Here is a 50,814-nt window from a genome sequence, read left to right on the forward strand (position 1 = left end):
CACCATTAATGTAACGCTGAAAGAAAGTACCAACCAGTTGGAAGAAACGGTGATTGTTGCTTATGGCAGTCAAAAGAAAGCACAGGTAACAGGTTCATTGGTAGCCGTTTCTGGCGAATCTATTAAAGATCTTCCATCTACCATAAACCTGGAGCAAGCCTTACAGGGCAGGGCTGCCGGTGTAATGGTGATGCAGGAAAGCGGACAGCCGGGCGGGGCCACGAGGGTAAGAATCAGGGGCACCTCTTCTTTGCTGGGATCTAACCAGCCCTTATATATTGTAGATGGTATTCCGGTTGTGGCAGAAGGCAACATTCCGGTAAATGGTAATGTGATCAACAATGACCTGATCAAACAGGGTTTAAGCAGTCCGCTCAACAACATCAACCCCTCCGATATAGAAAGCATGACTGTTCTTAAAGATGCTTCTGCTACAGCTATTTATGGTTCAAGGGCGGCCAATGGCGTTGTTATCATTACCACCAAAAAAGGCAGCATTAAAAAAGGGCCTACATATAGCTTTAACTCTAACGTAAGCCTACAACAGGCACAAACGCAAAATATATTGAATGCAGCGCAGTTCAGGGAACTTTGGACGGAAGCAGCCAATAATTCTACCTCAACTGCAGTACAGGTGCAGCAAATTAAAAATGGCACCTATTTCAGGGATGCAGATACAGATTGGGAGAAAGAAGTGAGCCCCAACAATCCGCTTTCAAGAAGCGTAAATGTTTCGGCCAGCGGTGCAACCGAGAAAGCCAATTACTACGCCAGTATAGGTACAACAAATCAGGATGGTACTTTTAATAATTCAGGTTTTAAACGCTATAACCTGATGACAAATCTTGATTTTGTGGCATCTCGTACAATTACGCTCGGTACTTCAATCAATTTATCATCATCAAGACAGGTATCACCAGATCCTTCGTTGCTATCAAGAATTTATACATTCAGGCCAGACATCCCTGTTTATAATGCAGACGGGACTTTCACTTTTTCTGACGCTTATGCCCAGGAAAACCCTGTAGCCTTATCAAAGGTCAGTAATATAAATACCACCAATCAACTTCTCGCGTCGGCTTATGGAGAGGCCACCATTGCCAGGGATTTTAAATTGCGTTCTGTACTTTCAATTAATTACAACAACGGGAATTTAAAAACATTTTATCCAAGCCAGACTGTAAAAGGCGGATGGGGCAGGGCCACCGGCGATGGGTCGGGCTTTGCTCAGCATGGAACCAACCAGTTGGTATCTCATCTATGGGAAAATACCCTTTCTTATAGCCATCTGTTTGGCAATGTGCATACGCTTGATGGGGTTCTGGGTGCTTCATGGCAGGGCGACGATACAGAATTTCTAACCGCCTCTGGAATGGGCTTTCCACAGGACGATATCCTGAACAATCTTTCCAGTGCCAGCAGCAATTTTATCATCCAGAGTAGTAAAACGCAAAGCGGTCTGGTTTCCTTTTTTGGCCGTTTAAACTACAGCTATAAAAGCAAATATATTTTAGGACTTTCTGCCCGTACAGATGGGTCTTCAAAATTTGCTGTCGAGAACAAATGGGCATTTTTCCCTACCGCTTCTGCTGCATGGAGGCTTTCTGAAGAAACCTTTTTAAAAGATGTTAAATTTATCGATGAATTAAAAATACGTGCCAGTACTGGATTAACCGGTCAGCAAAACTTTGGCCCATACCAGTGGAGAACGCTTTTCGAAGCCGATCAGTATGGTGGAAATCCTGCCGTTATACAAAGTCAATTGGGTAACAACAGGCTTAAGTGGGAGTTAACAACGCAAACCGATATTGGTGTTGATTTCAGCTTATTTAAAGGCCGCCTAAATGGTACAGTAGATTATTATGTGAAGAACACCAAAGACCTGTTGTACCAAATGGCCCTGCCCGGAAATGCAGGATTCCCTGTGGCCATCAGCAATTTGGGGCGAACACAGAACAAAGGGCTTGAACTGAGCCTGGATGGCGATATTTTGAAATCAACAGACTTCCGTTGGAACCTTGCTATAAATGTTGCGCGCAACCAGAACAAGCTGGTTTCCTTAAACAGTGATTTTCTGAACCCGACCACTGGTAACATTTCTCCACCTGGCTCTGGATATGAGCTGCGTATTGGTGAACCTCTTGGATTAATTTATGGAAGAATTTCTGAAGGGATCATTCAAAACCAGGCAGAGCTGGATGCCTTAAATGCTGGCGCTGCAGATGGGATCTATCAGTTTGCAGGTACAAGACCAGGCGATATTAAATTTAAAGACCTCAATGGCGATGGAAAGGTAACTTCCCTGGATCAAACGGTAATAGGTAATGCAATGCCCAAATTTTATGGTGGTTTTACCAATACCTTCCAGTATAAAGGCTTAAGTTTAACGGCCTTGTTTACCTATTCTGCAGGGAATGATTTGAGGTGGAGTACGCTGGCTACCAATGTCAATTACGGCAGCATAGTTGCCGGAGAAAATAAAATGGATATTGCGTTAAACCGCTGGACACCAGAAAAGCCATCCAACATACCGCGTGCGGTATACGGTGATCCCAATTCCAATAATTTTATCTCCAGTTTTTATGTATACGATGGCTCCTACCTCCGGTTAAAGAACATTAGTCTGAACTATATCATCCCTGAAAAAGTATTACAGCAAACAGGATTTTTAAAACAAGTAGAATTAAACTTTTCGGCTACCAATCTGCTCACTTTTACCAAATATCCAGGTGCTGATCCTGAAACAACAAACCTCTTTAACAATGATTTGAGTGCAGGCCTGGACAGCAGCCGTTTTCCTATAGCAAAGGTTTATACACTGGGATTGAGGGTAGGTTTTTAACATATAAAAGAGATTAAAATGAAAAAAATATTTACCATAGCTTTGCTCGCCATACTCTTTAGCAGCTGTAGCAAATTAACAGACGTACTGGACGTAACTCCTCCAAATAACCTGACACCAGATAATGTTGCCAATAACAAAGAAGGTGCGCGCAATCTTTTAAACGGGGCCTACGCCTTGTTGCACAACCAATATTATTACCTGCATACAGAAATTGTACCTGCTGCACTTGGTGGTACCATGACCAGGGTTACAGCGCCCGATATTCAATATCAGAACAATGCTTTGACCCCCGCAGTACCCAATTTGAATAACCTGTGGGTGGCGTTTTACAAGGTAATTAATCAAACCAATTGGGTTATTCAGCTTATTAACGGTTTGCCAGCAGGCGAACTCACTGAAACCGAAAAGGAGCAAATGATTGCCCAGGCCAGGGGCCTGAGGGCAACGGCTATGTTCGATGCATTACGGTATTTTGGTCAGTATTACAATGTGAACAGTCCGTATGGTATCATTGTAAGAAACGAAACAGTAGATTTTACTACAAGGCATATTAAAAGGAGTACAGTTGCGGAAAGCTATAGCCAAATTTTAAGTGATCTGGATTATGCGATCGATAAAGCGCCTGACTTTACCAAAGCCATTTATATTTCTAAAACTTCAGCAAAGGCCCTTAAAGCAAGAGTAAAGCTTTATAAAGGAGAATATGCCGATGCAGCTAAGTTGGCAGATGAGGTGATTGCCGATGGAAAGCGTAGCTTAAGCCCAACTTTTGCCGCGGTTTTCTCTACCGGTTTTAGTTCTACAGAAATGATCTTTATGAGGGCTACCGATGCCAATACATTTGTAGCTGATCGTAAAAAGTTTACTTATCCGAATGGCGCAATAAGCGTAAGTGCATGGCTTAAAACCTTTATGACCGGCGATCCGAGAGCAGCATTGTCTTTCAATGCCAGCACCAACAGGGTGTTAAAAGTGAACAATGAAACATTCTTTTCGCCGACGTATTTTATCAGGATGGCCGAAATGTACCTGATCAAGGCTGAAGGTTTGGCAAGAACTGATGCAACCTTAGCTGATGCCAAGCTCCCTTTACAAGCCGTACGTTCAAGGGCCTTTGGTACCCCGCAGCTTTCTTTGGCCACTACCAAAGCTGCATTGCTCGATGAGATCCATGCCGAGATCATCAAAGAGCTTTGCTTTGAAAATGGAAGCGACTGGTTCGCCCACGTCCGTTTTGACAAGATCAAAACCATCAAGCCCTCGGTAACCAATGTAAACCAGTACATTCTACCTATTCCTGAAACAGAGACCCTATCCAATAACTTATTCGGCCCTCAAAACCCAGGCTACGAATAATAAACATCAATTATAGGGAGTGCTGGACAGTGTAAACCGTACCTGTTCCAGACTCCCTTTTTACCAACCTAACACACAAAGATGAACAGAACCTTTTTACTGCTTTCCGCGCTGCTATGTTTTGCCCTTCAGGAAACAAAGGCCCAATCCCGCAAGAAGAAAACTGATACTGCAACAATAATCAAAGCCCCGGCAGATGCCATTAAATCTTTCCAGGCCTTTTTTAAGGATGGTGTAACCTCCGATACCGGGCTCTTTGTAAGCCATCGCGCACAAAACACTTATTTTTTTGAAATCCCCGACAGCCTGTTAAAAAGAGACATGTTGATGGTGGCCACCCGGATCTCTATGAGCAGCAGCGATTTCGAAAATATGGTCGCGGGCGAAAGGGCCCAGCCCGGAATGATGCTGCAATGGGACAAATCGCCCGATGGGCGGTTCATCTTTCTGCGCAAAGTAACCTCGCGCCTGGCCATCCGCTTTTCCGGTGCCGACAGCGCCTTCCGCAATGCAGTAAACCTGCAAACGCTCGATCCCATAATTATGTCCTTTCCGGTAAAGGCCAGGGGTAAGCAGGGCAAAAATGCCATTATCGATGTGCAGCAGTTGTTCCTGGCCGATGTAAAAGAGATTAGCCCCTTTGCACAAAACCCGATTCAAAAGTTAATGGGTGTGCCCGATAAAAAATATAAGGTAGAAACAGACCGCTCTTATATTGCTTCCGTACAAAGTTTTGAGAAAAATATTGAAGTGCGCAGCATGATCACCTTTACCAATGCCGAGGATGTATATACCATGCTCCTTAACCGTTCTATGGTATTGCTGCCCGAAAAACCCATGATGGGCAGGTATGCCGACGACAGGGTCGGCTATTTCATTAAATCTTTCAGCGATTTTAACGAAAGTGAGCCGGTTAAGGATAATGCTTTCATCAGCCGCTGGCGATTGGAACCTAAAGAAGAGGATAAAGCTAAAATGGCACAGGGCCAATTGGCAGAACCCAAAAACCCGATTGTATTTTACCTCGATTCATCTACTCCGGCAAAATGGAAGGAGTACATCCGCAAAGGCGTAGAAGACTGGAAACCGGCTTTTGAAGCTGCAGGTTTTAAAAATGCCATCATCGCCAAAGATGTACCGCTAAATGATCCCTTATTTAACGCCGAAGATATCCGTTATTCGGTGATCCGTTATACTGCTTCGGCCATACCGAATGCCAAAGGCCCTTCCGTGATCGATCCCCGTTCTGGAGAGATCCTGGAATCTGATGTGATCATTTACCACAACATCCTGCAATTGCTTACCCAATGGCGCTTTGCACAAACTGCCGCCAACGACCCTTTAGTACGCTCAGGTAAATTATCCGACGAAGCCATGGGCGAGGCCATCCGCTATGTGGCTGCGCATGAAGTGGGGCATGCACTTGGACTGAGACACAACATGGGCGCATCCTATGCCTTTCCGGTCGATTCTTTGCGCTCTGCCAGTTTTACCCAAAAATACGGCACCACACCTTCCATTATGGATTATGCCCGCAATAACTATGTGGCGCAGCCCGAAGATAAAGGTGTAAAACTAACCCCTCCCTTATTGGGCGTATACGACCAATACGCCATTAACTGGGGCTATAGGCCAATTGCCGAAGCACAAACTTCAAATGCAGAACTGAAAACACTGAACGGCTGGATCGCTAAACACCAGGATGACCCGCGCTATCGTTTTGCCGAAGGAGACCTGAATAGTGCTGATCCTTCTTCCCAAAGGGAAAGCCTTGGCGATGATGTGGTAAAAGCAAGCAGATACGGCGTAAAAAATATCCGTTACATCCTACAGCATATGAAGCAATGGATGACAACACCGGGTGCAAAATACGACGCGCTGGAAGACGCCTATCTGGCTGTGCTTAGGCAGTACGAAAGATACCTGGGGCATGTAGGAACTGCTGTCGGAGGCGTTTATCAAAATTATACCGTGCAGGGGCAAAAACAATTGCCTTACCAGTATACTTCAAAAAAAGAAAGCCAGGCCGCCGTGGCCTTTATGCTCGAACAATATCACAACTTGCCACTGCTGCTGGAAAGCCTGCCCAAAGACATGGTCATCTACGATAAAGCAGGCGGCGCCAAGCGGGAGGTGCCTGTAAGCAGTTATATCGAACGGTTGTTTAAAAAGAGTTTCCAGGTAGAGCTGCTGAACAATGGTAAGCTGGCTTTCTTGGCGGATAACGGGCTGCAACAAGGTGCTAAGGCTTACAATGCAACAGATCTGCTCAACAATATCCGCAACGATTTGTTCAGTGCAGAGCGGGCGGCACCAAATTATTACGACCAGCTGCTGCAGGCTACCTATCTGGACAGGCTGATGGGCATTTCCAGTTTGAACAAAACTGCTGCGGCCACAAAAGCCCTGGCCGAAAATGCATCGACCGTTACTGATACTGATGGTGCCAATTGTTTTGACCTGGATGATCTGATCCTGCCCTCTGCTAAGGATCTTTATTTCCAGTTCATGAGTATGGCGGTCAATGACAAGCAATTCAAAATTGAAAGCCTGGCGCTTGCTGAAATCAAAAACGTTAAGGCTATTGTAGAAAAAAGAATTCCTGCTGCAAAGGGAGAAGTTTCAGCTCATTATCAGTACCTCCTCAAAAGGATCCAGTTGTTTTTAAAATAAGCAAAAAAAGAAGCGGGAATGTCCAAATCAACCCATCATAATGTCCATTTTGCCCTATACGATGGTACTTCATTTGACTTTAAATTTGTAATAACTTAAAACAGTTAATTATGGAAAACCAAAGTTACACGGCTACCATCGTGGTGGACCAAAGCCCGGAGATCGCTTATGATGCCATTAAAAATTTCAGAAGCTGGTGGTCAGAAGAAATCGAAGGACCAACAGATCAGCTTAATGGCGTATTTGTTTACCATTACAAAGACGTTCATATCTGTAAAATGAAGCTCATTGAATCCCTTGCGGATAAAAAACTCGTTTACCAGGTATTGGATAACCAGTTCAGTTTTACCACGGACAAAAGCGAATGGATAGGAACAAAACTCATTTTTGAAATAGTTGCTGAAGGTGGAAAAACTAAAGTGAAATTTACTCATGAAGGCCTGGTACCGGAATATGAATGCTACAAAGTATGCAATGACGCCTGGGGAAATTACATCAAAAATAGTCTCTACAGTCTTATTACCACTGGTAAAGGTATGCCCAATCCCAAAGACAAGGATGGCTTTAATGCTGAACTTGCTGATAAATGGAAAATCAAGCATTAAAAATTAAAATAGATAAATTATGGCAACTACAAATTTTACAACTACCATTCTGGTAGATCAAACGCCAGAACAGGTTTTTGAAGCTGTAAATAAACCCCGTGACTGGTGGTCAGGAGAATTCGAAGGTAATACCACAGAACTTGGCGATGAATTCACATATCGTTACAAGGAGTTCCATTATTCAAAGCAAAAGGTTGTCGAACTCGTTCCTAATCAGCGAGTGGTTTGGCTGGTTACCGAAAGCCAGCTGAACTTCATTGAGGATAAGCAGGAGTGGACTGGCACAAAAATGATTTTTGAGATCAGTGAACAAGGGGATAAAACAAAGTTACAGTTTAGCCACATCGGCCTGCATCCTGAAGTAGAATGTTACAACGACTGTTCCAATGTTTGGGGAAAGCTTATCCAGAAAAGCCTTTACGAATTGATTACCACTGGGAAAGCGGAAAAACCAGTATTAGCATAATATATAAAATGCTTTGTCATCCGGAATTACAAGCAGCGATAAAAAAGAAGCGGGAATGATCATACCGATACATTCCCGCTCATCTAAATTAACGCTCTCAAATATATAGACGCCGTATTGGGTATAATATTGTGTAAGGTTGAAAATTTATTTCAAGTGTTTAATCAACTGTTCCCACCCTGCCCGAAAAGGTACCTAATATTCCGTTCTTGTATCTGGCCATATGTCCTGTTTTTTAAATGAATGATTGTTCAGCAAATTTACCGGGAAGTGCATATTTAAAAAAGGACATAGTAGGGCATAATAGGTAATAATTGGTAAGTGCACACATCAGCCCCACAAAAAACACAGCTTCTCCACAAAAAGAACCTGTTTTGTGGAGAAGCTGTGCAGCAGCTGTGCATCAGGTGTGGGGTTATTTAATAATGACTGGTAATTAAGTAGATATTGTATTACTTTTGCGGCGAATATTAAAAACGAGATGCCGCAAAGAATCATTAAAAAACAATACCGTAAAGCGCGGTATATATTGTACCGTGAAACTTTAATTGACGCCAAAGAACATGTGCTTACTTTTATTGGCTCCTTTGCAGGTATAGGTTTAATCGGATTGCTGAACAGTCAATACCTGGTAGCCAATGACAATTTATTCCTCATCGGCTCATTCGGCGCTTCTTCTGTATTGGTGTATGGGCTGATCAACAGCCCGCTTGCCCAGCCACGTAACCTGATCGGGGGGCATGTCATCTGCGCCATTATCGGGGTCAGCATTTTTAAGCTTTTTTCGGCTGAGCTTTGGCTGGCCTGTGCCCTGGCAGTTTCCCTCTCCATTGTAGCGATGCAGATCACCAAAACCCTGCATCCTCCGGGTGGGGCTACGGCACTCATTGCTGTAACCGGCGGCGCAAAGATCAAGGCTATGGGGTATATGTATGTTTTATCACCGGTACTGTCCGGTGTACTGATCCTCTTTATGGTGGCCCTGGTATTTAATAACCTGAGGCATCGTAAATATCCTTCAAAACCAATTCTTAAAAGAAAGCGGCCTTTAAGGCCAGCTGCAGGTTAGCTGCCTGGTTTTACGATGTGTTTTCTTAGTACATTGTACAAAAGATCCAGGTCAAAAGGCTTTTTGATGTAACCGTCAAATCCATTCAGGTCATATTCGTTGTGGATATTGTGGTTACAGCTCAAAGCCAGTACAGGTACCTGGGGGTATTTCTCCTTAATCTGCCGGCAAATTTTGATGCAGGCCTCTCCGGCCAATTTGTAGTCCAGCATAACCACATGTGGTCGTACCCGGTCCATAACCGTTAAAAAATCTTCATCACACTCGCGCAGCGGAAAAACTTCAAAGCCTTCCATCTCTAAAGCCTGGGTGAGCACATCAAGGATGGCGCTATCGGTATCCTGCACAACAATCGTTTCCATTTTTTTGATTTTATTTAAACCGGGCCTCCAGATGTTGGTATAAACATCACTTGAGGTAGGTTTTGTTTAAATGTAGTTAATAAAAATTAAACAACAGCAAGCGCGTTTCTGTTTTTCCATTAAATATTTGCTGCAAACGGACAGGTCAGGGAAATATGGGAAGTGCAGATGACAGGCTTAACATTACAATAATATATTATCACGCTTAAATTGAAAAAAAACTGCTATAATTGACGATCTGAATTTGTTTCAATTTTGGGTCTTTTAATGACGGATTATAGTAAACTGAGCGACGTTGAACTGGCGGCCTTGTTAAATGAGGGCGATACGCTTGCTTATACCGAGATTTATAACCGGTATAAAGGTGTGCTGTACATTCATGCCCATCACAGATTGAAAAATGCAGAAGAAGTGAACGACATCATCCATGAGCTTTTTGCGACCTTATGGGACCGGCGAAAAACACTGGTGTTTAAAACGAACCTTTCCAATTACCTGTATACTGCGGTAAGAAACCGGGTGATTGATTTTATTGCACATCAGAAGGTGGAGTCTGCCTATATTTCCGGCTTCCAGCAGTTTATTGATGGCCGGGAAGCGGCTACAGACCATCTGCTCAGGGAGAAGGAACTGAGCCGGCTGATTGAAGATGAAGTACAATCGCTGCCTGCAAAAATGCGGGAGGTTTTTGAGCTGAGCCGCAAACACCACCATTCGCACCGGGAAATTGCGTTTAAACTGACCTTGTCTGAAAAGACGGTTAAAAAACACGTCAATAATGCACTGAAGATCCTTAGGGTCAAGTTCGGAACGCTGTTGAGCCTGCTGCTGTTCCTGTTCAGTTAAAAAATATTTTTTTTATTTACGCCCTGGGCACTGCCTGCCCGTCTATACCTTGTTGCGCGGCTAAACAGCGCATTGGATTATGGAAAATAACAATGCTAGGGATTTATTAAAAAGATATGCTGAGGGAAAATGTAGTCCTGAGGAAGCTGCCTTAGTAGAAACTTATTATAACCAGTTTAAAACTGCTGAGCATGTAGATTTAACAGCTGAAGAACTGGAACAAAATTTAGCCATTGTTTGGGACAGGTTAGCACCGCAACCTGAAAAGCCCATCAGGTTATGGCAGGGCTTGGCTGCGGCTGTTGCCCTTGTCTTGCTTTCGGGCAGCATCTTTTTCTACCTGCAGCATCCGGCTGTTCCGGGATCATTACCTCATGGACAAGCTGGTTTAAATGATGTTGCCCCTGGTAGCGCTAAGGCTATACTTACCCTGGCTGACGGTACGCAGATTGCGCTTACAGATGCCGGCAAAGGCCTGATCGCAAAACAGGGTGCTGTGCAGATCAGTAAAGGGGCTGAAGGAGACCTGATCTATGGGGCAGGCGAGCATTCGGCTGCTGAACCGCTTTTTAACACCATTGAAACACCTAAAGGCGGGGAGTTTCAGGTCCGCTTGCCGGACGGCACGAAGGTTTGGCTCAATGCAGCCTCCAGTTTAAAGTATCCAACAGTATTCTCTGGTCATGAACGCAGTGTTGTACTTACAGGAGAAGCATATTTTGAGGTTAGCCCCGACAAAAGCAAACCATTTAAGGTGTTAACTGCCGGGCAGGAAGTTGCGGTTCTGGGTACGCATTTCAATATCAATGCTTACCGGGAAGGTGGCACCACCAGGACCACCTTGCTGGAAGGAAGTGTAAAGGTAAGGCAGCTTGACCATGCCAATGTACGCCTGTTAAAACCGGGACAGCTTGCCCTGCTACAGGGAAATTCACTGCAAGTGCGCAGTGCTGATGTGGAATCGGAACTGGCCTGGAAAAACGGGTATTTCATTTTTAACGAGGAGGGGATACAAGCCATTATGCAGAAAATTTCGAGGTGGTATGATATAGAAGTGGTATACAGCCCTGACCTATTGGATATGGAATTGAAGTTTGGTGGTATAGTTTCGCGGAACAAGCCCATATCTGTGGTGTTGAAAACAATGGAACGTACAGGGAAAGTGCATTTTAAACTGGAAAGAAACAGGGTAACTGTGTTGCCTGATAAATAACCAAATCATTAATTAATTACAGACAAATATAATATGGAAAACAGGAAAACTTAGGCTTGCAAGGGTTCTTTTCAAATAAGGCCAGAAGTGCTGGACACACTCCTGACCGATAGTCTGGAACCGCTTTAACAAAAACTCGAAGAACTCATTAATGGATTAACCAAACTATACCAAATGTATAAAACTTATACTAGAAATGTATGTAAACCCCCGGGCTACCCATACAAATTTTTACGGATTATGAAACTTAGCATTGCAATCTTATTTGTAGGAATGATGCAGGCCAGTGCTGCCTCTTTTGCTCAGAAGATTACCATAAGTAAGAAAAACACCACGTTACAGCCGGTTTTCAACGAAATTGGAAAACAAAGTGGTTACGACTTTTTCTATGATGCCAATACCTTGCGGGCCGCCAAACGCATCAATATTGAGGTGAAGGACGCCAGCATTGAGGAGGCTTTGAAGATCTGCCTGGAAGGACAGCCCCTGTATTATACGATTGAAAATAAAGTTGTGGTGATCAGGCGGAAAGAAAAAGACCTGGCAGACCGGATCTCTGACTTTTTTGCGGCCATCACGGTTAAAGGAAAAGTGCAGGATGAAAGCGGGCAGAGCCTGCCGGGTGCTTCCGTGCTGATCAAGGGGACGAAGATTTCTACCATAACCAATGGAAATGGGGAGTTTGAACTCAGAAATGTAAACCCGGATGCCATACTGGTATTCTCCTACACCGGATACATGAGTCAGGAGATCGCGCTGAACAACAGAGGCAGCATCAATGTAGTGCTTAAGGAAGACAATAAGGCTTTGAATGAAGTGGTGGTGACGGCTTTGGGTATAAAAAGGGAAGAGAAAGCATTGGGTTACGCCATTACCAGGGTAAAGGGCGAAGACCTGATGGATGCGGTGTCCAATAACTGGACCGAGGCACTTTCGGGTAAAGTAGCCGGCCTGAACATGATCAAATCCGGTGGTGGACCGGCGGGTTCGAATAAGATCATTTTACGGGGAGAGAGTTCTTTAAGCGGAGACAATTCGGCCCTGATCGTGATTGATGGGGTCATTGTAAGCTCAAAGATCACTGAGGGCAATGGTGCTTATTTAGGCACGGAATCGCCTGTGGATTTTGGAAACGGAATCAGCGACCTGAACCCTGAAGATATTGACAACATTACAGTTTTGAAAGGCCCTGGTGCTTCTGCATTGTATGGTTACAGGGGGGCAAACGGTGCGATCATCATCACCACCAAGTCTGGCAAGCCGATGCAAAAGGGCATGGGCATTTCCTTTAATTCCAATGCCACACTGGCTACCATCAACAGGTGGCCGGATTACCAGTATGAATTTGGGCAGGGGGCCGCTGGCCAGGATACCTGGTATTCTTATCTTGCATCTGAAGACGGGGCGAGCACCAGGAGTACGGGCGCTGCATGGGGGGTGAAGTTTGACGGACAGGAGTATTACCAGTATGATCCGGCTACCAATACCAAAGGAATGGAGCGTACACCATGGGTGCCTTATAAAAACAACAGAAAAGATTTTTTTGAGACAGCGGCAACATTTACCAATAGTTTATCTATCAGTGGGGGCAATGCCAAAACAAACGCGAGGCTTAATTTTACCAATTTAAAAAACACCTGGATTGTGCCCAACACAGGATATGACAGAAATACAATTGCGCTGTCGGTAAGCCAGAAGGTGAGTGATAAACTGACCATTGCTTCCAAGCTGAACTTTAACAACAAATACAGTAAAAATCTGCCTTCAACGGGCTATAATAACCAGACCATCATGTATTCGATGATTTCACTGGTGCCTAATACAGACATCAACTGGTATAGGAACTATTGGGTACCGGGATCGGAAGGGATTACCCAGGTGAGCCCTTTTAGCAGTAACGTAGATAATCCATACCTGCAGGCTTATGAAATGCTGAACGGTTCGAAAAGAAACCAGCTGGTGGGTAATGTTACGGCTACCTATGAATTTAGCAAAGCGCTGAGTTTAATGGTCCGCTCGTCTATGGACTGGTCTGGTGAGGCGCGTTCGCAGCAAAGGCCTAAGGATACCGAGCGTTTTAAAGACGGGATGTTCCGTACCCAGGATATCTTTTTCCAGGAAGTGAACAGTGATTTCCTGCTTTCTTATAAGCCGAAAATAAGGCCAGATTTTGATGCCAGTTTCTCTTTTGGCGGAAGTGCCATGAAAAACAATTATAAAATGGTTGAACTGCGGGCCGACCGTTTGAGGTATCCGCAGATCTTTACTTTTGCCAACAGCAAAGACCTGGTGATCCCGGTTACCCGGAGAACAGATTATGCAGTGAACAGTTTATATGGACTAGCCCAGTTTGGCTATAAAAACAAATTGTTCCTGGATTTTACCCTGAGAAATGACTGGAGCAGTTTGCTGGCAACGGCTACTTCAACGGAAAACATCTCGTTCATGTACCCTTCAGTGAATTTAAGTGCCATCCTCTCGGATATTTTCACTTTGCCATCCGCGGTATCCTATCTGAAAGTAAGGGGGTCGCTGGCAGAAGTAGGGGGCTCTGGCGTCATTCCTTATTTAACGGGATATGATTATAACCCCACAGAATTCCCATCAGGAGCGGCCAACCCGGTTTACATTGCCAATCCGAACCTAAGGCCGGAACGTTCCAAAACACTGGAGCTGGGCGCAGACCTGAAGTTTTTTAAGAGCCGGCTGAATATAGATTTTACCTATTACCGCAGTAACGTTACCGACCAGATCCTTCGTACACCCATAGACCGCGCATCGGGCTGGTCGAGCATCATTTTAAACTCTGGTCTGGTAAGAAATAAAGGGGTTGAACTGCAGGTAAACGGAACGCCGGTTAAAAAGAAATCTTTTAGCTGGAACATGTTCGGGACATTTGCGGCCAACAGGAATACGGTGGTTTCGCTGGCAGACAGCATCAGTACCTATATCATGCAAAGTGGGCCCCGTGGTACCATGGAAGCAAGGGTAGGTAAAAGAATGGGCGACCTGTATGGCCTGGGTTATGAGCGTGCCCCAGACGGGCAGATCGTGTACAATGCGCAGGGTTACCCGGTTTTAAGTCAGGAAACGATGTATTTAGGTAGGGCAACTCCAGATTTTACAGCCAGTTTTGGTAATGAGTTTAAGTACAGACAGTTCAGGTTTAAGTTCCTGATCGATGGTCAGTATGGTGCAGTGGCTTATTCTCATACGCATGTGGCCCTGGCTATAGCTGGTAAACTGGGAAAAACACTTCCGGGACGTTATAATGGTATTATTGGGGATGGTGTACAGCAAAATGCGGACGGAACTTATCGTCCGAATGACGTGATCGCTACCAATATTTCGGCTTATTATAACGAGCATTTTAAAGGGGATAATGTGGAGGCCAATGTGTTCAGTACCGATTTTATTAAGTTGAGAGAAGCCAGGATGGATTATATGCTGCCAGCGAAAATGTTGAAAAGACTGGGACTGCAAAGCGCTATGATCGGAGTTTATGGCCGCGATCTGTTCATGATCAGTGGCTGGCCTGCCTTTGATCCGGAATTTGGAACCCTGGGTGGCAGTGATATACAGCGCGGATTTGAGATTGGCCAGTTTCCTTCGACAAGGAGTTTTGGCCTCAATGTGGCATTTAGTTTTTAAGATTAGCACGAGGAAAAATGAAAAGAATTATAGCAATATTTCTGCTTACCACCGCATTGGTGTCTTGCACCAAGGATTTTAAAGAGATCAATACCAGCAAGAACGGGGTTAAAAACACTACTCCGGAAACTTTGTTTGCTACTGCGCTGCACGATGTAATTACCCGTAACCTGAACAGGGCTATGCGCTTAACGAACGAGCTGATGCAGGTCCACGTCACCAATTCGGATGCAGATGAGATCCACAGGTATGTGATCCGTCCGCTCGAATCTGATTACATGTGGAACAACTGGTACCTGCAGCTCACCAATTTTAAGGATATGTACAATGGTGCTGCTGTGATCAAAAGCAATAACTATATGGGGATTGCCCTCATCATGGATGTCTGGGTAAGTTCTTTAATTACTGATACTTATGGGGATGTGCCCTATTCACAGGCCAATCAGGGGAAGGACCAGGGCATATTGCAGCCTAAATTTGACAGCCAGCAAAGTATTTACGAAAGTATGTTCAAGAAGCTGGAAGAAGCCAATACCCGTTTAAAATCTGCGACGGTAATACCCGATGAGGAAAAAGGTTTGGAACCCCTGTTTAATGGGGATATGGTCAAATGGCGTAAATTTGGGAACAGTCTTTACCTGCGTTTGCTGATGCGTGCATCCAATAAGACCGAAGTAAATGCGGTAGCGAAGATCACGGAGATCGTAGACACCAAAAAAGCGGATTACCCTATTTTTGCCAGTAATGATGATTCGGCGATCCTGAAGTTTCAGAGTACGCCGCCACTGGTTTCGGAATTTTACAATTACCGGGACCTGGATTTTAACAGTGGCAGTGGCCTGAGTGAGTTCTTTATCAATAACCTGAACAACTGGGAAGATCCGCGCCTGGAAAAATGGGCCACGAAATATGAAAATTCTTACCAGGGCATCAGGAGTGGATATCCGGTAGGGCAGGTGCCGGCGGTTAAATCGAGGTATACTACGGCTTTAAAAAATGAGCCTTTGCTGGGCAATATCATGAATTATGCAGAACTGCAGTTCATCCTGGCCGAAGCCGCAGTAAGGGGTTTTGTGGCCGGATCTGCACAAACCTATTACGAGAATGGGGTGAAGGCTGCCATCACAATGTGGGGCTATACCGTTCCGGTTGATTATTTAACGGCTACTACTGCAAAATGGGACCCTTCGAACAATGCCTACCAGATGACCGAAAAGATACTGTTGCAAAAGTATTATGCTTTGTTCTTTACCGATTTTCAGCAGTGGTTTGAATACAGGCGAACTGGTTTTCCTATCCTGCCGAAGGGCGAGGGGCTGCAAAATGGAGGATTAATGCCGTCCAGGTTGAAATATCCGGTCAATGTACAATCGCTGAATGGTGCAAACTACAAAGAAGCAGTGGCCAATATGGGCGGGGATGACCTGAATGTTAAAGTCTGGTGGAACAAATAAATACACAGCATGAAAAGAATTAAATATCAAATATGGACAGTCGTTCTCGGATTAGGTATCCTGGCGGGCTGCGAAAAAGAAAATACGGCTTCGGGTGTGATCAGCCCGATAGTAGGGGTAGATTTTATCAGAAGTTTGTATAACGGTGATGATGTCGCACTAAAACCGGAAATCTTAATGGGTGCAAACCAGGTTGCTGGTATCGTCATTTCAGACGCTGCATCTTTAAATGTGGAGCCTGGCGAACTGGTGATCCAGAATGTCTCTAAAAATAAGCTGGCAGGGATTTCCCTGGATTTTGGATCAGCAGCCCTTGATACTTATGTACCTGGTGATTCTGTTAAAATTGAATTGAGTGGGGCAACGCTTACCCGGAAAAACGGCAGGCTGCTGATCAGCGGATTAAATGTTTCGGGGATCACCAGGGTTTCTGCGGGGAAGGAAACCGTGATACGTACCATTGCAGCCAGCGAACTGTTTTCTAATTTTCTGACTTATGAAAGCACACTGGTAAGGATCAATAATGCCGGTATCATGCCGGTTCCTGTTGCAGGTGATACCTTTGAGGGAGAGCGGCTGCTGGACGATGGTACTGGCGGAAGCATTTACCTGAGTACTCAGGCAACGGCCGTTTTTGCAAAGGAAAGCTTGCCGATGAATGCCACATTTGTTGGTATTCCGACGTATCATAATGCCAGTAAAAACACCAATATAGGGGCTAAGCAATTGCTTAAAATGAGGGCCGAAGCAGATGTGAGCAATGCAAGCGGAACGGCATATGCCAACTTCCCGGAAGATTTTGAAACGCCCCTGGCCGCTGCAAAATCTGCTTATGACATGCCTGCTACCGACAATAATGTTACGCTTAAATCGGGTAGCTGGAAACTGTATCAGAGTGTTTTTGGTGCGGTACGCAACAGTGACCGGTTTGATCCGAGTGGCAACCAGTGCATCAGGATGCAGAAAAACCTGAGTGTTCCGGCGTTATTGCAGATGAATTTCGATTTGCCTGATGGCGCCTCGAAGGTTACGCTGGCTTATGGTTCGTATGGAACCGAACCCTCCTCTACCTGGAGACTGGAGTATTCGCAGGATGGTGGTGCGACATGGACTGCTGCGGGCAGCGATATTGCTGATGCAGCTGCGGTGGCAAAAAGTGTCACTTTTAACTTAAATATTAAGGGGGCAGTGCGCTTCAGGGTCAATAAATTAGGACTTGGTGTTTCTAATGTTCCCTTTGTACTTAACGGCTTGCTGAATATAGATTCATTTACAGTGTATCAAAACCTGGATTAACATTTTAACTTGATGACGATGAGAATATTTTATATCGCTGCAGTTTTTGGACTGTTATTGACGGCTTGCAATAAAGAAGAACAGGCCATTCCCTTAAATCCGGTGATCAAATCGATCATACCTGCCCAGGGACCGGCAAAAACAATTGTTTCGGTGCGTGGGAAGCGTTTCAGTCCCAACCCTGAAGAGAACATTGTGAAATTTGCGGGCATCAATGCCAGGGTAGTGATGGCGACAGATACCTTATTGCAGGTAGAGGCGCCTGAAGATGGGGGTACGGGTAACTTAACGGTAAGTGTAAAAGGCAGGTTGTCTAAAGGGCCGGTATTCTCCTATGGTGAAATTGCCATCGAATACCTCAACAGTACATATGCTGGTGCGGCGGCAGGTGATGCCGTTGGAACCCTGGAGGAAGCCAGGTTCAGGAGCCCGGAAGGAGTAATTATGGACAGCAAAGGCAACCTTATTGTAGCCGACAGGGGAAATAACCGGATCAAGATGATCAGCCCTTCAGGACAGGTTTCTGTAGTGGCCGGTTCTGGCGTAGCAGGGAATATTGATGGTGCTGCTGATGTGGCCCAATTCCGGAACCCTTATAAGATCGGGATAGATAAGGATGATAACATCTATGTCGCAGACAATGGCAATCACCGGGTAAGAAAAATAGCCGCTGGTACAGGTTTAGTGACAACCATTGCGGGAAGTTCAGCAGGATTTTTAGATGGGGTAGGGACCGCCGCCCGTTTCAATGGCCCTATTGCCATTGCAACAGACCTGAATGGCAATGTATATGTGGCAGACAACAACAACCATGCGATCAGGAAAATAGCACCGAATGGGCTGGTAACAACGATAGGAGGTAACGGCACTACCGGTTATGGTGACGGGGTATGGCCAAATGTACGGTTTGCGAATCCTTCTGGTATTGCAGTTGATGCGGAGGGCAATATACTGGTGGCCGACAGGAAAAACAACAGGATCAGGAAAATAACAGTAAGTACGGGAGTTGTAACCACGGTTGCAGGTAACGGACTGAGCAAATCTGTTGACGGGAATGGATTGAAAGCATCTTTTGCTGAGCCTTTCGGGATAACTGTAGATGCTAAAGGGAATTTTTATATTGCCGATCTGACCAGTCATATGGTCAGGATCATGCGTTCAACCGGGGATGTGGTCAGCATTGGGGGCGACGGGACCGCTGGTTATTTGGACGGAGGTAAAACCGGCTCTAAATACAATCAACCTACTGATGCTGTTGCAGATGCAAATGGAATTATTTATGTTGCAGATCTTTCGAATGCCCGCATCCGGAAGATTACGCCAGGTAACCCGCTTTAATTTTTGATTTATGAAATTCAATATACATCAGCGCTATTTATGGATACTGCTCTTTTTTGCAGCTAACCTCCTCGCCGGCTCCTGTTTAGGGACTGGTATGATCGGCAACATACCGCCAAAGCGTTTAAAGATTGGCTATTCTATCGGCATCAATGCCATTACTGCAGAAAAAATGACAGCAGCCAAATCAGCAGGTGTGGATTATATAGAGGTTTCTATGGGCGCATTGCTGAACAAGGACCGAACGTTTAAGCTAACGGAGCAGGAAACACTGGAGAAAGTGAAGCAAGCCAGGAAAATTGCAGTGGCAGCGGGCATAACGATCTGGTCTGTGCATATGCCTTTTTCGAAGGACATCGATCTTTCGCTGACCGATGAAAAGGAACGCCGGATAGTGCTGGCGCTGCACCAGAAGGTGCTAAAATACTGTGAAATTCTGCAGCCGCATATTGTACTTTTCCATCCCAGTTTTTTTCTGGGCTTAAATGAGCGGGAGGCAAGGATTAAACAACTGGTTAAATCGGTAGAAAGTTTAAACGGTTCCGTAAAAAAAATCGGGGCAACGATGGTGGTGGAAAACATGCTGGGCTTTGATCTGCTTGCAGGTGCCGCACGGGAACGCCCTTTGTGCCGCTCGGTGGAAGAAACCACGCAGATCATGAAGCGTCTGCCAAAGGATGTGTACGCTGCCATAGATATGAACCACATCAAAAATCCTGAAAAACTGATCCTGGCCATGGGAAAACGGCTGCGGACGGTACACATTGCTGACGGTACCGGGAAACAGGAAAACCATTATTTTCCCTGTTCCGGACAAGGACAGAACAATTGGGTGGCCATACTTGCTGCCCTGAATGAAGTGGGCTATACAGGACCATTTCTATATGAAAGTGCGTATAAGGATGTGAAAGACATGCTGCCTTGTTATGAATCCTTATATCAGCAATTGCTGCAATCGAGGCGGACAGATTCTGTTTTACTGGCTAAAAATTTTCCCCTGCTGCAGGAACTGGAAGGGAATGCGACATTAAAGCGCAGTTTGCTTAACAATAAAATAGTTCAGCAAATAAAACTTGCACAGCAAAAAAGGGTGCAGCAGGCGCTGTCAGCATGTAAGCAGGTTTCCTGTTACACTACTGCAATGCTTTGGACAAAGCAGGAAGTGAGGCTGATTGGTGATGAGCTGAAGAAGCTGAAAGGGCTGGGAAAGGATACGCTTGCTTTGCGGAAGTCCTGGAACAGCAGTGCTGCAGGGATTAACCGGATTTTTGAGGTATACGTTTCCTCCAAACCGCCGAGATATGCAAAAATTGATTCCATCAGTTTTAAGCCTGGTGATACTGTTTTCAGCAAACAGGTATATGACTTGCTGAAAGCGGAAGCAGACCGGACGGGAACCCAGTCCTTGTTTTTTGAGCTGCCGCTTCATACCGCACTTGGGGTGCTGAAACTGAATGGCAGAGATGAGGCTGCCCGTTATGAACCGCTTAACGGAGGTTTGAACGGAGCTGCGTTTCAAAAAATTAAACATACCGATTGGTCGGCGTTTCCCTATAGTATGATCCTGGTTCCTGGCCTGGGGCCTGAAGAAGAGGGTGTAGCATTAGACCCAAATGGGGCTAAACGTTGTGAAGCCGCAGTGATCCGGTATAAAAAAGGCCTTGCCCCCTTTATTGTGGTTTCAGGCGGGCAGGTCCATCCTTTTAGGACACCTTTTAATGAAGCTGTGGAAATGAAGAAGTACCTGGTTGAAAAGCTGGGTATTCCGGAGGATGTGGTATTCATTGAGCCGCATGCCAGGCATACCACAACCAATATCCGTAATGCCAGTCGTATGGTTTACCGTTTTGGGATGCCCGCCGGTAAGCCCATACTGATCGTTACGGATACCAGTCAAAGTACATATATTACCGGAAAGATGGAAAAGACAGCCATCAGGGACCTGGGCTATGTGCCTTATAAAAAAATTAGTGTCATCAGCCCTGAGGACACCGGTTTTTACCCGGTGGAGCAGTCCCTGGAGCCAGACCCGATTGATCCGCTGGATCCTTAATGCTTAGGTTTACTCCATCTTTTTTACACCCATAGCGTATTGGATGCCACCCAAAAGGTGTTGTAAAAAAAGCGGGTCTGCATAAGATTCATCTACGTGGCCGAGTTCGGTATAAAAAGAGCGCCCTCCTTCAAAATCATGGTACCAGGCCATAGGATGAACGGGGGCGTTTTTGCCACCTTTATAACTGCTTTCGTCTATGGTGATGAGCACTTTTACATCCGGATTCAGGTCTTTAAAATTGTACCACTCATCTTTGCGTTTCCAAACTTCGGGCAAATGTCTGGTGGCAATGGTATTTCTGTTTACCACATTTAATATGGCTTCCTGCTGTGCAGGGTGATTGATGAAATAAGCGCCTGCCAGCTTGCCATACCATGGCCAGCCGTATTCGGTATCGGTAGCTGCATGTACGCCTACGTAACCTCCGCCAGCTTTAATGTATTGTTCAAAAGCGCTTTGCTGTTCATCGTTTAATACGTCGCCGGTGGTATTTAAAAAAACAACTGCGGCGTATTGTTTCAGGTTTTTTGGGGTAAACTTTTCTGCATCGATGGTACTGTCTACGTCAAATTTGTTTTCCAGGCCTAATTTCTGGATTGCAGCTACCCCTTTGGGTATGGAGGCATGGTGAAAACCGGAAGTTTTAGAAAATACGAGGATTCTTTTTTTCTTTGCCGAGGCCTGATCGACAAAAAATAACACCAAAAGGCCGGCAATAACAAGGAAATGATAAATTTTTGACATCGTTTAATTTTTGAAGCTAATGTAGTAATTATATGTATTAACCGTATATAAACGGATATATCCGTTTAACTTCCGGCTAATCGGGTGCTCCTTATTCATTTTTGTCGTATCGGTTTTGCGGTGAAACCGTTGTTTAGCAACTTATAAAACGTGTAAAAATGGAAAATGTAAAAAACAGTGTCAGGTTAACAGGATTTGCGGGTAATGATCCCGTAGTGCTCAATTTTGCCAACCAGAAAAGAATGGCGAGGGTAAGTATAGCCATTAATGAATTTTATAAGAACAGCGCTGGTGAACCCGTTAACCAGACCCAGTGGTTTAACCTGGTATTCTGGAATAAAAAAGCGGAGCTGGCAGAAAAATCTATTGTAAAAGGGACGCAGTTCAGCGTGGAAGGAAAACTGGTTACGCAGAGCTATACTGATAAAAAGGGTGAGCAGCGTTATACTATTGAAGTTAATGTGAATACCCTGCAACTGTTGGATAAAGAGGAGGACAAACTGTTTGTTGAGGTTAAATGATCAGATCCGGTTAAACCTGACAGCCAGACCTCCGTAAAAACTGCGTTTGGCGGCTGCATTGTAATAGCGGCCGCCAAACGCATTCAGGTCATTTCCCAGGCTGTATTTTTGGTTTAACAGGTTATCTGCACCAGCAAAAATTTCGACAGGGAAACGGTTAATCCGTAAATTTTTGCAGCCGATTTTTGCCTGCAGGATATGGTATTTTTTTGCGTAAGCGGTATTGGCATCATTTAGCGGGATCTGGGAAGTAAAGTTGTGCTGCAGGAAAAAATAAAGGTCTTTTGGCAATTGTACATCGGCACTGCTCAGCAGCATGGTTTTAGGTACCCCGGTAAGTTGATTACCGGAAAAATTGTCTGTTTTATCGATGTAGTTGTCAAATTTGAACTGGCTCAGGGTATAGGCGTTGCGGAACTGAAGGCCTCTGATAATTCCGGAAGTATGGACAGGGATTATCCAAAAGGAAAGGGTGCTTTCCAGGCCCCATTGTTTGGTGCCGCCGGCATTGATGAAATATTCAGCATCATTCTGGTCCAGTCGCCTTACAATGGCGCTTTTGAGGTGGTAATAGAAACCCGTGAGGTCTATAAACAGCCTGTTGTTTGTCGTCTGGTATCTTAAGCCGCTTTCGTAATTCCAGCCATATTCGGGTTGAAGGTCTACATTGATCACATTGTTGGAAGCCCTTATTTCTGCCAGGCTTGGAGGGGAATAGCCCTTGCTTATTGAAGCCCGGGCCGAGAATTGCTGGTCAATGAGATAAGAGAGTGCCGCCCTTGGCATAAATTGTACCTCAAAACTGTTCTTTCTTTGGGCAATGGCTACCGGTGCCAGACTTTCATAAGCGTATTTATACAAATTGGCACTTGCGGAAAGTTCGAACAGCCACTTGTTCATGAGGTCGATACCCAGGTGTCCGAAGGCGAAATTAGAACCGGCTTTTAGTTTATCGGAATACTGAAGCGCAGTTGTCTGCCCGAAATTGTTATCGTAATTGCTGATGTCAGATCTGGTTTGCATGCTTTCTACACCCAGATCAACTTTCCAGTTTACACCGGTCTGTTTTTTTTCGTATTCTACATAAGATCGCAGACCAAGTGTAAACTCTTTGCGTTTTTCATAATTGCTGATGAATGGATTTTTAAAGTCGGTATAGGAAGAAAATACAGAAATGACATGTTTAAGCCGCGTTGCGATCTGCCAGTTATGGGAAAGTCCGCCATATAAGGTTTTGCTGTAAATACCTGCCTGCTGTTCTATCGCACTTTTTGATGGCCCTGCAGCCGGTCTGGATAGCTTCGGGTTTTGCAGATACTGGACCTCGGTTAAGCCACCGGGTGTATTGTAATGAAGGTCTGAATAAAATATTAAGGCCTTTAACGCAGCATTTCTGGTATAGTCCCATTGCTGCAGGGTTTGAACATATTTGCGGTCCATTGCACTGTGGTCGCGGTAGCCATCACTGCGCTGCCAGGCTTGGGTGATGTTCAGACTGTATTTATTAAATCGCTGGTTTAAGGCCAGGTTTTCGTGAAAAGTACCATAAGATCCGCCTTCCAGTTTTAAAGCAAGCGCTGTACTGTCTGTCAGGGCAGTTTGGGGCTGGATGTGGATTACACCGCCTGAATTGGCGCCAAATATACTGCTGTGCGGCCCTTTTAATACCTGTAGCCCAAAGGTGCCGGATACATCCAGGGCATTCAGGTAACTGTTGCCGCCTGCATCGGTTAAGGGGAAATCGTCTAAGTAGATCTTCACATTTCTAATGCCGAAGGGCGACCGCAATAAGCTGCCGCGGATGGAAAGGCGGTAACTGCCTGGGGAGCGTTCTTCCATACGCACACCTGGGATGGTGTTTACTGCAGAAACGAAGGATCCAGCCGGTTGTCTGTCCAGTACAGTCTGGTCTATTATTCCTATTGATCCGGTTGACCGGATTAAGGGTTGAACCGAAAAATAAGGGCGGATCTCCACCTCCTTAAGCTTTTTTGTGCTGTCTGGTTTGATCTGAGCAATACCCGAAAAACAAAGTGCTGTTAAACAGCCGGTAAAAAATGTTTTCATCTGAAACAAAGCTAAAATTTAAGTGCTACATTTCATATCCCCCTTTAAACTTTCATCTGTTTATCCTATCTTTAGGCGATTTTAGTCAAAGGCCGGTTTATCATAACCCTCAGCTTTTATTTTTCATTCATATAATCGTATTTATAAAAATATGTCAGACACATCGAAAATTATCTATACCAAAACAGACGAAGCGCCAATGCTGGCAACCTATTCATTTTTACCAATTGTACAGGCATTTACAGCCTCGGCTGGTATTGATGTAGAAAGCAGGGATATTTCTTTAGCGGGAAGAATTTTAGCAAACTTTCCGGAACTTTTAAAAGAAGACCAGAAAGTTGGAGATGCGTTGACAGAGCTCGGACAGCTGGCAACTACTCCGGAAGCTAATATCATTAAATTGCCAAATATTTCTGCTTCTATTCCACAATTGGTAGGTGCGATCACCGAATTACAGTCACAAGGCTTTGCCATTCCTGATTATCCGGACAACGCACAGACTGAGGAAGAGAAAGCGATCAAATTAAGGTACGCAAAAGTGTTAGGCTCGGCAGTTAACCCGGTTTTGCGTGAAGGTAATTCAGATCGCAGGGCGCCTAAAGCAGTAAAGAACTATGCAAAGGCAAATCCTCATTCCATGGGTGCCTGGGCTGCAGATTCTAAAACAAAGGTGGCCAGTATGACTGAAGGTGATTTTTATGGATCGGAAAAATCGGTTACGGTGGCTGATGCGACCCAGTTTAAAATTGAGTTTGTTGGAACTGATGGGGCAGTTGCTGAGTTGAAAGGATTGGCCCCGCTTAAAGCTGGTGAGGTGATTGACAGTTCGGCATTGAGCTTGTCGGCCTTAAAAGCCTTTGTTGCCAAAACCATCGATGAAGCTAAAGCCGCAGGTGTATTGCTTTCGGCGCATTTAAAAGCAACGATGATGAAGGTATCTGATCCCATCATTTTTGGCGCTATTGTTGAAGTTTACTTTGCTGATGTTTTTACCAGATATGCAGCGCTCTTTAAGGAGTTGAATGTAGATACCCGCAATGGTTTAGGTGATGTATACGCTAAAATTGCCGGGAATGCCAAAGAAGCTGAAGTGAAAGCTGCCATTGATGCGGCCATAGCTAACGGGCCTGCATTGGCGATGGTAAACTCTGATAAAGGAATTACCAATCTGCATGTGCCTTCTGATGTGATCGTTGATGCATCGATGCCGGCAATGATCCGTACTTCTGGTCAGATGTGGAACAAGGACAATAAGCAGCAGGATACCATTGCCATGATTCCGGACCGTTGTTATGCTGGTGTTTATACGGCTACGATAGACGATTGCAAAGCGCATGGAGCTTTTGATGTCACTACCATTGGCTCGGTGCCAAATGTTGGTTTGATGGCGCAAAAAGCAGAGGAATATGGTTCTCATGATAAAACCTTCCAGGCAACGGCAGCAGGCACAATCCGCGTAACTGATGCAGATGGTAAAGTTTTCTTTGATCAGAAAGTTGAAAAAGGTGATATTTTCCGGATGTGCCAGACCAAAGACGCGCCGATTCAGGACTGGGTTAAACTTGCAGTAAACAGGTCCCGCTTATCGGCTACGCCGGCAATATTCTGGCTGGATGAAAACAGGGCACACGACAGGGAGATCATTGCGAAAGTGAAAAAATATCTGGCAGATCATGATACCTCAGGCTTAGATATCCGCATTTTATCGCCTGTTGAAGCTACTAAATTTACTTTAGAACGGCTCCGTAAAGGAGAAGATACCATTTCGGTTACCGGTAATGTTTTACGTGACTACTTAACCGATTTGTTCCCGATCCTGGAACTTGGAACCTCAGCCAAAATGTTGTCTATTGTTCCTTTGATGAATGGTGGCGGTTTGTTTGAAACCGGAGCCGGTGGTTCTGCACCAAAACACATTGAGCAGTTTATCCAGGAAGGTTACCTGCGTTGGGATTCACTGGGCGAGTTCCTCGCCCTGGCCGTTTCTTTAGAACATTTGGGACAAACGCAAAACAATGCCAAAGCATTGGTGCTGGCTGAAACTTTGGATGTGGCTACGGAAAAATTCCTGGCCAATGACAAATCACCTGCGCGTAAGGTTGGACAGCTAGACAACAGGGGTTCTCATTTTTACCTGACTTTATACTGGGCTGAGGCTTTGGCTGCACAGTCAAAAGATGCTGCATTGCAGGCCAGGTTTGCGCCTTTGGCAAAAACACTGGCCCTGAACGAAGGTAAGATAAACGAAGAATTGATCGCTGCACAGGGTAAGCCACAAAATATCGGTGGTTATTACAATCCTGACGATGAACTGGCATCAGCAGCAATGCGCCCAAGCGAAACTTTAAATATTGCGCTGGCAAGTTTATAAGATAAATAACTTTTATATATAGAAGGGGCTGATTATCATTATGATACAGCCCCTTTTATTTTTGTCAAAACATTTGATTTTTAATTGCGTTATTCCTATAAAACTTACCGATATGAAAGCCAAGGACAAACTCCATGCAATGGATTTAGGAGAGACACAGGATTTTGATAACTTATCTTTTGATAAAGATAAAAACAGCTTTGAATTTGATGTAAAAGGCAAAGATGAAGACTATGACCATCCCTTGCCTTATGATACATCAGCGCCTAATGGTGAGGATAGTATTTCTACTTATGATGAATCGAACCCTTATATTGGTTCGGAATATGACGATGAAAAAGAAATGAGTGAAAAATTAGATGAGGCCGGGATGCGTATTGACAATTCAGGAGAAAGTGTGGAGTTGAGTCCGGAGGATGAAATCTTATCACGTACTGCAGAGGATGAGCGCGACGACCTGGATGAAGAGGGGTATCCTGTTAATGATAAGCCGGGCAGGTAATGTTTTAAATAGGGTTACTATGGATTTACATCCAGGTTAAACCTTCTGCGCATTTCTTCCAGTTTCGGGTTTTTTTCTACCAGATACTGGTATTTTTCTGTACTGGTATATAAACGGTTTACTACTTCTCTGACCACTTGCCTGGTTTTGATATAGATGCTGAAGTTTTTGAGTCTTGGCCTCAGGAAGTTCAGCAGGTCTATCATTTCTTCCTGCAACAGGTCTTCCTGTAGTTTGTGTTCTACTTCTACCATAATTTCTTCCTGGCTTTCCAGTAGGGGTGCCGAGCTGCTCATCAGGGTATAAACGTTGATCCTGTTGGCTTCTTTCACGATATTGATATACTGGTTCCAGTAAAATAGCAGCTGCTCCTGGGTAAATGCTTCTTTGTCACTTCCTGTAATGTATTTAGGTTCGTTGCCTTCTGCTCCATCCGCATTATTTTGAATGCCGTTTAGTGATGGAACGAGCATAGACACTTTATGCTGCTGGGTAAGTGATAGGGGGTTTAATGCAATTTTAGCGGAAGGGACTGGTGTTTTTTTAGGCAATGGAATGCTTGCCGCTGGTGTTGCAGCGGGTTTTTCCGGAGCAATGGGGGGTGCAGGGGCAGGATCTGCAGCTGGTATATTGCCTGGCGGAACAACAGGGTTGGATACAGGTAAATCCGTTGCCGGAGTTGCCTGAACAGAACTTACATTAGTTTTTTTTTTAATCTGATCCAGGTCAGTTGCAGTGTTGGCGAGTTGAAGTACCGATGGGATGTGGCACATTTTGATCAGTGCCATTTCTACCTGAAGCCTTTGGTTTTTGCTGTTTTTATAATTCAGGTCACATTGGTTGGCCAGGTTTAACGCCGTAAGAATAAAAGATACCGGTGTCTGCTGACTCTGGCTGATGTATTTTTGCCTGATGTTCTCGCTGACTTCCAGTAGTTTGGTGGTTTGCGGGTCTTTGGCAACCAATAGGTTCCTGAGGTGACTGGCCAACCCGTTGATGAAATTATTGCCATCAAATCCATTGTTCAGGATCTCATCAAATAGGATGAGTGTCTGGCTTACATCTGTGGCAGTAAGGTATTGGGTAAGTTTGAAATAATAATCGTAATCCAGGATGTTGAGGTTATCGATTACCGATTTATAAGTCAGGTTTTTATTGGTATAACTTACAATCTGGTCAAACATGGAAAGGGCATCCCTCAAACCGCCATCTGCTTTCTGGGCAATGATATGTAGCCCGTCTGCTTCTACTGCAATGTTTTCACGCTGTGCAATTTTATTTAAGTGACCTGCTATGTCTTCTACCTGGATGCGGTTGAAATCAAAGATTTGGCAACGCGACAATATGGTAGGCAGTATTTTATGTTTTTCGGTAGTGGCTAATATAAATATAGCATAGGATGGTGGCTCTTCCAGTGTTTTCAGGAACGCATTGAAGGCATTTGCGGATAGCATGTGCACCTCATCAATGATGTATATTTTATATTTCCCTGCTTGTGGCGGTATACGGACCTGTTCAATCAGGCTCCTGATGTCGTCAACAGAGTTGTTGGATGCCGCATCAAGTTCATGAAAATTAAAGGAATGTCCTGTTTGAAAGGAAATACAGGATTCGCAGCTGCCGCAGGCCTCCTGTTCGGGCGTTAAACTGGTACAGTTAATGGTTTTGGCCAGGATGCGTGCACAGGTGGTCTTGCCTACACCTCTGGGTCCGCAAAACAAGAAGGCCTGTGCCAGCTGGTTGTTCTTAATGGCGTTTTTTAAAGTACCCGTAATGTGTTGCTGACCAACAACGGTTTCAAACGTTGCCGGACGGTATTTACGGGCTGATACTATAAAGTTTTCCATTCGCCTACGAAAATAGGAATTTTTGTTGAGCTTGGAATGTTGGAAGCCTGGAATGTTGAAAATTTGGAAATAAAAATGAAAATCCGGAAAGTAGAATGCTGGTTACTTGAAAACGGACTTCAGCTCTTTCCGGTATTGTGAAGCACTTTTACCGGTGAATGCTTTAAATAGTTTATTAAAGTGACTGAAATTGTTAAAGCCGCTTTCGTAGCTGATATTGGCAATGCTGATCTGCTTTTCAGCCAGAAGCTTTGAAGCGTGTACAACGCGGTACTCGTTTACAAATTGAGTGAATGTTTTTTTAGTGATCTTTTTGAAATACCTGCAAAAAGAAGGAACGGTCATGCTGGCCATTTCAGCAACGGCGATTAAATTGATCTCTTCCTGAAAATGGTCTTTGATGTAATTAAAAACCATACTGATCCTGTCGTTGTCCTGGATCTGCATTTCCATGGCAAAGCCTGATGCGTTTAAGATTTTATAGTCTTCCGAGTTTTCCAGTGCTTTTAAAACTTTCAGTAAAGTTAACAGCCGCTCAAAAGGAGGCTGTTCATCCATAAGTTCAATACTGCTGCCAACGGTTTCTTTTGTTTGGGGGCCAAATGCGATGCCGCCTTTTGCTTTGTTGAATAATTCGGCGATACCTTTTGTTTCCTGTAAGGCCAAAAATCCGGTTCCAAGAAATTCTGGTTTCATCTGGATCACGCTTTCGGTTTTATTGCCCGTGTTGGTGTCGGTAAAACCGCAATGAGGTAAATTTCCACCAATCAGGATGAGGTCTCCGTCGGTGTAATAGGAAAGATGGCTACCGATTTGCCGCTTCCCGCTTCCGCCGTTTACAAAGACCATTTCGATTTCGGGATGGTAATGCCATAGGTGTGCTTTATTGTTGACGTCTTTGGCGTATTTCGAATAATAAAACGAACTTCCAAAGGAGGGCTCAATGACTTCGAAGCTTGGTTTCATGCTTTTTTATTTATTTAATTTGTTATGTTAATGTGTATTTTGTGTTAATTTTTATATTTTTTACTATTATTTGTTGGTAATATAGCATAGATATAGGAAAATCGTATAGATATTTTTTGAAAAAATGACATGTAATTTTGTTTTGTTGAGTATTTGTTTAATCTAAAACAATTTTATCATGAAAAATTTATTAAAAATCAGTGTTTTTGCAGTTTTATTGTTTAGTTCTGCGATTTCTTTTGCAATTGGCAGAGGTTTTTCGATCAAAGTTAATGGTGTTGATCAAAAATCAATCAGTTTTTTTATGGAAGGGCCACAGGTTGTTGATGTTTCCTTTTACGGATCTGATGATGAATTATTGTATGAGCATACGCTCAGGTCTTTGGGATCTGCTACCAAAATTTTTAACCTGAGTGCTTTTCCTGATGGAAATTTTACATTTAAGCTGGCGGACGAATGGAGCACTGCTATCTATAACCTGCGTATTGAGGAAGGGAAAGCCCTGATCTCAGAGCCGGTGATAGTGGATAAGTTTAAGCCGGTTTTAACCAAAGAAAATGAATTCGTTATGCTTAATCTGGAAAATGCTCCTGAAGGACCATTGGAGATAGAGATATTTAATAAGTATAATGAAGCGATATATGCCAAGGCATTTAATGCCAGTGCTAATGGAACTGCCAGATTTACCAAAAAATTTAATGTCTCGCAGGTATATACAGACGAATTGACTTTTGTAATCAAATCTAAAGATCAGGAGTTTAAAGAAGTTGTCCGCATGTACTAGGGAATCTTAAGAAGTATATGTTGAAGAGGTTGTTTAGAGCGCAATCTCTTTTTTCTTTTATATAAACCTTTTGATTTATAGAAATTTATCAATACTTTTGCATCCCGCATTAAGAGCGGATTAATTAAAAAACAAATAAATAACAATGAATCAGTACGAAACTGTTATCGTTCTAACCCCGTTGTTGTCAGAAGAAATTGCGAAAGAGGCTATTGCCAAATACAGCAAGATCATCACTGACAGCGGAGCCGAAATTGTTCAAGAGGACAATTGGGGTTTGAGAAAATTAGCGTATCCGATTGAAAAAAAAGCAAGCGGATTTTTCCACCTTACAGAGTACAAATCTTCAGGTGAATTAATTAGTAAATTGGAGTTGGAGCTGAAACGCGATGAGCGTGTGCTTCGTTTCCTGACCATTAGATTAGACCGTCATGCGGTTGCATATAATGAGAAGAAACGCAGTGGTGCTTTTAACAAAAAACCTAAACAGGAGGCTGCAGTATAATGGCAAAGGATCAGATACAATATGTTACCGCTCCAAAAGTGGACGATAACAGAAAAAAATATTGCCGTTTCAAAAAGAATGGTATTAAATATATTGATTATAAGGACGCAAACTTCTTGTTGAAATTCATCAATGATCAAGGTAAATTATTACCTCGCCGTTTAACCGGTACTTCATTGAAGTTTCAACGTAAAGTGGCCCAGGCGGTAAAACGTGCGCGTCACATTGGTTTGTTACCTTTTGTTGCTGACCAATTAAAATAGGAGCTGAGAGATGGAAATTATTTTAAAACAAGATATCAAATCCCTAGGGGAAAAAGATGATATCGTGAATGTAAAGCCAGGATATGGCCGTAATTACCTGATCCCTCAGGGATTTGGACAATTGGCTACTCCTTCAGCTAAGAAAGTATTAGCAGAAAACTTAAAACAAGCTGCTTTTAAACAAGATAAAATTAAAAAAGATGCAGAAGGCATTGCAGCGCGTTTAACTGAGGTTAAATTAACTATAGGTGCTAAAGCTGGTGAAACAGGTAAGATTTTTGGTGCTGTAAATACCATTATGATTGCTGATGCATTGAAACAACAAGGTTTTGATGTTGACCGCCGCCGCATCACTTTCGAAACTGAGCCTAAATTTGTTGGCGAATATGTTGCTAACTTAAACTTGCACAAAGAAGTGAAAGTTAAAGTTCCTTTCGAAGTTGTAGCTGAGTAATCAGCGATAAGCGAATAACAAAAAAGCGCCCCGTAACCGGGGCGCTTTTTTTATTTAAAATTATTTTATTACCCTTACCTTTGCGCCGATGTCAAAACGTAAACGGACCAGCAGAAAGTCCGGCCCCTCTCTGTTTAAAAGAATTGTATCGGTGGTGACCAGGGTGTTTCTCTGGTTTCTAATGGTGAGTGTATTGTGGGTATTGGCTTACCGCTTTATCAACCCGCCTATTACCTTACTAATGGTGTTGCGCAACATAGAACGCAAAACAGATGGTAAGCCAGGAAAAATGGAAAAGGAATGGGTCGATTTTGAAGACATTTCCGATAACATGAAGCGTGCCGCTGTTTCGGCAGAAGACCAGTTGTTTTTAAAGCATATTGGTTTTGATGTGAAGGCCATAGAGAAGGCTTTTCAAACCAATAAAAAGGGGAAAAAGGTAAAGGGTGGAAGTACCATCTCTCAGCAAACGGCTAAGAATGTGTTTTTATGGCCGGGCCGCTCCTGGGTACGCAAGGGGTTTGAGGCTTATTTTACCTTGCTCATAGAAATGCTCTGGAGTAAGGAACGTATTCTTGAGGTTTATCTTAATGTAATTGAGATGGGAGATGGCATATATGGCGCCGGGGCTGCTGCACAAGCTTATTTTGGTAAATCATGTACCAGGTTGAGCCGTTCGCAGGCTGCGTTGATTGCGGCATGTTTTCCAAATCCGAGAAGGTGGACGCCTAAGCGGCCAACGCAATACATCAAACACCGGCAGTATCTTATTCTGAAGAATATGAGAAGGTTGGGCCCTCTTGATTTTTAAGGTGCCTGGGAGATATTTTTCTGGTTTAAAGAAGAGACTTACAGTAGATGTGCAAATACTTTGCTGTGCCAGCTTTGCTCAAAAGGTGTTTCCCACTTGTCTTCAAATTCCTGTAAGCTTTGCACCAGGTTGTTGAAAACAATGGTTTTAGGGGTAACGGTCCTGATGTTTACCAGGGTCTCAAAATCTTCTTTATTGGTTACGATGACCTTATCGTCAATTTTATAAGCGATGTTAAACCGGTCGAACAGATCCACGTGATAAGCCTGTTCAATTTCTTTAATTACCCGTACGGAGGCATCTATTGAACATCCTGTTACCCCGGCTGTAGCCTGGTCTACAGTAAATACAATAAAAAAGTTATGCAGTATTTCGGCTTTTGCTTTCAGCTGGTGTCCATGTGCTTTCCAGGCCGAAGTAAAGTCATCCAGTTTCTGTTGAATAGCAGTTACTTCGTCATTGCTGAATGCACGATTGCTTTGGTAGATCCAAACTTTAGATTGTGGAGAAAAACTCATGTTCAAATTTAAGAAATTATTTAAATTGATCTTGCTAAATTCTTAACGTGATGAATAAGTTTACATTAAGCTTAAAAATATCGGCTCTTTTGCTGCTTTGCCCGATTTTTATGGCCTTTAATGCGCGATTGCTGGATGAATATACGGATTACATCCAGCAAAAACTTACAGCACATTACGATAATAGGGAAGAAATGCAGCCAATTAAGCGTTATGAGCTAAAGGTTACCAACACTGGGTTTTGCCGGTATAAGCGTTATTTTGAAAGTGGAAAGGTAGAGTACTTTTCATTTAACCTGGTAAAATTTAAAGACCTGGATTATTATGGAACGGATAAGAATGGCAAATTATACCTGCGTACCAAGGGAGAGGATGTAATTGTACAGACCTACAACGATAAAAAGGCTGGCGATATTGACAGCATGGCTGCTTATATGATGATCCCTTTAAAAAATATAGAGCCACAGGATTTGTCTGATCTTTCGGAGCGGCTGGTTAAAATGAATGCGCAGCTGCTGGCTCAAAAATAGTATATACCTGTGTTTCTTCATACCTGGATGCGACAATGATTTCGGTCCCATTGGCATGTGGTGTGAACAGCCGGCTCACCAGATCAGGACAGTTGTTGTCTTTAGATAAGTGGGCAAGCAGCAGATGGCTCATGAAGCTGGGCCTGAAGGTAATAAAAAGCTCCAGTGCCTTTTGGTTTGATAAGTGGCCCCGGCCACCGCTGATCCGTTTTTTAAGAAAATAGGGATAGGCGCTTTTTTCCAGCAGGGCGTCATCATAATTGGCTTCCAGAAAGGCCGCATGGCATTGCTGAAAATGATAGATCAGCTGTTCGCAGGCTTCGCCTATATCTGTAAATACCCCAACTTTGGTTGCGCCGCAGGCGATTACAAAACTGTAGGGCTCAGCGGCATCATGTATTTTAAGGAAACCAGTAACAGATAGGCTGCCTATTTGTATGGTTTCATTATCGCTTAAGCAATTGATGAGTCCTTCTTTTACCTGGAAACGGCAGCCCGCTAAAGTGCCGGAGCTGATGTAAACGGGTAAGTTGTATTTTGCTGCCAGCGTACAAAGGCCTTTGATGTGATCACTGTGTTCATGGGAAATGAATATGGCTTTTACTTTTTGCATAGACAAGCCTATCCTGAGCATTCTCTTTTCTGTTTCCCGGCAGGAAATTCCCGCATCAATCAATATGGCTTCTTCATCGTTCCCAACGTAGTAGCAATTTCCGTTACTGCCGGAATTTAGTGCAGCAATAAAGAGGTGTTTACAGTCCATTTGCCCGGGCAGTGATTTCTGCAATATCTAATACCTGCACATTTTGTTCCTGTTCCTTCATTTTTACGCCGTCTCTGAGCATGGTCATGCAAAAAGGACAGGACGCAGCGATCACCTGGGGCTGGGTTTCCAGGGCCTCTTCAATTCTTTCGATATTGATGTCTTTGTTGCCTTTCTCGGGTTCTTTAAACATTTGTGCGCCACCTGCGCCACAGCACAGGCCGTTTGACTTGCAGCGTTTCATTTCAACCAGCTGGGCATCCAGCGTTTCCAGCGCTTTCCTTGGTGCTTCATATACATCATTGCCGCGTCCTAAGTAGCAGGGGTCGTGATAGGTGATTTTCTTACCTTTAAAACTTTCTCCGCCTTCGGCCTTAAGCTTTCCTTCGTCTATCAGTTGCTGGATGAGCTGTGTATGGTGGATCACCTCGTAATTACCACCCAGTCCCGGATATTCATTTTTTATGGTGTTAAAGCAATGCGGGCAACCGGTAACTATTTTTTTGATGTTGTAGCCGTTTAGCACTTCTATATTGGTCATGGCCTGCATCTGGAACAGGAATTCGTTCCCTGCCCGTTTTGCCGGATCGCCGGTGCAGCTTTCTTCTGTACCCAAAACCGCATATTTTAAGCCGACATGCTGAAGTATTTTGCAGATATCCCGGGTGGTTTTCTGGGCTCTTTCGTCATAACTTCCAGCGCAGCCCACCCAAAATAAGATTTCAGGTTCTTCGCCTTTGGCTATCATTTCTGCCATTGTTGGTACTTCAAAATTTAGTTGCGCGCTCATGTTTAAAGCTGTATGCTAATTTAAAATTCAATTAATTTTCTTTGGCCCAGTTGAACCTGTCGGCAGGCGAATATTTCCAGGGGGCACCATTGTTTTCTATATTGCCCAGCATGGCATTGATGCTGGCAGGTGACTGGGATTCTTCCATCACAGCATATCTCCTTAATTCGGTAATGATGGCCAGCGGGTCAATGTTGATAGGGCAGGCTTGTGTACAGGCATTACAGCTGGTACAGGCCCAGATCTCTTCGCGACTGATATAGGTGTCGATCAGGGACCTTCCATCGTCAAGGCCATTCTTTCCAACTTCTTCCATCCTGTCCCTGGTATCCATCATGATTTTTCGGGGCGAAAGCAGTTTGCCGGTAATATTGGCCGGGCAAACTGAAGTGCACCTGCCGCATTCGGTGCAGGTGTAGGCATTCATCAGGTTAACCCAGCTTAAGTCGTTGATATCTTTTGCGCCAAAACGGCCGGGAGTGGCATCAGGTGGGGTAAAAGAGGGGTCAAGCATGGCCTTTACTTCATTCGTTACACTATCCATGTTTGTAAATTCGCCTTTGGGCTCCAGGTTGGAAAAATAAGTATTTGGAAAAGCAAAGATGATGTGAAAATGTTTAGAGTAGGGCAGGTAGTTTAAAAAGGCAAATATACCAATGATGTGAAACCACCAGCAAGTTCTTTCTATCGCAATTAAGCCTGCTTCGGTGTCGGGTAACAGGTTTTGCAGGAACTGGCTTACCGGAAATGCCCCGGCTGAAGTATAATGACCAACACCAATGCTCTGTAATTTGGCATCGGCGGCATTCATGGTTAAAAAGGCCGTCATCAGCAGAATTTCAGTAATAAGTATGTAATTGGCATCCGATCTTGGCCATGATTTCATCTCTACACCACTAAATCTTTTTAGTTTAAGTACATTTCTTCTGATTAAAAAGATGGCGCAGGCCAGCCATACACCAAGAGCGAGGAATTCAAAAGAGCCGATAAGTATGTTATATAGCGTACCCAGGCCGCCAAATACACGGTGGGTGCCAAAGATACCATCAATCATGATTTCCAGCACTTCGATGTTGATGATGACAAAGCCTGCGTATACGATAAGATGCAGGATGGCTGGTACAGGCCGGAAAAACATTTTAGTTTGCCCAAATGCGACTTTGAGCATGGTCATGAGCCTTTTCTGGGGCTGATCGGAACGGTTTGCTGCTTTTCCCAGACGAATGTTGCGAATAACTTTTTTTACGTTATAGCTGAATAACGCGATCGCGGCCAGTGTAATGACAATAAACAGGATTTGTGACACCATTTGAATATCTTTTATTGTGTGGCTAAGTTAAAATTTTTAGCTCAAAACAAATTATTATGCATGCATAAAACTGAAAAATTTAGAGCTGATTTAAATAAAAGCACTTTATTTAAAATTATTTTGAAAAAAGATTTTGATGTTCAAAAAAAGACACTACATTTGCACTCCCAACCGAGGGGAACATGATCAAACATGTTGAATAAATAAGATGGTACGGTAGCTCAGTCGGTAGAGCAATGGACTGAAAATCCATGTGTCGCCGGTTCGATCCCGGCCCATACCACTGCAAGAAGCTTCAGAGAAATCTGGAGCTTTTTTGTTTTATGGCATCTATGGCCTATTTAAAGCACTATTTCAAGTAACGGTGACGGTCTTGCGCCAATTGGTTAAACAATTTGTTATTTGCTTAAAGATAAAGAAAATCAAAGAATTTAGCAAGGATTTGGCGCATTAGTTGGCGCATTTACTGACACAAGGATGTAATGATTAACTAACCTATTTTTGCTTTTAAAGCATGTAGGGATGGTTTAGGAGTGCGCTTTTATTAAAGAGGTACCTTTGGTCTCCGGCCCATACCACTGCATTACCTTCTTGTTGATTCATAATTCGCACTTATATCAATAGTTAAATATCTTTATAGCGGAGTGGGTAACTGCTCCGCTGATTAACCATTAACCCAATATAAACAGAAAACCCATTCTTTTTAGGGAATGGGCTCTGTATTAATCATTAATTAAGTACCAGTGCATACATTCTATTTTGCAAGAAGTTTGCATAGGATTTTGTACTCTCTTAACTCACTCTCGATTTCATCGTCTGTTTCATCAACAACTTCCTCAAAGATAAAAAGATTATAAAACTCTTGTAAGCACTGCGTTTTTATACGCTTTAAGAACGGAGGCATATCATGCTCCGCTCTTGCTTCAGTAACTGCTCTAATGATAGCATCGTCAGTTACCTTTTTGTAAGTTAAAATCTCTTCACTAAGGCTAGCGTAGTAGTCTTTTAAAGACGGCTTTGCCTTGTTCACTTTTACTGCCTTCTCGTATACAGAAGCATATGAGTTTTGCCCTCTTCCCTTTATATAGGGAATAATGGTTGCAGCAGCCTCTCCATAAATACAAGATAATACATAATATCTTTCTCTTTGTGTTGGCGTGAAGCCTTTCGTCGGGTCAATACCGACCTCTAATGTTTTTATTGCCATTTTATTGGTTTTTAAAAACTAATAGCACCATGCTATTAGCTATTGAAACATGGTAAGCAACATGGTGGACGAAAACAGGTGAAACCTAGGTAATTAGGTCTGATTAATATTTCAAAGAACATTTTGACTTATAAATAATAAGTCAAACAATGACGTTTCTATGTCATTGCAATTAACAAGTAAAGCAATTTTATGTATCTCTAACTACACAGCTCAAAAAAGCTTCAATCGGCAGATATGCCATTTTCGCAGTAAGGTTATTATTGTGGAACACAAAGATAAAGAAACAGCTTTAAACTTGCAGCAGCGGGCTTGATTTAATTTTTATCTCAGTCAATGAAAGGGTGTAACTATCTTGTTTTCAGATGTATAATTTTTATTTTTAACCAAAAATGCGTATATTTGTTAAACATTTAAAGTTCGATACATATAAAAAACAAGGGGCAGAAGGTCAGTTTTATTGCTGATCTTTTTCTTTGCCTATGTTTTCCTAAAAGTTCGGACTACTGAGATCAACACAGTTTCGAGATATTAACAATCCATGAGATCACCTCTTGATGAACTGTAACAACAATTTAAATGTACAAACCAACCATTAAAATCGAACTAAAGCTTGATGATTACTTCAAAGCTGCTTTCCCAGATGAACTAATACCAGATAACAGTAACATAGATAAAAACAAGACAGGATTAGGGATTACTACAGCTGAACTGAAAGCCTGTAGGCACAGTTTGCTTGCCATCCCATCAACAACAATAATAGATGATAAACATTTTGAAGCTATGGAGAAAGGTTGGAATACCTTTCGTATTTACGAAGGTGTTACCACTGAACAAGTAGCTGAATTCTTATCGGACGCCTCGCTAGACAAAAAGATACTTACCACACCGGAGAGCTTCTGGAGAGTTATTAAGGCGGCTGAAAACATTGGAAAGCTTCAGTGGCTATACGATAACTTCTTCTGTTATCTCGATGAATCACATTGCTATGCTGTAGATAGATTTAGAGACGAAGAAATGCTCACGCCCTTTGACTACTTTTTTAGATTCAAAAAGAAAGCAATGGGTACAGCAACATTCTTTGAATACAGCGACCCCAGAATAAGAGAGCTGCAAAAATATGAAATGACATACAGTGAGAAGCTTGGAACCATAAACGTTGTGCATCACAATGACCCACAGGCAGTATTGAATTACTTTCTTAAGAACCCACAGCTTACAAAAGGCAATGTATTTATATTCTTTAACACCGTCACGCAATGTGGGGAGGCTGTTATTAACGCAGATATAAAGAGCGTTTCTAATATATATTGTAGAGAAGATGAAAAGAACTTAATCAACCTAGGTGAAGCAGCTCTATGCTTTAAAACCGTTCCAGTAAAGGCAGAGTTTAAAAAGTTTAACTTCTTTAGCTGTCGGTACAATGAAGGATGGGATTTAAAAGACGATGAGAACGCCACTATTATATTGGTAACAGATATTGGTGTACCTCACTCATTAGTAGGTATACCATTTAGGGGATTTCAGGCTGTTGGTCGATTGCGAGAATACAAGCCAGATAAGATTTACCACTTCACCAATACACACGATAAATCCAATCAGTTTGTAAGATCAATCGACGATATACGTAAAACCAGATGGTATCATGCAGAACGTAATATTGAATACTATATTAATTGTAATCAGAATTGCAGGGGAGATAAAATGCCACCAGACGCCGATGTGTTCAATCTAGTAAAACCTTACCTAAAATTTGAGAATGGTAAGGCAACTGTACACCCGTACAAATTAGATCAGCTAATATATGAGGATTGGGTAAAAGAGTTTTACGCTAGTTTAGATAGTGTAAAGCTATATTGGGAACGATGCAACTATAATGTTAAATTTCAACAATTTGATGTTGCAGACATTAAAAGATATCGCAAATCTAAGGCACAGATCAACCAAGAAGTGATTGAACAATACGATCAGTTAATTCATTGCCCTGAACAATATTTGCTAGGGCAAGCTAATGTCGCATCACGTCGATTAAAGCAAGATTACAACACATTAATAGAAGCCTATCATATCTTAGGTAAGACTAGACTTCAGGAACTAAACTACGAAGACAATAAAATTATGCAACAACTATCAGCTATTAGCAATAAAAACCAAGAAGCTAAACTATATGCCAGGCTACTAACAGAATTTAAACTGAATGGCAAGTATACTAAGAAAGAGATTAAGAAAACATTACAATCGATATACGATGAATTAATGATTAAGGACAAGGCAGGGAAAAGAAAAGTGGCTACGGCATCCCAACTTAAAGAAATTGGAATCTTCGGGATTAAAGATGGGAAGAATGCTTATCAAGACCATGTATTTATTATTACAGCCGTATATGCCATAATTAAACAAGCAGCATAGTCAATTCCTATTTCTCCTACAATTTGCATGACAACTCTATATATAGAGAAGGAGGAGTAGCTCGGTAATTTTTAGGAAGTATAGGCAAACATAATGAGGGACGGGTATTCAACCAGTCCTTTTTTGTTTAAAGTGGTTAATGCAAGAATTTGCGTTTAAAGGCCGGTTTTACATCATTCTCAGCTTGACCATGAATAATGCAACGTTTAAACACTATCCCCCCCAGTACTTCATATTAAAGTTATTTGTCCTACGATCTCAGTGGGTAGCCGGAGCGGTATATTTTCCTTGTTCTTTAAAAGTAGAAGTTTTGACATAACATTCTTTAACAATAGTGCCTCAAATCGATTTTGACCCAGTTTAAAGCGGAGAGAACCAGGTGTGATATCATCCCCCGGTATTGCTCTTGAGGGAGATGAAAAGGAACAAAAGCGAACTATCGCAGGTTTCCAAATCAATTTTTCAAAACCAATTCACAGAGTAAAACACATTTAAAATCAGAAAGAATGAAAGAATTCCTACAACGTCAGGGAAAATCAATTACAGACCCAGGTTACAGGCCGTTACCTTCCCACTACGTAAAAGCAAAGAAGCGTGACAATCCAATGCAATCGGTCAATGAAAACATTGAATATCAATACTTCAAGGTAATTGATAAGATTAAACAGCTATATGCCAAGCTACCTAATGAATCTGATAGATTGATCTATCAGAAAGACCACACAAAGGAGAAGATCAGTCCTTGTGCCGTTTATACCTTAATTACGCCACATTGCTTTATTTATCTTGAAGTTGATGTGCTGTTACGCTACAGAGTAGAATATCAGTTGCATAACTGTCCCGTAGAACAGGAAATATTATTGCTGTTAAAACCATTGATCGCCAACAGCTATGCAACGGAAAAAGCACGACACCCGAATTTTACCGAGTTCTTTAACAAAGTAAAGGAGGTGCAGCCTGAACACATGTTTCAGCAATTATAACCAAATACCATTTTAAGTGCCTGCTGTCGATGATAGCGGGCATTTCTTCTTTATAAGTAAACCTGTTATCGTAAACGGGACGGGGACACTCCTTTACTTTTAAAGAACAAGGCAGAATGGTAAATCAACGGCTGATAGAAAGATTGGCCTCGTAAGTGTGGTTCTTTTCCTTAAACTTCGTTAGATTTGCAATAACACAAACTAGAAGCGGAGGAACGCAAACAGACAGTACCAATATAATATAGAACTACAATATTTAATATATAAGCGTTAGCTATCCATCTTGTAACCGGAAAACCTGAGAACTTTTCATTAATGCAACAAGACAGTATAGTACTAATGCCCATGCGCTATAAGCGTAGGGCTTTGGTCTATCTGTTGCATTGAGCTTCTCAGGGCTCTCCGGTTTCAGATTAGGCTGTTTGTCCTGCGCTTATTGTGTTTATTAAATGTCGAATTGGGACTGTCGGCGTCATTCAAAACAATGAGTGTTAACCAAGAAGTATCAAAACTTTGGCATCAATTAAGTGCCGACTCTTATCAACTAGCTTCACTAGAAGAATTGCAACTTAATAATACACAGAAATCAGCGTTAGTTAATAAGATTACGCAGACTGCTAGACAAATAAGGCACCTTCAAACGCAACCATCTTATGATGGCACAAGGCTATTAAAACTTCCCAATGGTAATCATGTTGCGGCCAACATCGCAATATCTGGTGCAATGAACTTTCTTATTGAAGTGGGGTTAGAAATCGATTTCAAGTCAAAGGAAAATACCGTTCCTAAGCGAACTACAGTTAGAAACAAAAGCACTGATATAAGTAGCATTCTTGGTGGAGTTGTTGTAGTCGCTTTGAGCTTATGGGCGTTTATTTACTCATTTATTGCATTCATTAATAGTAGCATCGGAAAAATTGACGTTGCAACAGGCGTAACAATCGGTGTAATATTACTGGCCGTTTCACTGGCCGGCTTTTTCTTTACCTACATACTTTTCACAAATAAATAATAAATCAATATGAACAAACAACTATTATTAATGCTCTCAGTGTCCTTACTGATCGTAGCGTCCTGCTCTAAAAGCAAAGAGAAGCCAGAAGAACCAAAAAACGAAATTACCATCAATGGTACTGTTTACCCAACTAATGTAATCGGTACACAAACATGGACAACAGTAAATTACAATGGAACTGGTGGGGTTAATTACAATGATGGTGCAAATGACCCGACTATTGGCAAACTTTACTCTTATCCAGAAATGAAAGCTGTTGTTAACCTGCCTACAGGATGGAGAATACCAACGGAAGCAGATGTAAAAGCACTGATGGGAACGGTCGGTACTAAACTGGATGGAACTGATCTTTATACAGATGTAACAGCCTCGCAAAAGTTAATGTCTAAAACAGGGTGGACTAACACAGCTTTAACAGGTAACAACTCAACAGGCCTTAATCTGGTACCTACAGGCTATTCTTTTATAGGAAGTGCAGTTAATAAACAGTATTCTGATAAAGGCGTAATGGCCTCTTTCTGGACTTCCTCAATGATACAGGTTACTGGTTCATCTTACCCATTGCTATTTGAAGTGTCCACCAATAGCTATGATAATAATGATCAGCCTGCGGGATTAAGAGGTACAATTTACAATACGACAGCTTATGGTGATGCAGCAACGACATTTCCGGCAGAACGGCGTTCAATTAGGTTTGTTAAAGACAATTAACATATACCAAAACAAGAGCTGCACCAAAGTGTGGCTCTTTTAATATCTTTACCTTACATATAACATGAAGGAAACATTTAGATTTTATAAAACAGCAGACGGTAAATGGTACATTGACCTACCAGAATGGAGCGGGTCAATTGATGATTTACAAATGGTAGAAGGTGCCGACACTATGCTAGATCATGTCAGTGACTACAATGATGAATGTTACTTTGAAATGAGTGATGAACCGTTTGACGATGCCGATAGAATTAAACTGGTCGAGGATTTAACCAGTTCTATTGGTGGTGGCAACTACATTATGGAAACCTATAAAGGTGAACAGGTTAATCAATCATGCCATGTGGTTATGTCAGGTTACGGTAGAGATTTTTCATGGCTTACCCATAGCAATATACGTTAACTATCCAGTTTTGACATGAAGATGGAAATAGAATACAAACGGCTACGATGGCTTATTCTGATTGTTGGGGTCTTGGCTCTTATAAGCTCCACTTCGTTTACATTAACCATGGCTGCATGGGGTATGGGCAATAAGACATACATATATCTTGCATTATATCCATTACTGATCGTAGCTTTAACGCTTGTAGCGTTTAATGTCAAAGTGGGCTACTTGACCACATGCTTTATCGCCTGTTCTTACATCGTACTTTTGTCAGGATCAGTAATAGAATATGTACTCTATAACATAAAAAATCTTGTCCTTATACCAATTGTCGTACTTCCATTCCTCTTGTATCTTATATTGGTTCCGTTGACAATTAGGATGCTGATGTGGAGATCAAATAATCGTAAGCTAGTTTACAGGCTTTCCGTGACAATAGTTATGATGTTTACAGTTTATATCTGTTCAGGAATGATTTATAACAAAGCTGATTGTAATTTGTATGCGGATGCTACTATTAAATCAGACGGAACTATAAGAATTGTATGCAAACCCGGTTTTGGGGATGCTAGAGAGTTTTATATTACATCAAAGTCAAGGGAGTTAGTCAAGATGTTTAAGGATAAAGGGGAGCTTTATCAAGGTACATGGAATGCAGATGTACAAGGAGTGGGTACTGTAGTCATGGGTAGGCTCCAAACCTTTACAATAACCCACATCAATGAGATCGAATTAAAGTCTCCATTGGAATGGAATGCAGGTCAACTGATCGGTGATACAACTTTTATTTTACCATGAGCTACACATTCCCAATCCATCCTCCTTCACAAAAGGGGTTGCTTAGGCCGTACCTATTGTTCTAATTCCTTACCTTGTACTCATTATTAATAAGGCCATGGGAGAATCTATTCTTAATAATGCAAAAGTAACAGAACTATATTTATATATAGTTCAACACTCTGACACAGATACCGAGTACTGGTATGGTGGAATTAGTGATGTAAACTCAATCTTAACCAACTTTGACAGGAACGATATTGAGGATTTGGTTAATACGCTTATAAAGTGGAGGCCTCAACTATTATCTAACCTTTCTTATGCATTAACGGCAGATGATGATGATAGAGGATTACCAGCAGTAAGAAGCTACCTTTACGCTCACATATTTTTAATTTTAGATAATCCTGAGTTATTGAATGTAATAGATGACTTTGATTATTTATTGAATAGCGATGACATGATATTTCCTCTTGTTCCTAATGTTAGACGTAAGCTAAGTGAATATGACTTCCTTAATTACGATAGAGTTGCTATAGGCAATTGTCAGGTAGTTCTTAATAAGCTTAATTGTCGCTAGTTCTTCATTCCTACTCTCAGGCTTCGCTCAAAGGGGCGGCTCAACTGAGGCGAAGCCTTATTGCAGTCATTCGTTTATAAGTAAACATGCTGTAGTGCAATTTACGAAATACAGTGCGGACCATTAGTACTTAGGTAACAGTGGTGCAAACATTAACGGCAGACGCGAGGAAAATCGGTATTCGTTGCTACTAAGCCGGCCATAAAATAACGCCAGATTGCCCAACCCACACAGCTAGGTTTATTCAACCTGGCTTAGCCACTACACACATAATCTGTCATCATTTTTGGCTATCAGCAAGCGGCGCAACTCATGAAATGCTACTCTGTCTTTATTAAAATAAAGCCATCACATTTCCTAGTTATGCTCACCTGCGACTCGTAAAGACTGCTCACCTGTCATCATATTTGGTCAAATATGCCGCCAGCTGCTTGTGTAGAACATAGTCAAAGTCGTACTGCGTACTTCTCCTTTGACATCTTTACTCGATGAGCAGGCGGTGAGCTTAAGGAATAGTGGCTAGTTTAAATTCTCCATTCATGTTCAGCTTTAATGCCTGTAATCTTATATGTTGCAAAGGATGCTACTGGATACTCAGTTCCATATATAAGATCATAGGTATAGTACTTGTCAAGATAACTCTTGAACCTATCTAATGACTCGCAGTTGCTTTCATGCAGACGATCATATTCTACTAAATCTTCAACAACTAAGGCAGGTTTGTTGTCATTTTGTAGATGGAGTAAAAACAGCGTGCTTGGATTGATTGGGTATTGACGTTCGTTCATTATATTTATATTTAAACAAGTATGTAATACAATATGTACTGAACACTATCTATGCAATCACATTGTGTGAACCGTTTTTAATTACAATCTGCACATGATACGGATTATATAACCAACGCTTAATAGTGAACTCACCATCTGACACGACATAGAACTTTAATTCATAGTAGCGATCTTGGTAAACAAATTCAACAGGGAAGCATGTACCAACAAACTGATTGGCATCGGGCAGTTGAGCTGCAAGGTTCTCCATTACTTGTAAAGGTATGTTCATGTCTAGGTTATTTGGTAGGTCAAATATAGTGAATAATATTGTAATTCAACACGTTACCTCTCGTGCTATAATTGTAATCTGACATATGACCTACTAGCCTGCTTTTGTTGCGGGTAGGTGTGCAGTTGTTCCAGTCTATTAGGATGTACATCTCCTAAATGGTAAAGACTTAGGAAGGTGTGTTTCATAGTCAAAGCAAATCAATGGAACGCTACAAAGTAGCTTTAACTCCATTGATTTTCGTTCCATTTGCAGTGCGGTGAGCTAGCCTTGCATACTTGTTAGGTTTATGTATATTTGATTGATGCATATAAAGAAACTCTCCAGCCTATTTTTACTTGCCCTATATACATTAACATGTCATATCGGATGTCGCAAATCCACGCCATGTATGATTAAGGAACTCAAAATAGATAGTTCTATCATAAGTTATGCATACAATGAAAATAATGAGATTTCAATTAAGACAATTATCGATACTGTGTCTAACTCAAAGGAAATCTATCGCTATAAAAGAGATAAAATGGCACTTACGATATCCGAAGACCAAGGTAAAGCTCAAGTTTATAACTTGGATGATAACCAGCGTCTCATTTCTTACTCCTATAATAATGGTACGGTCTATGAGTACAACTTTAAATATGACCCTAGAGGAAGACTTAAAAGTGCCAAAAGGGAACGATTTATAAAATCAAGCCTCTTCTCGACAAACTATATTAAAGTAGTATACCACAATGATAATCCAGTTGCTATTATCGATAGTTGTGTTCTTGAGCGTGATTATAAGGAAAATGGGAGCAACAATATAACTAGATACTTTATCTCTTACTATGCTGATCACGAACTTGAATATACAAATGATGCCATTTTGTCCATAACTGCTGGCTACTTGCACGAGTTCACCTACCTTGGCTATAAAGGATCTACAGGAGATTTACCGAATAAATTAATCAAGAAGATAACACAAAAGACAGACGGAGAGCCAAGTTCCCATAAGGACTTTAGCTATAAACTGGATAGTAAGGGGAATGTGATTGAAATGGTGGTTAGTTTCTCAGACCTATATAATAAGGCAACCAGAGAGGTTGTTAAATTACTTTATAACTGCGACTAACCAAACTATGTGTAATCTGCTATGAACATCCGTTTTTTACTTCTACTTTGCAGTCTAGCTTTAATGGGTTGTAGAGATAATTCGATAACATCCAGTGATTCACAGGGAGGGTCTAGTGTTGATCCAGATGCCTTAGAAATAAATGCATATGAAGATGGCACGTATTGCGCTGAAGTTGAATACTATTACTCAAAAACTGGTACTAATTCAACTTATACCTTGTCGGTAGAAATTGAAGATAATCATATAATAAGAATAGACTGGCCAAATGGTGGTTGGTTAGATGATACCCACTTTACTCCCCCAGACATTGAAGACGGTACTGCCGAATTTACAAGTGATAGAGATGTTGATTATACAGTAAGGATACTTGGAGAGGAAGGAGACTGCAGCCTGTCATCTAATGCTATTGATGAAGGCTCAATGATTGATCAACACCTCAAAGATGGGTACCAAGAGGAACTTGATGCGCATGAGGACGAAAATAGGCTAAGAGAAGTGGAGGAACAGGAAGAAATGGATAGTCAGGAAAAAGAAAAAGAATCGGAAGAAATCGTACAATCCGAAGATCAAATTAATATTACCTAGCTACATTACTAAAACTTTGATGTTAGCACCATTTATGAAATACTTATTTATATTATGCTTTCTATATTTTTTTACTGCGAACATGGCATTTTCGCAGCGAGTTACTTATAGCGATTTAAAGTATATACTCTCAAGTACAATTGAGGAAACTGAAACTTATGTGCTTAAGAAAGGATTTAGCTATGCTGGTGTCAATGATTATTCTAATGCAACTTCATATGAATTTAGCAAGAACTCAAAACATTCCATTAATTATATGTCGGTGTCAAAATATGTGTGCGAAGACTTTACATTCCAAGCTTATTTCTTTTCTGTGCTACAAAGTGACTACACGGCTTTAAAGGCTTACATTAAGTCAATCGGTTATAAACTCAAATCTACAGAGAGAGATGGGCAAGCCACAATTTTCACTTATAGGAAAGGAAACTTAGATATGGAATTTACAGCTGCTATGTCTTCCTTGAAAGAGCCAATTTACTCCGTTGTTTTAATTGACAACGAACTTGCAAAAAAGCGATGGAGTCTAAATAAATCCAGTGCTAAAGATTAAAAATCATCACCATTGGTGATGAGTCTGCTTATATTTAAACCTATCAGTAGGTAAGCGATTAAGGTCAATAAGCTAGGTAATTACAACAATTCTTATTACGTTTACTGTGAGAGCGTTAATTGGGTGCGTGTTGTAATGACACGTGCCCTTTCTTATTTACAAGCAAACCAATTGTAAGAATTACTGTAAGCATGTTTACTTGTAAAGAACAAGGAAAGCGGGAGACCCTATATTCGATATAACAATGAATATTATTCCAAGGCTTTAGTCTCAATATCCACAATTTAAACCTTCCCCTTAATAAGAGAAATAGTAACAAAACGTGGATATGGAAGAATGAAAGGAAAGCGCTATCTTGTTGCCTTATGACAACTGAACTAACTGAACATCAATTTAAAAGTACATTCGGCAATAGGATGATAGATGTAACTGAATCAGCCGAACCTGTTTTAGATATCTGGCCGTACGTTAGGCAACTTAATGAACAGAATGTTGTTTCCGATCATGTTCTTAATGGTGAACTGGTTGAGCATGTTTACCGTACTGACACATCAACATTTGATCATGTACGCCTTTCCGGCTCTAGATCAAACGAATACATTGTGATAGTCGTTGATTTGCGCAATTGTGCAATAAAGGGACACTACCTGTTAGACCTTAATTACCAATACGGTCTATAACAATCCACAATCTAAACCTTCCCTATAAAAGTACAAATAGGTGAAAAATGTGGATATGAAATTGCACAAAAGTTTGATAAATCTGTTTTATTTAACCCCACTAAAATGAAATTGTGCAGTATTACCCAAGCTTAAAGCTCAGGTAATACATCCCGTAAACGGTCATCACTAATTTCTCCGAGGCCACGAAGATAATTCAGTGTTACAATCATATTAGAATGTTGTAAAAGCTGTTGAAGTATATGCAGGTCTTTAGTTTTCTTATATACATTTACAGCAGCAGTATGCCGAAATGAGTAGATAGTTTGATCTTTTTCGATTAGTCCTGCATCAATCATTTTTTTCTTTGCTCTTGACCATTGGGTGTTTAAGTAGCTCACGTTGAAAGGAGTAATTGATTTACTCATTAAATAAGTGTTGGAATCTTCAAGGCCTTCTATGCGTGTTTTTAATAGGCTTTGAACATATAAAGGGACGTTTACAACTCTTATTCGCTTACTTTTGTTTTCACTACCTGCCAGCACTATTTTGCTGCAATCAATATTTATATGTCTAACACAGAGTAATCTAGCTTCTTGGTGGGGTCTCAAAAAGCAACCATAAGCCAACAGGCAGCAAAGATGTAGATTAGGATAGTGCAGGCTTAGGTATTCTAATACATCCTTTAATTGCTGTTGACTGTAGATTTTGTGCAGCGTAGCTTTGGACTTCTTTTTTAATGAGGTTTGGACAGGGTTGTCAATCAATAACTTTGTTCTATGAAGTTCCGAGAAGAATACATTGAGTGCTCTTCGTTTGTTCATATAGTATGTTGCAGATGAACTGAATTGAGATAAAAAACGTTCGATATCTAAGTGGTTAACTTCAGAAATGCTTTGTTGTATTTGTTCTTTTGGTAAAAACTGCGTAAACTGTTCTACTACCTTAGATAGATCGTTTTTATATGCTTTGCTAAGATCAGACGAGAGTTTGTCTCGTAAGATTGTCTCCAATGCCGCCTGTAAGGAAGGTAGTGGTTTGGTTTTTTTAATTTCATTTTCAATCATAGGAGCCCAACCCCCTTCAAGGGCTTTAGTAAACTCATAGGCTAGTTTCTTAAAGTGTCTCAGCCTGTCCGCATACGTGGTACAGTAATTAGGGTTTAGGTCTTGATTTAGCTTTTTACCATTGTACTCCCGGCAGCGTTTGCCGTTCAGATAAAATGATACATACCCTCTTTGTGATAGGTCTTTTGTTAAAATGACCTTTGGTTCAGTAAACATACTTTTGGCGCATTACTTGACGCAGAACAATCATGTTAGGTTAAAAAAGGGGTTTAAACAGCTATACAGTCGGTAGAGCAATGGACTGAAAATCCATGTGTCGCCGGTTCGATCCCGGCCCATACCACATCAGGAAAAGCTCGATTTCATAACGGAATCGAGCTTTTTGCGTTTTAAGCGCTATATTTGCCCTCACTTCCATGTAAGTCTTTCAATGGGCTCCTTCCAACTAAACAAGTTTTCTTGTTGAATTTGATTGAATTTGTGCTACTAATGTGCTACTAAAATTCAATCGCAAAAAAATCATGCGAAATGGCAACAGTTTGCGCCGTGGTGCTTCCCCACAACAAAAGGAAGGATGATACGTGGAATGTAAAGATCAAAGTAACCCACAACCGAAAGAGAGCTCATATCGATACGCAGCATTACGTAACGATGAAGCAACTCAAAAAAGATTTCACCATTAAGGATCAATTTATCCTTGATGCATTAGCACCACTGTTATGTGAG

General features: G+C 42.1%; 45 protein-coding genes, 2 tRNA genes and 2 pseudogenes (1 of these 49 only partly in view). 36 read left to right on the plus strand and 13 right to left on the minus strand.

Annotation, left to right across the window (positions count from 1 at the left end; translation table 11 throughout):
- The 6 genes from R2Q85_RS22290 to R2Q85_RS22315 form a co-directional block, all read left to right on the plus strand.
- A protein-coding gene (locus R2Q85_RS22290; protein WP_316814017.1) for a TonB-dependent receptor crosses the window boundary here: on the plus strand, window positions 1-2,842 show its 3' portion. Its footprint begins 530 nt before the window's first position; 2,842 of the gene's 3,372 nt are visible here — the last part of the coding sequence; its start codon lies off the left edge, out of view; the stop codon is at window positions 2,840-2,842.
- 18 nt (window positions 2,843-2,860) lie between these two features.
- A complete protein-coding gene (locus R2Q85_RS22295; RefSeq protein ID WP_316814018.1) occupies window positions 2,861-4,201 on the plus strand; it encodes a RagB/SusD family nutrient uptake outer membrane protein in 1,341 nt (446 codons plus the stop codon).
- Between the two features lie 81 nt (window positions 4,202-4,282).
- A complete protein-coding gene (locus R2Q85_RS22300; protein ID WP_316814019.1) occupies window positions 4,283-6,874 on the plus strand; it encodes a zinc-dependent metalloprotease in 2,592 nt (863 codons plus the stop codon).
- A 110-nt stretch (window positions 6,875-6,984) separates the two neighbouring features.
- A complete protein-coding gene (locus R2Q85_RS22305) occupies window positions 6,985-7,479 on the plus strand; it encodes an SRPBCC domain-containing protein (RefSeq protein ID WP_316814020.1) in 495 nt (164 codons plus the stop codon).
- A 19-nt stretch (window positions 7,480-7,498) separates the two neighbouring features.
- Entirely contained in the window at window positions 7,499-7,945 is a 447-nt protein-coding gene (locus R2Q85_RS22310; RefSeq protein ID WP_316814021.1) for an SRPBCC domain-containing protein, read from the plus strand.
- Between the two features lie 481 nt (window positions 7,946-8,426).
- Complete coding sequence (locus tag R2Q85_RS22315) at window positions 8,427-9,014, plus strand: HPP family protein (RefSeq protein WP_316814022.1); 588 nt, start codon at window positions 8,427-8,429, stop codon at window positions 9,012-9,014.
- On the opposite strand, the gene R2Q85_RS22320 is transcribed toward R2Q85_RS22315, so the two are convergent.
- Window positions 9,011-9,376, minus strand: coding sequence for a response regulator (locus tag R2Q85_RS22320; protein ID WP_316814023.1), 366 nt, complete (start codon window positions 9,374-9,376; stop codon window positions 9,011-9,013). The genes R2Q85_RS22315 and R2Q85_RS22320 overlap by 4 nt on opposite strands.
- Before the next feature lie 267 nt (window positions 9,377-9,643).
- Between R2Q85_RS22320 and R2Q85_RS22325 the strand changes: the two genes are divergently transcribed.
- The 7 genes from R2Q85_RS22325 (at window position 9,644) to R2Q85_RS22355 (ending at window position 21,227) form a co-directional block, all read left to right on the plus strand.
- Window positions 9,644-10,222, plus strand: coding sequence for an RNA polymerase sigma-70 factor (locus tag R2Q85_RS22325; RefSeq protein ID WP_316814024.1), 579 nt, complete (start codon window positions 9,644-9,646; stop codon window positions 10,220-10,222).
- Between the two features lie 79 nt (window positions 10,223-10,301).
- Window positions 10,302-11,435, plus strand: a complete 1,134-nt coding sequence (locus R2Q85_RS22330) for a FecR family protein (protein ID WP_316814025.1) — start codon at window positions 10,302-10,304, stop codon at window positions 11,433-11,435.
- 240 nt (window positions 11,436-11,675) lie between these two features.
- Entirely contained in the window at window positions 11,676-15,086 is a 3,411-nt protein-coding gene (locus R2Q85_RS22335) for a SusC/RagA family TonB-linked outer membrane protein (protein ID WP_316814026.1), read from the plus strand.
- 17 nt (window positions 15,087-15,103) lie between these two features.
- Window positions 15,104-16,540 (plus strand): SusD/RagB family nutrient-binding outer membrane lipoprotein, encoded by a 1,437-nt coding sequence (locus R2Q85_RS22340; RefSeq protein ID WP_316814027.1) that lies wholly within the window; start codon window positions 15,104-15,106, stop codon window positions 16,538-16,540.
- 9 nt (window positions 16,541-16,549) lie between these two features.
- A complete protein-coding gene (locus tag R2Q85_RS22345; protein ID WP_316814028.1) occupies window positions 16,550-17,836 on the plus strand; it encodes a DUF5689 domain-containing protein in 1,287 nt (428 codons plus the stop codon).
- Window positions 17,837-17,854: 18 nt separating this feature from the next.
- Window positions 17,855-19,174, plus strand: a complete 1,320-nt coding sequence (locus tag R2Q85_RS22350; RefSeq protein ID WP_316814029.1) for an IPT/TIG domain-containing protein — start codon at window positions 17,855-17,857, stop codon at window positions 19,172-19,174.
- A gap of 10 nt (window positions 19,175-19,184) precedes the next feature.
- Window positions 19,185-21,227 carry a TIM barrel protein gene (locus tag R2Q85_RS22355; protein ID WP_316814030.1) on the plus strand — a complete coding sequence of 681 codons (2,043 nt, stop codon included), beginning with the start codon at window positions 19,185-19,187 and terminating at the stop codon, window positions 21,225-21,227.
- A 9-nt stretch (window positions 21,228-21,236) separates the two neighbouring features.
- On the opposite strand, the gene R2Q85_RS22360 is transcribed toward R2Q85_RS22355, so the two are convergent.
- Window positions 21,237-21,974 (minus strand): ThuA domain-containing protein, encoded by a 738-nt coding sequence (locus R2Q85_RS22360; protein ID WP_316814031.1) that lies wholly within the window; start codon window positions 21,972-21,974, stop codon window positions 21,237-21,239.
- Between the two features lie 158 nt (window positions 21,975-22,132).
- On the opposite strand from R2Q85_RS22360, the gene R2Q85_RS22365 reads away from it, so the two are divergent.
- The gene (locus tag R2Q85_RS22365) at window positions 22,133-22,495 is read left to right on the plus strand and encodes a single-stranded DNA-binding protein (RefSeq protein ID WP_316814032.1); all 363 of its coding nucleotides are present in this window, start codon (window positions 22,133-22,135) and stop codon (window positions 22,493-22,495) included.
- Here the strand turns inward: R2Q85_RS22365 and R2Q85_RS22370 are convergent, their stop codons facing one another.
- Window positions 22,496-24,562 (minus strand): TonB-dependent receptor, encoded by a 2,067-nt coding sequence (locus R2Q85_RS22370; RefSeq protein ID WP_316814033.1) that lies wholly within the window; start codon window positions 24,560-24,562, stop codon window positions 22,496-22,498.
- A gap of 151 nt (window positions 24,563-24,713) precedes the next feature.
- Here R2Q85_RS22370 and R2Q85_RS22375 point away from each other — a divergent pair, with 151 nt between their 5' ends.
- Together R2Q85_RS22375 and R2Q85_RS22380 are read left to right on the plus strand one after the other, a co-directional pair.
- Window positions 24,714-26,933 (plus strand): NADP-dependent isocitrate dehydrogenase, encoded by a 2,220-nt coding sequence (locus R2Q85_RS22375; RefSeq protein WP_316814034.1) that lies wholly within the window; start codon window positions 24,714-24,716, stop codon window positions 26,931-26,933.
- Window positions 26,934-27,045: 112 nt separating this feature from the next.
- Entirely contained in the window at window positions 27,046-27,435 is a 390-nt protein-coding gene (locus R2Q85_RS22380; protein ID WP_316814035.1) for a hypothetical protein, read from the plus strand.
- Window positions 27,436-27,452: 17 nt separating this feature from the next.
- Here R2Q85_RS22380 and R2Q85_RS22385 read toward each other — a convergent pair whose 3' ends face one another.
- Entirely contained in the window at window positions 27,453-29,282 is a 1,830-nt protein-coding gene (locus R2Q85_RS22385; protein ID WP_316814036.1) for a DNA polymerase III subunit gamma/tau, read from the minus strand.
- A gap of 102 nt (window positions 29,283-29,384) precedes the next feature.
- Window positions 29,385-30,248: an AraC family transcriptional regulator gene (locus R2Q85_RS22390; RefSeq protein ID WP_316814037.1), complete on the minus strand. Its 864-nt coding sequence runs from the start codon at window positions 30,246-30,248 to the stop codon at window positions 29,385-29,387.
- 178 nt (window positions 30,249-30,426) lie between these two features.
- On the opposite strand from R2Q85_RS22390, the gene R2Q85_RS22395 reads away from it, so the two are divergent.
- The 5 genes from R2Q85_RS22395 to mtgA all read left to right on the plus strand — a co-directional run bounded on the left by R2Q85_RS22395 (window position 30,427) and on the right by mtgA (window position 33,065).
- Window positions 30,427-31,032: a hypothetical protein gene (locus R2Q85_RS22395; RefSeq protein ID WP_316814038.1), complete on the plus strand. Its 606-nt coding sequence runs from the start codon at window positions 30,427-30,429 to the stop codon at window positions 31,030-31,032.
- Between the two features lie 145 nt (window positions 31,033-31,177).
- Complete coding sequence (rpsF, locus tag R2Q85_RS22400) at window positions 31,178-31,537, plus strand: 30S ribosomal protein S6 (RefSeq protein ID WP_316814039.1); 360 nt, start codon at window positions 31,178-31,180, stop codon at window positions 31,535-31,537.
- A complete protein-coding gene (rpsR, locus tag R2Q85_RS22405; protein ID WP_131594648.1) occupies window positions 31,537-31,800 on the plus strand; it encodes a 30S ribosomal protein S18 in 264 nt (87 codons plus the stop codon). The genes rpsF and rpsR overlap by 1 nt, the downstream gene beginning before the upstream one ends.
- A gap of 10 nt (window positions 31,801-31,810) precedes the next feature.
- Window positions 31,811-32,254, plus strand: coding sequence for a 50S ribosomal protein L9 (rplI, locus tag R2Q85_RS22410; RefSeq protein WP_316814040.1), 444 nt, complete (start codon window positions 31,811-31,813; stop codon window positions 32,252-32,254).
- 88 nt (window positions 32,255-32,342) lie between these two features.
- The gene (gene mtgA / locus R2Q85_RS22415) at window positions 32,343-33,065 is read left to right on the plus strand and encodes a monofunctional biosynthetic peptidoglycan transglycosylase (protein WP_316814041.1); all 723 of its coding nucleotides are present in this window, start codon (window positions 32,343-32,345) and stop codon (window positions 33,063-33,065) included.
- Between the two features lie 38 nt (window positions 33,066-33,103).
- Here the strand turns inward: mtgA and R2Q85_RS22420 are convergent, their stop codons facing one another.
- A complete protein-coding gene (locus R2Q85_RS22420) occupies window positions 33,104-33,583 on the minus strand; it encodes an ABC transporter ATPase (protein WP_316814042.1) in 480 nt (159 codons plus the stop codon).
- A gap of 50 nt (window positions 33,584-33,633) precedes the next feature.
- On the opposite strand from R2Q85_RS22420, the gene R2Q85_RS22425 reads away from it, so the two are divergent.
- A complete protein-coding gene (locus R2Q85_RS22425; protein WP_316814043.1) occupies window positions 33,634-34,113 on the plus strand; it encodes a hypothetical protein in 480 nt (159 codons plus the stop codon).
- On the opposite strand, the gene R2Q85_RS22430 is transcribed toward R2Q85_RS22425, so the two are convergent.
- From R2Q85_RS22430 to R2Q85_RS22440, 3 genes are read right to left on the minus strand one after another with little or no spacing between them, the layout of a single operon-like run.
- Entirely contained in the window at window positions 34,079-34,876 is a 798-nt protein-coding gene (locus R2Q85_RS22430; RefSeq protein WP_316814044.1) for an MBL fold metallo-hydrolase, read from the minus strand. The two genes, R2Q85_RS22425 and R2Q85_RS22430, sit on opposite strands and share 35 nt — an antisense overlap.
- Window positions 34,866-35,666, minus strand: a complete 801-nt coding sequence (locus R2Q85_RS22435; RefSeq protein ID WP_316814045.1) for a (Fe-S)-binding protein — start codon at window positions 35,664-35,666, stop codon at window positions 34,866-34,868. Before R2Q85_RS22435 ends, R2Q85_RS22430 begins: the two co-directional genes overlap by 11 nt.
- 31 nt (window positions 35,667-35,697) lie before the next feature.
- Window positions 35,698-36,975, minus strand: coding sequence for a 4Fe-4S dicluster domain-containing protein (locus tag R2Q85_RS22440; RefSeq protein ID WP_316814046.1), 1,278 nt, complete (start codon window positions 36,973-36,975; stop codon window positions 35,698-35,700).
- Window positions 36,976-37,185: 210 nt separating this feature from the next.
- Between R2Q85_RS22440 and R2Q85_RS22445 the strand changes: the two genes are divergently transcribed.
- Window positions 37,186-37,258 (plus strand) — tRNA-Phe (locus tag R2Q85_RS22445).
- 471 nt (window positions 37,259-37,729) lie between these two features.
- On the opposite strand, the gene R2Q85_RS22450 is transcribed toward R2Q85_RS22445, so the two are convergent.
- Window positions 37,730-38,182, minus strand: coding sequence for a hypothetical protein (locus R2Q85_RS22450; RefSeq protein WP_316814047.1), 453 nt, complete (start codon window positions 38,180-38,182; stop codon window positions 37,730-37,732).
- A gap of 579 nt (window positions 38,183-38,761) precedes the next feature.
- On the opposite strand from R2Q85_RS22450, the gene R2Q85_RS22455 reads away from it, so the two are divergent.
- The 8 genes and pseudogenes from R2Q85_RS22455 to R2Q85_RS22485 all read left to right on the plus strand — a co-directional run bounded on the left by R2Q85_RS22455 (window position 38,762) and on the right by R2Q85_RS22485 (window position 45,048).
- Entirely contained in the window at window positions 38,762-40,591 is a 1,830-nt protein-coding gene (locus R2Q85_RS22455; RefSeq protein ID WP_316814048.1) for a hypothetical protein, read from the plus strand.
- Window positions 40,592-41,097: 506 nt separating this feature from the next.
- On the plus strand, window positions 41,098-41,574 hold the full coding sequence (locus tag R2Q85_RS22460; RefSeq protein WP_316814049.1) for a hypothetical protein: 477 nt from the start codon (window positions 41,098-41,100) through the stop codon (window positions 41,572-41,574).
- A 484-nt stretch (window positions 41,575-42,058) separates the two neighbouring features.
- The gene (locus R2Q85_RS22465) at window positions 42,059-42,586 is read left to right on the plus strand and encodes a hypothetical protein (protein ID WP_316814050.1); all 528 of its coding nucleotides are present in this window, start codon (window positions 42,059-42,061) and stop codon (window positions 42,584-42,586) included.
- Window positions 42,587-42,595: 9 nt separating this feature from the next.
- Window positions 42,596-43,300 carry an FISUMP domain-containing protein gene (locus tag R2Q85_RS22470; protein ID WP_316814051.1) on the plus strand — a complete coding sequence of 235 codons (705 nt, stop codon included), beginning with the start codon at window positions 42,596-42,598 and terminating at the stop codon, window positions 43,298-43,300.
- A 64-nt stretch (window positions 43,301-43,364) separates the two neighbouring features.
- A pseudogene (locus R2Q85_RS24615) lies at window positions 43,365-43,562 on the plus strand (DUF6717 family protein); the annotation flags it as partial.
- 82 nt (window positions 43,563-43,644) lie between these two features.
- Entirely contained in the window at window positions 43,645-43,725 is an 81-nt protein-coding gene (locus R2Q85_RS24620) for a hypothetical protein (protein WP_410478906.1), read from the plus strand.
- Window positions 43,722-44,489, plus strand: a complete 768-nt coding sequence (locus R2Q85_RS22480) for a hypothetical protein (RefSeq protein ID WP_316814053.1) — start codon at window positions 43,722-43,724, stop codon at window positions 44,487-44,489. Before R2Q85_RS24620 ends, R2Q85_RS22480 begins: the two co-directional genes overlap by 4 nt.
- A gap of 97 nt (window positions 44,490-44,586) precedes the next feature.
- Window positions 44,587-45,048: a hypothetical protein gene (locus R2Q85_RS22485; protein ID WP_316814054.1), complete on the plus strand. Its 462-nt coding sequence runs from the start codon at window positions 44,587-44,589 to the stop codon at window positions 45,046-45,048.
- A 524-nt stretch (window positions 45,049-45,572) separates the two neighbouring features.
- On the opposite strand, the gene R2Q85_RS22490 is transcribed toward R2Q85_RS22485, so the two are convergent.
- Window positions 45,573-45,836, minus strand: a complete 264-nt coding sequence (locus tag R2Q85_RS22490; protein ID WP_316814055.1) for a hypothetical protein — start codon at window positions 45,834-45,836, stop codon at window positions 45,573-45,575.
- A 49-nt stretch (window positions 45,837-45,885) separates the two neighbouring features.
- A complete protein-coding gene (locus R2Q85_RS22495) occupies window positions 45,886-46,110 on the minus strand; it encodes a hypothetical protein (RefSeq protein WP_316814056.1) in 225 nt (74 codons plus the stop codon).
- 391 nt (window positions 46,111-46,501) lie between these two features.
- Here R2Q85_RS22495 and R2Q85_RS22500 point away from each other — a divergent pair, with 391 nt between their 5' ends.
- The 3 genes from R2Q85_RS22500 (at window position 46,502) to R2Q85_RS22510 (ending at window position 48,362) form a co-directional block, all read left to right on the plus strand.
- Window positions 46,502-47,224, plus strand: coding sequence for a hypothetical protein (locus tag R2Q85_RS22500; RefSeq protein WP_316814057.1), 723 nt, complete (start codon window positions 46,502-46,504; stop codon window positions 47,222-47,224).
- A gap of 21 nt (window positions 47,225-47,245) precedes the next feature.
- A complete protein-coding gene (locus R2Q85_RS22505) occupies window positions 47,246-47,812 on the plus strand; it encodes a hypothetical protein (protein ID WP_316814058.1) in 567 nt (188 codons plus the stop codon).
- 82 nt (window positions 47,813-47,894) lie between these two features.
- A complete protein-coding gene (locus tag R2Q85_RS22510; protein ID WP_316814059.1) occupies window positions 47,895-48,362 on the plus strand; it encodes a hypothetical protein in 468 nt (155 codons plus the stop codon).
- An 811-nt stretch (window positions 48,363-49,173) separates the two neighbouring features.
- On the opposite strand, the gene R2Q85_RS22515 is transcribed toward R2Q85_RS22510, so the two are convergent.
- Complete coding sequence (locus tag R2Q85_RS22515) at window positions 49,174-50,304, minus strand: site-specific integrase (RefSeq protein WP_316814060.1); 1,131 nt, start codon at window positions 50,302-50,304, stop codon at window positions 49,174-49,176.
- A 59-nt stretch (window positions 50,305-50,363) separates the two neighbouring features.
- On the opposite strand from R2Q85_RS22515, the gene R2Q85_RS22520 reads away from it, so the two are divergent.
- Together R2Q85_RS22520 and R2Q85_RS22525 are read left to right on the plus strand one after the other, a co-directional pair.
- Window positions 50,364-50,431: transfer RNA gene (locus R2Q85_RS22520), tRNA-Phe, on the plus strand.
- 185 nt (window positions 50,432-50,616) lie between these two features.
- Window positions 50,617-50,814 (plus strand): annotated as a pseudogene (locus tag R2Q85_RS22525) (recombinase); the annotation flags it as partial.

Source organism: Pedobacter heparinus (assembly GCF_032678725.1).
GTDB lineage: Bacteria > Bacteroidota > Bacteroidia > Sphingobacteriales > Sphingobacteriaceae > Pedobacter > Pedobacter heparinus_A.

Excerpts from the sequence above, each read along its gene's own strand:
- R2Q85_RS22295 (WP_316814018.1), top strand. The coding sequence starts at position 2,861 with ATGAAAAAAATATTTACCATAGCTTTGCTCGCCATACTCTTTAGCAGC.
- R2Q85_RS22300 (WP_316814019.1), top strand. The coding sequence starts at position 4,283 with ATGAACAGAACCTTTTTACTGCTTTCCGCGCTGCTATGTTTTGCCCTT.
- R2Q85_RS22305 (WP_316814020.1), top strand. The coding sequence starts at position 6,985 with ATGGAAAACCAAAGTTACACGGCTACCATCGTGGTGGACCAAAGCCCG.
- R2Q85_RS22310 (WP_316814021.1), top strand. The coding sequence starts at position 7,499 with ATGGCAACTACAAATTTTACAACTACCATTCTGGTAGATCAAACGCCA.
- R2Q85_RS22315 (WP_316814022.1), top strand. The coding sequence starts at position 8,427 with ATGCCGCAAAGAATCATTAAAAAACAATACCGTAAAGCGCGGTATATA.
- R2Q85_RS22320 (WP_316814023.1), bottom strand. The coding sequence starts at position 9,376 with ATGGAAACGATTGTTGTGCAGGATACCGATAGCGCCATCCTTGATGTG.
- R2Q85_RS22325 (WP_316814024.1), top strand. The coding sequence starts at position 9,644 with ATGACGGATTATAGTAAACTGAGCGACGTTGAACTGGCGGCCTTGTTA.
- R2Q85_RS22330 (WP_316814025.1), top strand. The coding sequence starts at position 10,302 with ATGGAAAATAACAATGCTAGGGATTTATTAAAAAGATATGCTGAGGGA.
- R2Q85_RS22335 (WP_316814026.1), top strand. The coding sequence starts at position 11,676 with ATGAAACTTAGCATTGCAATCTTATTTGTAGGAATGATGCAGGCCAGT.
- R2Q85_RS22340 (WP_316814027.1), top strand. The coding sequence starts at position 15,104 with ATGAAAAGAATTATAGCAATATTTCTGCTTACCACCGCATTGGTGTCT.
- R2Q85_RS22345 (WP_316814028.1), top strand. The coding sequence starts at position 16,550 with ATGAAAAGAATTAAATATCAAATATGGACAGTCGTTCTCGGATTAGGT.
- R2Q85_RS22350 (WP_316814029.1), top strand. The coding sequence starts at position 17,855 with ATGAGAATATTTTATATCGCTGCAGTTTTTGGACTGTTATTGACGGCT.
- R2Q85_RS22355 (WP_316814030.1), top strand. The coding sequence starts at position 19,185 with ATGAAATTCAATATACATCAGCGCTATTTATGGATACTGCTCTTTTTT.
- R2Q85_RS22360 (WP_316814031.1), bottom strand. The coding sequence starts at position 21,974 with ATGTCAAAAATTTATCATTTCCTTGTTATTGCCGGCCTTTTGGTGTTA.
- R2Q85_RS22365 (WP_316814032.1), top strand. The coding sequence starts at position 22,133 with ATGGAAAATGTAAAAAACAGTGTCAGGTTAACAGGATTTGCGGGTAAT.
- R2Q85_RS22370 (WP_316814033.1), bottom strand. The coding sequence starts at position 24,562 with ATGAAAACATTTTTTACCGGCTGTTTAACAGCACTTTGTTTTTCGGGT.
- R2Q85_RS22375 (WP_316814034.1), top strand. The coding sequence starts at position 24,714 with ATGTCAGACACATCGAAAATTATCTATACCAAAACAGACGAAGCGCCA.
- R2Q85_RS22380 (WP_316814035.1), top strand. The coding sequence starts at position 27,046 with ATGAAAGCCAAGGACAAACTCCATGCAATGGATTTAGGAGAGACACAG.
- R2Q85_RS22385 (WP_316814036.1), bottom strand. The coding sequence starts at position 29,282 with ATGGAAAACTTTATAGTATCAGCCCGTAAATACCGTCCGGCAACGTTT.
- R2Q85_RS22390 (WP_316814037.1), bottom strand. The coding sequence starts at position 30,248 with ATGAAACCAAGCTTCGAAGTCATTGAGCCCTCCTTTGGAAGTTCGTTT.
- R2Q85_RS22395 (WP_316814038.1), top strand. The coding sequence starts at position 30,427 with ATGAAAAATTTATTAAAAATCAGTGTTTTTGCAGTTTTATTGTTTAGT.
- rpsF (WP_316814039.1), top strand. The coding sequence starts at position 31,178 with ATGAATCAGTACGAAACTGTTATCGTTCTAACCCCGTTGTTGTCAGAA.
- rpsR (WP_131594648.1), top strand. The coding sequence starts at position 31,537 with ATGGCAAAGGATCAGATACAATATGTTACCGCTCCAAAAGTGGACGAT.
- rplI (WP_316814040.1), top strand. The coding sequence starts at position 31,811 with ATGGAAATTATTTTAAAACAAGATATCAAATCCCTAGGGGAAAAAGAT.
- mtgA (WP_316814041.1), top strand. The coding sequence starts at position 32,343 with ATGTCAAAACGTAAACGGACCAGCAGAAAGTCCGGCCCCTCTCTGTTT.
- R2Q85_RS22420 (WP_316814042.1), bottom strand. The coding sequence starts at position 33,583 with ATGAGTTTTTCTCCACAATCTAAAGTTTGGATCTACCAAAGCAATCGT.
- R2Q85_RS22425 (WP_316814043.1), top strand. The coding sequence starts at position 33,634 with ATGAATAAGTTTACATTAAGCTTAAAAATATCGGCTCTTTTGCTGCTT.
- R2Q85_RS22430 (WP_316814044.1), bottom strand. The coding sequence starts at position 34,876 with ATGGACTGTAAACACCTCTTTATTGCTGCACTAAATTCCGGCAGTAAC.
- R2Q85_RS22435 (WP_316814045.1), bottom strand. The coding sequence starts at position 35,666 with ATGAGCGCGCAACTAAATTTTGAAGTACCAACAATGGCAGAAATGATA.
- R2Q85_RS22440 (WP_316814046.1), bottom strand. The coding sequence starts at position 36,975 with ATGGTGTCACAAATCCTGTTTATTGTCATTACACTGGCCGCGATCGCG.
- R2Q85_RS22450 (WP_316814047.1), bottom strand. The coding sequence starts at position 38,182 with ATGGCAATAAAAACATTAGAGGTCGGTATTGACCCGACGAAAGGCTTC.
- R2Q85_RS22455 (WP_316814048.1), top strand. The coding sequence starts at position 38,762 with ATGTACAAACCAACCATTAAAATCGAACTAAAGCTTGATGATTACTTC.
- R2Q85_RS22460 (WP_316814049.1), top strand. The coding sequence starts at position 41,098 with ATGAAAGAATTCCTACAACGTCAGGGAAAATCAATTACAGACCCAGGT.
- R2Q85_RS22465 (WP_316814050.1), top strand. The coding sequence starts at position 42,059 with ATGAGTGTTAACCAAGAAGTATCAAAACTTTGGCATCAATTAAGTGCC.
- R2Q85_RS22470 (WP_316814051.1), top strand. The coding sequence starts at position 42,596 with ATGAACAAACAACTATTATTAATGCTCTCAGTGTCCTTACTGATCGTA.
- R2Q85_RS24620 (WP_410478906.1), top strand. The coding sequence starts at position 43,645 with ATGTGGTTATGTCAGGTTACGGTAGAGATTTTTCATGGCTTACCCATA.
- R2Q85_RS22480 (WP_316814053.1), top strand. The coding sequence starts at position 43,722 with ATGAAGATGGAAATAGAATACAAACGGCTACGATGGCTTATTCTGATT.
- R2Q85_RS22485 (WP_316814054.1), top strand. The coding sequence starts at position 44,587 with ATGGGAGAATCTATTCTTAATAATGCAAAAGTAACAGAACTATATTTA.
- R2Q85_RS22490 (WP_316814055.1), bottom strand. The coding sequence starts at position 45,836 with ATGAACGAACGTCAATACCCAATCAATCCAAGCACGCTGTTTTTACTC.
- R2Q85_RS22495 (WP_316814056.1), bottom strand. The coding sequence starts at position 46,110 with ATGAACATACCTTTACAAGTAATGGAGAACCTTGCAGCTCAACTGCCC.
- R2Q85_RS22500 (WP_316814057.1), top strand. The coding sequence starts at position 46,502 with ATGATTAAGGAACTCAAAATAGATAGTTCTATCATAAGTTATGCATAC.
- R2Q85_RS22505 (WP_316814058.1), top strand. The coding sequence starts at position 47,246 with ATGAACATCCGTTTTTTACTTCTACTTTGCAGTCTAGCTTTAATGGGT.
- R2Q85_RS22510 (WP_316814059.1), top strand. The coding sequence starts at position 47,895 with ATGGCATTTTCGCAGCGAGTTACTTATAGCGATTTAAAGTATATACTC.
- R2Q85_RS22515 (WP_316814060.1), bottom strand. The coding sequence starts at position 50,304 with ATGTTTACTGAACCAAAGGTCATTTTAACAAAAGACCTATCACAAAGA.